The following is a 57,207-nucleotide window of genomic DNA, read 5'->3' as shown; positions in this document are numbered from 1 at the left end:
GAAAGTTCGGCGCCGGACCAGAATCGCTCCTCGAACTGGTCGGCTTCCTTGGCGGCGCGGTCCAGCACCGACTTCTTGCGGAAGATGATCGCCCATGACGCGATGGACGCGAGCAGCAGGATCACCATCACCAGTTGCACCGGCAGGCTGGCGTGCAGGATCAACTGCAGCAGGTTGAGGCTGTTGTCGCCCGTGGCCGCCGCGACATTCGCGGCGTCGGCGACCGTGCTGGCAGGCGCTTCCTCGGGGAGGGCTTCGGCGGTGGCCTGCAGCGCGGTCAGCAGGTAGGTCATGCTCGGTTCTCCATGCCCCGTGGGGCCTAGCTGGTGTGGCGGGGGTCAAGCCGCCGGTGGTATTTCGGGGTCTTGCAACGAATGGGCCTGCAATTGCGCCAGCAGCGGCTGCGGGATGCCCCGCGGCCGGAAGCTGTCCGCGTGCAGCGCGGCGATCCGGACCTGCGCGGTGAGCAGCAGCTCATCGCCGCGGCGGATGGACTGTGCGAACACCATGCTGGCTTTGCGGCAATCCTGCACCGCCGCGGTGACGGACAGTGCATCGTCCAGCCGCGCCGGCTTGAGGAAGTCGATCTCCATCGCACGCACCACGAAAACGAGACCGTATTCGTTGCGCAGCAGTTCCTGGCCATAGCCCTGTTCGCGCATCCATTCGGTGCGGGCCCGCTCCATGAAGGCCAGGTACTGCGCGTGGTAGACCACGCCACCTGCGTCGGTATCTTCCCAGTAAACGCGTGCAGGCCAACTGAACAAAGGCTCAACCGGCATCTGTGTCACTTCCAAACAGCCCACCTGTTCCCGTTTTCGGCTTCAGTCCGATCTGGCGATATGCCTTCGACGTCGCCATGCGGCCGCGTGCGGTGCGGATCAGGTAACCCTGCTGGATCAGGTACGGCTCGATGACGTCCTCCAGCGTGCCACGCTCCTCGCTGAGCGCGGCGGCCAGCGACTCCACGCCCACCGGGCCGCCGTCGAACGACTCGATGATGATGCGCAGCAGGCGGCGGTCGAGGTCGTCGAAGCCCTCGGGGTCCACCTTGAGCATGGCCATGGCGGCATCGGCGGTGTCGCGGGTGATGCCGCCGCCGGTCTTGACCTGGGCGTAGTCGCGCACGCGGCGCAGCAGGCGGTTGGCGATGCGCGGGGTGCCGCGCGAGCGCCGGGCGATCTCCGCCGCGCCCTCGGGGTCGCAGGCGATGCCGAGGATCTGCGAGGAGCGGCGCACGATGCGCGTCAGCTCCTCGGCGTCGTAGAACTCCAAGCGCTGGACGATGCCGAAGCGGTCGCGCAGCGGCGCGGTCAGCAGGCCGGCGCGCGTGGTGGCACCGATCAGGGTGAACGGCGGCAGGTCGAGCTTGATCGAGCGGGCGGCCGGGCCCTCGCCGATCATGATGTCGATCTGGTAGTCCTCCATCGCCGGGTACAGCACTTCCTCGATGGCGGGCGAGAGGCGGTGGATCTCGTCGACGAACAGCACGTCGTGCGGCTGCAGGTTGGTCAGCAGCGCCGCCAGGTCGCCGGCCTTCTCGATCACCGGGCCAGAGGTCTGGCGCAGGTTGACGCCCAGTTCGTTGGCGATGACGTGGCTGAGGGTGGTCTTGCCCAGGCCCGGCGGGCCGAAGATCAGTACGTGGTCGAGCGCCTCACCGCGGCCCTTGGCGGCCTCGATGTAGATCTTCATCTGCTCGCGCACGGGGGCCTGGCCGAGGTACTCGTCCAGCCGCTTGGGGCGGATGGAGGCTTCGATCGCCTCGTCTTCGCGGGTGGCGCCGGCGGCGATGATGCGTTGGTCGTTCATGACCGCCATGGTCGCATTTTTTGGCGCGCTGTCGGTTGGGTTCGCCGCACGGGAGGCGGCCATGGATGGCCGCCGGCCCCGACTCGGGACAGGATGTCCCGACGGAGGGGCGCAGCGATGCCCTGACAGCTCGTCGCCCGCCCCAAAACCCCAAAAAAATCAGATCTCGACCTGCGCCCCCAACTCCACCAGCCGGTTTCCCGGGATGCGGAAGAAGCCAGTGGCCGGCGCCGCATTGCGGTGCATGAAGGCGAACAGGCGGTCGCGCCACACCGGCATGCCGCGGTGCGCGCTGGCCACCACCGTTTCGCGGCTGGCGAAATAGGTGGTGTCCATCGGGTCGAAGTACATCCCGCCCTTGTCGCACGAACGCATCAGCGCCAGCGGCACGTCCGGAGTTTCCATGAAGCCGAAGCGGACCAGCACCCGATAGAAATCGTCGCCGATGGAGTCCATCTTCAGCCGCTTGTCCTTCGGTGCATAGGGCACCGTCAGCGTTTCCACCGTCAGGAACACATTGCGCTCGTGCAGTACCTTGTTGTGCTTGAGGTTGTGCAGCAGCGCGTGCGGTACCACGCCCGTCTGCGCGGTCATGAACACCGCCGTGCCAGGCACGCGTACCGGCGGCGCCAGCATCAGGCCCGGCAGGAAGCTGTCGAGCTGGATGCCTTCCTTGCGGATCTCGGCACCCAGCAACTCGCGGCCGCGGCGCCAGGTACGCAGCAGTGTGAACACAATCAGGCCCAGCATCACCGGGAACCAGGCGCCGTCGAAGAACTTGGCGCCATTGGCGATCACGAAGCCCAGGTCGACGATGAAGAACACGACGCACAGCGGCAGCACCCACAGTCGCCACTTGGGCCACAGTGCGTTGGCCACAAGCGCCAGCAGCAGGGTGTCGATCAGCATCGTCGCCGACACCGAGATGCCGTAGGCCGTGGCCAACGCGGTGGAACTGCGGAACATCAGCACCACGGTGAACACCGTGATCATCAGCAGCCAGTTGATGTAGGGGATGTAGATCTGGCCGATGGTGGCGCTGGACGTGTGCTTGATGCCCATGCGCGGGATGTAACCCAGCTGCATTGCCTGCCGGGCCACCGAGAATGCGCCGGTGATCACCGCCTGCGATGCAATGACCGCGGCGGCCGTGGCAAGCACGATCATCGGGTACAGCGCCCAGCGGGGCACGGACTCGTAGAACGGGTTGATCACGGCCTCGGGGTGGCTGAGCACGAAAGCGCCCTGCCCCAGGTAATTCAGCATCAGGCTGGGCAGCACCAGGATGTACCAGCCATAGCGGATCGGGCGGGCGCCGAAGTGGCCCATGTCGGCGTACAGCGCCTCACCGCCGGTCACCGCCAGCACCACTACGCCCAGGATCAGGACCGAGTGCGAACCGTGCTCCCAGAAGAATCGCGCGCCCCACATCGGGTTCAGGGCCTTCAGCACTTCCGGCTCCTGAACGATGTTGTGGATGCCGATGGCCGCCAACGCCAGGAACCACACGCAGGTCACGGGCCCGAACACGCGCCCCACCTTCTCGGTTCCGAAGCGCTGTGCGACGAACACCGCGAGCAGGATGACAAGACTGGCGGGGACGATGAACTTGTGCAGGCCGGGCGCAGCCACTTCCAGGCCCTCGACCGCGCCCAGCACGGTGATGGCCGGCGTGATAACGCTGTCGCCGAAGAACAGCGATGCACCGAAGATGCCCAGGATGCCGATCACGTAGGCCGACTTGCCGCCCTTGGGAAGGGTGCGCTGGGCCAGCGTCATCAACGCCATGATGCCGCCCTCGCCTTCGTTGTCGGCGCGCATGATGATGCTGACGTACTTCAGCGTGACCACGATCATCAACGCCCAGAACACCAGCGACAGGATGCCCAGCACCGTGTCGTGATTGCCGACCAGCCCGAAGTGCGGCGAGAACGCTTCCTTCAGGGTGTACAGCGGACTGGTACCGATGTCACCGAAGACGACGCCAATGGCGCCCACGACGAGACCGGCCAGCCCCTGCTTGCCGTGACCGTGGGAAGTGTCGTGCGATGCAGGGGTGGCGGGAACGGTGGAGGACATGAAATTGTCTGCTTGGAGGGCGGCCGTCCTGGCCACCGACAGGTCAGCGAAGCGCGGACTTTAGCGCTTTGCGGATGATGGTGGCGGCATCGTCGCCGGCTTCGGTGGCGTCGCGGGCCATGCGCACGGCCTCGGCCGGCTTGTAGCCCAGTTGCTGCAGGGCGATGACCGCCTCGGACTGGGCGTCGGCGGGTGCGCCGGGCACGTTGAGGGTGGTGCCGGCGCCAGCCAGGTCGGCAGCGCGGTCGCGGAGCTCCACCACCATGCGCTCGGCGGTCTTCTTGCCGATGCCGGGGATCCGGGTCAGTGCCGTGATGTCGCCGGACTGCACCAGTCGCGCGAATTCGTCGACGCTCACGCCCGATAGTACCGCCAGCGCGATCTTCGCACCGATGCCGGTGACCTTCTGCACGTCGCGGAACAGGCGGCGCTCGGCCTCGCGCAGGAAGCCGTACAGCGACACGCTGTCCTCCTTCTGCGCGTAGTGGGTGAAGAGGGCCACTTCGCGACCGAGGTCGGGCAGGTCGTAGAAGGTGCTCATCGGCGCCTCCAGCTCGTAACCCACGCCGTGCACGTCCACCACCAGCCACGGCGGTTGCTTGTGCACCAGGATGCCCTTGAGTCGTCCGATCATGCGGTCATGTTCCCTTGCGGCGCAGCAGCGCGGTGGCCACGCCGGTGCGCGCGGCGGTCTCGCGCATGTGCGCGTGGGTCAGGGCGATGGCCAGTGCGTCGGCCGCGTCGGCCTGCAGTTTCATCGCCGGCAGGTTGAGCAGCAGGCGCACCATGTGCTGCACCTGCTCCTTGTCGGCGGCGCCGCGGCCGACCAGCGACTGCTTGACCACCCGCGGGCCGTACTCGGCGATGGGCACCTTGCGCCGCACCACCGTGGCCAGCGCGGCGCCGCGCGCATGGCCCAGCTTCAGGGCCGACGTGGCCGACTTGTCCATGAACACGCTTTCGATGGCTACTTCCTGGGGCTGCCATTCGTCCAGCACGCGCTCCAGGCCTTCGCAAAGCAGCCCCAGGCGCGAGGGGAAATCCTCGGCGTCGAGCAGCACCAGCGCTTCGCAGTGCACGTAGGTGCAGCGGCCGCCGTGCCCGACATCAATGATGCCCACGCCGGTGCGCTGCGAGCCCGGGTCGATGCCGAGGATGCGGGTCACGTCATGGCCGACGCCGTCAGGCGTAGGCGTCCTCGCCCAAGTCGGCGTTGGAGTAGACGTTCTGCACGTCGTCCAGGTCCTCGAGCCAGTCCAGCAACTTGGCCACCTGCTGCGCGGTCTCGCCGGCGACGGCGATGTCGTTATCGGCGCGGTAGGTCACTTCGGCCTGGTCGGCCTTGAAGCCCGCTGCCGCCATCGCGTCACGCACGCCGGCGAAGGCGTCGGGCGAGGTCAACACGTCCATGGAACCGTCCTCGGGATACACGACGATGTCGTCGGCACCGGCTTCGATCGCGGCCTCGGTGACCTTTTCCTCATCGGCGCCGGGGGCGAAGCTCAGCACGCCGGTCTTCTTGAACATGAAGGCCACCGAGCCGTCGGTACCGAGGTTGCCGCCAAACTTGCTGAAGGCATGGCGCACGTCGGCCACCGTGCGGACCTTGTTGTCCGTCAGGCAGTCGACGATCACTGCCACGCCGCCCGGGGCGTAGCCCTCGTAGCGGATTTCCTCGTAGCTGACGCCTTCCAGCTCACCGGTGGCCTTCTTGATGGCGCGCTCGACCACGTCCTTGGACATGTTGGCGCCCAGCGCCTTGTCGATAGCCACGCGCAGGCGCGGATTGTTGCTCGGGTCGCCGCCGCCGGTACGGGCAGCCACGGAGATTTCACGGATGATCTTGGTGAACATCTTGCCGCGCTTGGCGTCTTGGGCGCCTTTGCGGTGCTGGATGTTGGCCCACTTGGAATGGCCGGCCATAGGGTTGTGCGGTTCCTGGGAAGGGATGTTGCGGCGCGGAATTATAGGCCGGCCGGCGGCCGCGTGCTGTCGGTCACGCTACCGGCCACGCCGCCGTCGGGGGTGGGCCGCGCCTGGGGGGCAAACCGGCCTTCCCCGAGGAAGCTCAAGGCCAGTCGCGCCGCCTCCTCCGAGAACAGCAGGCCGGAGTGGCTGGTGGGGATGACCGCATGGTCGGCCAGGCCCGACAGCCGGGTCTCCGCAACGGCCACGGTGCCGTCGTTGGGCCCGGGAAAGTGGCCGAAAAACTGCCCCAGTCCCAGCGGCTGCTCGCCGGCGACCACCCCGACCTGGGCGCTGCCCTGCCATTCGGGACAGCCCGAGCGCAGAAGGTCGGCGGAGCGGCCCAGGCATGCTGCACCCAGCGCGCGGCTGGCGAGGCCGCCGGCCGCGGCGCTGCCCGTCAGCGGCGAACCCAGGCAGACCACCCGCCCGACCGGCAGGCCGGGGTAGCGTTGCAGCGTGCGCAGCGCCAGCAGTCCGCCCAGGCTGTGCGCCACCACGTCGGTGGGCGTGCGCAGGGCGTCGGCGAGGGCGGGAATGACCGCGTCGGGGCCGCGGGTCACCGGTGCATAGCCAAAAAGATGCGGGGCGTAGCCGGCCTGGCGAAGGCGATGGGCATGCCAGCGCATCGAGGCGCGCGGCATCCACAAACCGGGCAGCAACAGTACGCGTCGGCCATGGCTGGGTTCATCCGCCCGCGTGCGGTGCATGGTCAGCGCCCGCCCAGTTCACGCCGCAGCCAGTCGTCGAGCAGGCGCTTCTCGTACCGCAAGGGATCGGAATCGTTGATCGGGGACCGCTGCAGGAAGCCGACATCGACCAGCCGCCGTTCGCCTTCGGCGACCACGGCGCCGCTGCCATCCAGATGACGGAACCGCAGGTGTATGCGCGGTGGGTAGAGGTCGCGGACGACGCGGAGGTCGGTGGCCCCAGCGTGACGAACGGGCTCATATTCGCCGGCCCGGTTCACGTCCAGCAACGCCACGTCGAGGCGGTGGCCCGGCTGTATCACGTGTTCGGCCTGCTGTCGCAGGTACTCGGCCAGCGGACGGATCCAGTGGCCGCGGTCCATGGGCATCGCGCCCCAGGTGGACTCGGAGAACCCCGCCGGATCGCCCCAGGACACCGCGACCGGGCTCGAACCCGCCAATGCGCCGGCCCCTGTGGGCGTCCGCGTGCTCGCGCAACCGGAGGCCGCCATTGCGGCAATCAGGATCAGTCCCAGCCGGCGCAGGGTGGAAGCGTGCCGTCCCATCGCCCAACTCCTCGTGGTGGGGATGACCGGATTGTGCACCCAAACCCCCTAGTGCGGCGGCTGGCGGCGCAGGATGAATTCGTGGTCGCGGACGCGGCCGACGGGGAATTCATAATCGCCCACGTGCTGGAAGCCGGCGCGGGCGTAGAAGCGCTGGGCGCCGAAGTTCTCGGACCACACGCCGATCCACAGCGTGCGCGGCCCGTCGCGCTCCAGCCAGTCGAGGACCGTCTGGAACAGGCGGCTGCCCCAGCCGCCGGCCTGGTGCGACTTCAGCACGTAAAGCCGCTTGAGTTCGCCATCGCCGGGGCGGACGTCCGGGTGTGGCAGGCCGCACGGCCCCGCAGCAGCATGGCCAACGGCCACGCCGTCGTCTTCCAGCAGCCATACCGCGTAATCCGGGTGGGCGAGGATGATGCGCTGCTTGTCGACGTCGTAGGCGTCGGCGAGGAACGCGGCCAGGTCCTCCGGTGGATACAGGTGGCCGAAGGTCTCGATGAAGGTGCGCGAAGCCAGGTCCGACAGGACCTGGGCGTCGTCGACGATGGCGCGGCGGATGGTGGGCATGGGGACAGGCGGGAAGGCGGACGCGGCAGTACCAGCGCAGCGTGGAGGCGAGGCTCAGGCCGGGCCTTCTTCCTCTTCGTCTTCGTCGCCCTCTTCCTCTTCGTCCTCGTCCTCGTCCTCGTCCTCGTCTTCCTCGTCTTCCTCTTCGTACTCGTAGTCGTCCTCGCCGAAGTCCTCGCCGTCCCAGCGGCCTTCGCCATCGGGAACGAATGCGAGCGACATCGCGTTGGGTGCGGTACCCACCCGCACCAGCCAGCCACCGAACACGCGGGCGCGCTCGGTCACGAGGTTGGCCTCGGCGCCCTCATTGGCGAGTTTTTCCCACTGCAGGGCGAATGCGGTTCCGGTCATGGCTGCTTACTCCTTGGAAGCCTTGGGGCGCACCTGCACGTGCACTTCGGCCAGCTGCGCGTCGGGGATCGGCGACGGCGCATCGGTCATCAGGCACTGCGCAGTCGTGGTCTTGGGGAAGGCGATGACGTCGCGGATCGACTCGCTGCCGGCCATCAGCGCGGCGATGCGGTCGATGCCGAAGGCGATGCCACCGTGCGGCGGCGCGCCGTACTTGAGCGCGTCGAGGAGGAAGCCGAACTTGCCCGCGGCCTCCTCGGCGCCGATCCCGAGCAGTTCGAACACCGCCGACTGCATCGCCGAGTTGTGGATGCGGATCGAACCGCCGCCGATCTCGTTGCCGTTGAGCACCATGTCGTAGCCACGCGACACGGCGGTCTTGGCGTTGGCGCGCAGGTCCTCGATGGAGTCCACGGCCGGCGCAGTGAACGGGTGGTGCAGCGCGACGTAGCGGCCCTCCTCGTCATCCCACTCGAACATCGGGAAGTCGGTGACCCACAGCGGCGCCCAGCCGTCGGCGACCAGGTCGAAGTCCTTGCCGGCCTTCAGGCGCAGCGCGCCCATGAAGTCGCTGACGGTCTTGTACTTGCCGGCGCCGAAGAAGGCGATGTCGCCGTTACGCAGGCCGATGGCCTCCAGCAGCGCCTTGAACGCGTCCTCGCTGAAGAACTTGGCGATGGGCGAATTGACCGCGCCGGCCTCGTCCAGCTTCACGTACGCCACGCCCTTGGCGCCGTACTTGGCGGCATGGGCGGCATACTCGTCAATCTGCTTGCGCGACAGCGACGCACCGCCCGGAATGCGCAGCGCGACCACGCGGCCATCGGCATCGTCGGCGGCGTCGGTGAAGACCTTGAACTCGCAGCCCTTCACCAGCTCGGCGACATCGACAAACTCCAGCGCGATGCGCAGGTCCGGCTTGTCCGAGCCATAGCGGCGCATGGCCTCGGCGTAGGTCATGCGCGGGAACTCGCTGGCCAACTCCACGTCCATCACTTCGCGGAAGACGTGGCGGATCATGTCCTCGGTGAGGTCCTGCACGTCGCGTTCGGCGACCCACGCGAACTCCATGTCGAGCTGGGTGAACTCGAGCTGGCGGTCGGCGCGCAGGGCTTCGTCGCGGAAGCAGCGGGCGATCTGGTAGTAGCGGTCGAAGCCCGCCATCATCAGGATCTGCTTGAACAGCTGCGGCGACTGCGGCAGTGCGTAGAACTCGCCTGGGTGCATGCGGGCCGGCACCAGGAAGTCGCGCGCGCCTTCCGGCGTGGCCTTGGTCAGGATCGGGGTCTCGATGTCCTGGAAGCCGCGCGCATCGAGGTAGTGGCGCAGCGCCGAGACGAGCCTGGTGCGCGTGCGCATCTTGCGCTGCATCGCCGGGGTGCGCAGGTCGAGGTAGCGGTACTTGAGGCGGATGTCCTCGCCCGGGTTCTCGTGGGCGTGGAAGGGCAGCGGCTCGGCCTTGTTGAGCAGCTCGATCTTCGTCGCGACCACTTCCACCTTGCCGGTGCGGATCTTGTCGTTGACCGCGTGGCGCGCGCGCACCACGCCGGTGATGCGAAGGCAGTCCTCATAACCCACCGCCGCGGCGGCGGCGATGACTTCGGCGTTGCCGGCGGTGGCCGCATCGGGCTCGGCGACGATCTGGACGATGCCCTCGTGGTCGCGCAGGTCGATGAAGCACAGGCCGCCGAGGTCGCGGGCGACGTCGGCCCAGCCGCACAGGGTGACGGTCTGGCCGATCAGCGCCTCGTCGACGAGGCCGCAGAAGTGGGTACGCATGCAGAGCTCCGGGTGGGGTAGCGGCGGCCGGCGGGGCCGCAGGGCCGGCGCGGCGCCGGCAAACACGCCATTTTAACTGTTCCCGCGCCGTACTTGCGCCACCGCCGGGAGACCCGGGCGGCGCGGGCGCCTTGGCCGCCCGGCATGCAGCCCGCCGTAAGGATGATCGGAGGAGACGCCCATGCACCGCATCCTGCTCTTGATGGTCGCAACCCTGTGCCTGCTCGCGCTGGCATCGCCTGGACTGGCGCAGGCCCCCCGCGCTTATGCGCCGGAGAACCTGCGGACCCTGTCGTACAACGACCAGGTCCGCGTCATCAGCCTGGAATACGAGGACCAGTCGGGCGGCAGGCGCATTCCCGACGACCAGTTGCGCTTCTACCTGGACCAGGTCAGCCGCTCCAACTGGGGCTTCAGCCGGATCAAGGCCGACATCGCCGAATCCCTGCGCGGCAGCGCGCCCCCGCCATCCAGTGGCGCGCACACCATCCGTTGCGAAAGCCTGGACGGGCGCGGGCGCACCTGCCGCACGCCGTGGCAGGGCCAGTCCCGGCTCGTGCGGCAGTTGTCGCGTGGCGATTGCGTGGAAGGCCGCAGCTGGCAGTCGCAGTGGGGCCAGGTCTACGTGGACCACGGTTGCCGGGGCGGGTTTGCCGAGGCCCACGACGCGCCCGGGACCGGTGGCAACCGGGTGGTTTGCGAAAGCACCGGCTCACGCCAGAAGACCTGCCCAACACCGTGGCGGGGCAGCTCCCGCCTGGAGCGCCAGTTGTCCAGCGCCCCCTGCACCCAGGGTCGCACCTGGGGTTCCAGCCGCGGCGAGGTGTGGGTGGACGACGGCTGCCGCGGCGTATTCGGACCGGGGCAAGGTCAAGGCTGGGGTCCCGGCGGCCCCAACTACGGGGCCTATTCGGTCACCTGCATTGCCAGCGGCCCCGGGCACACCACTTGTGCCTGGGACCGCAGCCGGGGCCGTCCCTATGTGCTGGAGCTGCTGTCCACGACCCGCTGCGTGGAGCGGCACAACTGGGGGTATGACGAGCGCGTCGGCCTCTGGGTCAGTGGCGGCTGCCGGGCCCGGTTCGGCGCGCGCTGACGGTCAGTCGGTGCCGGCGGCCTTGGCAGCCGGCTTCGCCTCGGCGGGCTTGGACTCGGCAGGCTTGGCGTCACCGGCCTTGGGGGCGCCCGAGCTTCCCTCGCCGGCGAGGTTGCGCTTCTTGTCGCCATCCTTCTTGAAGTCGGTTTCATACCAGCCGCCGCCGGCCAATCGGAACTGGGGCGCGGTCAGCTGGCGGCGCACCTGGGGCGCTCCGCAGGACGGGCAATCGGTGGGGTCCGCATCGGACATCTTCTGCAGGCGGTCAAAGTTGTGGCCGCAGGCGGCGCATTCGAAGGCGTAGATGGGCATGGCGTGCAACTGGTTGGCGTGGGGCGGCGCGCCGGCCTGGCAGGTACGGCACCGCGGAAGGTGTGGAGGCATCGCGTGCGGCGAGGTGCCTGCTCCGTGGCATGAGGGCACGAAGGGCCAGAATCAAGCCATTGCCGCGCCGCGCCACGATACACGCCCGCCGTCTCGCGGCCGTGGCGGACCGCGGTTCAGCCGGAATCGCTATGCTCGAGCTTCACGCTCGCAAGGAGACGCGCAATGACTGCATCCCGTTCGCTCGCGGCCGCCGTGGTGCTGGCGCTGGGCCTGGCGGTGGCCGGCTGGTTCGCCGCGCAGGGCATGGCCCGGCTGAAGACCCAGGACCGCTTTGTCACGGTCAAGGGATCAGCGGAGAAGATCGTCGATGCCGACCTGGTGGTGTGGCCGTTGTCGCACACGGTCAGCGGCAACGACCTCGCGCAGGTGCAGCGTTCGATGGATGCGAATACCGCGACCATCCGCGAATTCTTCGCCAAGGCCCGGTTCAAGGCGGACGAGATCGTCGTCTCGCCGCCGCGGCTGGAGGATCGCTGGGCGTGGGCCTATGGCGAGAACCGGCCCCCTGAGCGCTTCCGCTACTCCACCACCGTCACCCTGCGCACCACCCGCGTCGCCGACGCCATCGCCGCGCTGCGCCGCACCGGCGAACTGGTCAGCCGCGGCATCCTGATCGGAGGCCAGGAAGGCGGGGGCAGCGACCCCACCTTCGACTACACCCAGCTCAACGCGGTGAAGCCGGCCTTGATCGCCGAGGCGACGGCCAACGCACGCAAATCCGCCGAGCAGTTCGCCAAGGATTCCGGCGCCCGCCTGGCGGGCATCCGCAGTGCCAACCAGGGCGTGGTGTCGATCAGCGACCGCGATCGCGGCAGCCCGCAGGTCAAGACCGTGCGGGTGGTGACAACGGTGGAGTACTTCCTCAAGGATTGAGGCTCCGCACCCGCCCGGCGCCGTAGCACGTCTGCCGAAGGTCCGCGCCGGGGTCACGCCCCTTCGTAAAGGGCGAGACAGGCTTCCTCGGCCTCGGCCAGCTGCGCGGCCAACGCGTCGCGCTGCCGCGAAAGCGACGGCAGGTCGGTGTAGCGCGTGGGGTCGGCCAGATCCATGTCGATGGCGTGCAGCCTGGACTCCAGCTCGGTCACGCGCGCCTCGGCCTGGGCGAGCTTGATCGGGTTGGTCTTGCGCTGCTTGCCTGCCGCGGCCGGTGCCGTGGCCCCCGGGCGCGCGCTGGCGACGGCCGCGGTTTCGGCCACCGCGGGCATCGCGACGTCGATCGCGTCCGCGCCCTTGCCCCCCTTCGCCGCCCTCGCCTGCTTCACCGACTTGCCGTCGTTGCTGCTGTCGCGCGTGCGCAGCCAGCTGGCGTAGGCATCCAGGTCGCCGTCGAACGGCTGTGCGACGCCGTCGGCGACGCGCCAGAAGGTGTCGCACACCAGGCCGATCAGGTGGCGGTCGTGGCTGACCATGACGATGGCCCCGTCGAAGTCTGAAAGCGCTTCGGCCAGGGCCTCGCGCATGTCGAGGTCGAGGTGGTTGGTCGGCTCGTCGAGCAGCAGCACGTTGGGCTGGGTCCACGCGATCATCGCCAGCGCCAGTCGCGCCCGCTCGCCGCCGCTGAAGCCATCGACCGACTCGAACGCGCGGTTGCCGGGGAATTGCCACTTGCCGAGGAAGTCGCGCAATTGCTGGGTCGCCACGCCCGGGGCGATGTCGCCCAGGTGGTCGATCGGGCTGCGGCCTTCATGCAGTGACTCCACGGTGTGCTGGGCGAAGTAGCCGATGCGCAGGTCGGGATGGCCGCCGCGCTCGCCGGTGAGCAGCGGGATCTCGCCGACCAGCGACTTGACCAGGGTGGACTTGCCGGCGCCGTTGGGGCCCAGCAGCGCGACGCGGTCGCCGGCCTCCAGGATGAAGCCCACGTTCTCCAGCACCACGTGCTCGCCGTAGCCACAATCGGCATCGACCAGGCGCAGCAGCGCATGCGGCAGCTTGGCCGGGGCCGGGAAATCGATGTGCAGCGCGCGCTCGGCACGCACCGCCTCGGTGCCGGCCAGCTTTTCCAGGCGCTTCATGCGGCTCTGCGCCTGCTTGGCCTTGCTGGCCTTGGCCTTGAAGCGGTCGATGAACTTCTGCAGGTGCTCGCGCTCGGCCTGCTCCTTCTCGTGCGCGATCTGCTGCTGGCGCAGCTGCTCGGCGCGCTGGCGCTCGAAGGCGGTGTAGTCACCGACGTACAGCTTGGCCTTGCCTTCGTTGAGGTGGATGGTGTGGGTGGACACGCCGTCGAGGAACTCGCGGTCGTGCGAGATCATCAGCAGCGTGCCGGGGTACTTGAGCAGCCACTGCTCCAGCCACAGCACCGCGTCGAGGTCGAGGTGGTTGGTCGGCTCGTCGAGCAGCAGCAGGTCCGACGGCGTCATCAGCGCCCGCGCGAGGTTCAGGCGCACGCGCCAGCCGCCGGAGAATTCCTTGACTGCGCGCTCGTGGGTATCCGGTGAGAAGCCCAGGCCGTGCAGCAGCTTGCCGGCGCGCGCGGTGGCGTCGTAGCCGTTGAGCTCGGCCAGCCGAAGGTGGGCCTCGGCCACGGCCTCCCAGTCTTCACGTTCCGCGGCCGCACGTTCGGCGAGGATGACCTTGTGCACCTGCGCGTCGCCAGAGAGCACGAACTCCAGTGCCGGCTCGTCCAGCGCCGGGGTCTCCTGCGCCACGCTGGCGATGCGCACGCGCGCAGGCACGTCGATGTCGCCGCGGTCGGCCTCGACCTCGCCCTGGATGGCGGCAAACAGGGAGGACTTGCCGGTGCCGTTGCGGCCGATCACGCCCACGCGCCAGCCGGCGTGCAGTGCGAGGTCGACGTTGGACAGCAGCAGGCGTTCGCCACGCCGCAGGGCGAAATCTCGGAAGGCAATCATGGCGACATTGTACGTGGCCACACTGCCGACCGGGCCAAGCGCGTGACCTTGCCGGATCGGGCTCGTTGGCCTGCGTCCGGGTTGTGAAGGTCGCAGTCAACCCCTATACCTGTACCTCTTGGCCTTGGGAGAGCCGATGCACCATACGTCCCTGATCGCGATCCTCGTTGCCGGCTTCGTGCTGGCGTTCATCTTTGGCACCATCGCGCAACGGCTCCGGCTGTCGCCGCTGGTGGGCTACCTGATAGCGGGCATCGTGGCTGGGCCGTTCACCCCGGGGTTCGTCGGCGACCAGACGCTGGCGCCGCAGCTGGCCGAGATCGGCGTGATCCTGCTGATGTTTGGCGTGGGCCTGCATTTCTCCCTGCGCGACCTGCTGTCGGTCAAGGCCATTGCCCTGCCTGGCGCGGTGCTGCAGATCACCGTGGCCACGGTGCTGGGCTGGGGACTGGCGCGGTTGCTGGGCTGGTCGCACGGGGCTGGCATCGTGTTCGGCATTTCGTTGTCATGCGCCAGCACCGTGGTACTGCTGCGCGCGCTGGAAGAGCGCCGGATGCTGGATACCGGCAAAGGCAAGATCGCCGTTGGCTGGCTTATCGTCGAAGACTTGGCGTGTGTCTTGGCATTGGTGCTGCTGCCGGCGCTGTCGGGCCTGTTGACTGGGGAGCAGGCCGATGCGGTATCGGTATGGAAGGCGATCTTCGCCACCATCTTCAAGGTGGGCGCATTCCTGCTGGTGATACTGCTTGTCGGGAAGCGAGTGATCCCGTGGGTACTCGAACGTGTAGCGGGCACCGGCTCACGCGAACTTTTCACCCTGTGCGTGCTGGCCATCGCGCTGGGCGTGGCGTTCGGCTCGGCCGAGTTGTTCGGGGTGTCGTTCGCGCTGGGTGCGTTCTTCGCCGGCATGCTGCTCAACGAATCGGAATTCAGCCATCAGGCGGCCACCGAGACGTTGCCGCTGCGCGATGCGTTCGCGGTGTTGTTCTTCGTCTCGGTGGGCATGCTGTTCGACCCGTCCATCCTGGTTGAACAACCGCTGCAGGTGCTGGCGGTTTGGTCGATCATCGTGTTCGGCAAGTCGGCCGCCGCCTACATGCTGGTGCGCGCCTTCGGCAAGGACCATTCAACCGCACTGCTGATCTCGGCCAGCCTGGCGCAGATCGGCGAGTTTTCCTTCATCCTCGCGGCACTGGGCATGCAACTGGAGATCCTGCCGCGCGAAGGCCACGACCTGGTGCTGGCTGGTGCGCTGCTGTCGATCATCACCAACCCGCTGATCTTCGCCTGGCTGGACCGCGCGCGCTCGCGGGAAGTGCTGCAGGCGCGGCGCAAGGCGGCCGACGCCGCCAACCTGGCCGACCATCTGGCTCCAGGCATCCCCGAGGACCTGAAGGGGCACGTCATCTCCATCGGCTATGGCCGCGTGGGCAGCGAACTGGGCCGGCTGCTGACCGACCGTGGCGTGCCGGTCGTCGTGATCGACACCGACGTCGACCTGATCGCGCGCGCGCGTGCCAATGGCATCCCGGCGATCCGCGGCAATGCGGTGAGCGAGCCGGTGCTGCGCGAAGCGGCGCCGGAACGTGCGACCACGGTGATGCTGGCGATTCCCAACGTGCTGGAGGCGGGGGAGATCATCGCGCGGCTGCGCGCGATCAACCCGGCGCTCACCATCGTCGCGCGCGCGCATAGCGATGGGGAGGTCAAGCACTTGCTGGAGCGCGGCGCGGATGGCGCGGTGATGGCCGAACGCGAGCTGGCGCACAGCCTGGCGGAGATGGTGATGGCCACCCCTCCCTATCGGGGCGGCCACCACCTGCCACCTGCCGTGGCCTGACCGGCGGGGACTTCGCCGCCCCAGTCAGCCCACCGCGAGCACCCAGACCACCACAACCGCGGCTTCGACGCACTCGGCCAGCGCGCCCGCGGTGTCGCCGGTAAATCCGGCCAGGCGCCGCATGCACGCACGGCGCCACAACACGAACACCGCTGTGGCGGCCGCCAGTGCCAGCAGGCCAGCGCTGCCAAAAGCGACCGTTGCGGCCGCCGCCAACACCACCACGGTCACACACTGGCCGCGCGGCGCTTCGCGCAATCCGCTACCCATCCCCTGGTTGCGGGCATAGGGGGTGGTGACAAAGGCCAGCGTCAGCGCGGCGCGTGCCAGCAGTGGAGCGAGCAACAGGCCACCCCAAGCCCCCATGGGCAGGCTGGCCAGCGCGGCAAACTTGAGCAGCAGCACCAGCACGACCACCGCAATTGCGATGGGACCACTACGGGGATCCTTCATGATCGCCAGCGTGCGCTCGCGGTCACCCATGCCGCCGACCCAGGCGTCCGCGGTATCGGCCAGGCCATCCAGATGCAACGCGCCGGTGCTGGCGACCCACCATGTCAGCAGCAACGCGGCGGAAAGCAGCCCGGGTGCGTCGCGCAGCACCCCGGCCAGGGCGACCAGTACACCGCCGAGGATCGCGCCGACCAGAGGGTAGTACGCCAGTGAACGCGCCTGTGCGCGGGTGTCGCCGAATACGCCGGAGGGCACCGGGAATCGGGTCAGGAAGCCCAGGGCGAAGAGCAGTGGTTTCAGCATGGAACGACGGCGTCGGGGAGAGCGCTGGACCGGGTTGCCGGAAGCTGCGCCGGCAACACGCGGGCCGATGGCGGCCACGGCAGCCGATGGATCGAGGCGTGCGGCACGTCGATACCCGCCATGTCGCCATAACTGCGCCCCTCCACCAGGCAACGCAGCAGGCGGATGGCGCCGCCATGGGTCACCACCAGCACCCGCTCCCCGGCATGGCCGCGCGCCGCGTCCAGCGCCTGCGACAGCCGTACCGCAAAGGCATGGAAGGTCTCCGCGCCCGGCGGCGGATGGGCCACCGGATCGGCCCAGAAGCGACCCAGCGCATCGCCCTGCTCCTCGGCCAGGGTTTCGATCGGCACGCCCTGCCAGTGGCCGAAGTGGTACTCGGCCAGGCGGTCATCAAGGTGCAACGGCACGCCGCGCGCGGCGGCCAGCTCGGCCCCGAAAGCGGCGCAACGCGACAGCGACGAGGACACGATGCGGTCCCACTGGTGGCCGTCCACGGCGGCGCGCAACTGCGACCAGCCGACGTCGGTGAGCGGATCGTCCAGCTGGCCGCGGTAACTGCGCTGCCCGGTGTCGCCATGGCGGAGCAGGTCGAAGGCGAAGTCGTTCACGGCGCTGATACCCCGGCCTGCGCGAAGGTCGCCATCTGGTTGTGCAGCGCGCACGCCAGGCGCAGCAACGGCACCGCCGTGGCGGCGCCGCTCGCCTCTCCCAGCCGCAGGCCCAGGTCGAGCAGCGGTTGTGCGTCAAGCGCTTCCAGCAGTCGTGCGTGGCCGCGTTCGTGAGACCGGTGGCCAAACAGCAGCCACTCGCGCACCCCCGGGTTGATCCGCACCGCGGCAAGCGCGGCTGCAGTGGTGATGAAACCATCGACGAGGACGGGAACGCGAGCCTGCGCCGCGGCCACGAAAGCGCCAGTCAGCGCGGCGATCTCGAAGCCGCCCAGGCGACGCAGGTATTCGATCGCCGCCGCCGCGTCCCCTGCGTTGCCCACGTCGCGATGGCGCGCCAGCGAACACTGGACCACCGCCACCTTGCGCGCGACACCCGCAGGGTCGAGTCCGGTGCCCGCGCCCGCCAGGTCGCTGGCTTCGACGCCCAGCAGCGCGCACGCCAACGCGGTCGCCGGCGTCGTATTGGCAATGCCCATCTCGCCGCCGATGAACAACTGCGTCCCGGCGCCGCGTGCCTGCGCCACGCTTGCCGCGCCTGCCGCCAGCGCGGCTTCCAGTTGCCCCAACGTCATCGCCGGGGCGTCACACAGGTTGGCCGTGCTGGGCGCGATGATGCGGCGTGTCACGCCCGGGATGTCGCCCGGGTCATTGACCGTGCCGAGGTTGACCACGTCGAGCGTGGCGCCCAATTCCCGCGCGAGCACGCTGATCGCCGCGCCGCCGCTCGCGAAGTTGCGCACCATCTCGCCGGTGACGGCCTGCGGGAACGCGGACACGCCCTCGGCCGCCACGCCATGGTCGCCGGCGAACACACTGATCCATACCCGATCCACCGCCGGCTCGGCGCAACGCTGCAGGCCCGCCAGCTGGATCGCAACCGCTTCCAGCCCGCCGAGCGAGCCGGCGGGTTTGGTCAACACGCCCTGCCGCGCGCGCGCGGCTTCGGCGAACGTGGCGTCAGGCGCCGCGCACGCGGCCTCCAACCAGTGCAAGGTCATGCGGGGGTTCCCTTCAAGGTGTGCGGCAGGCCTGCGGCGACAAACAACACACGGTCGCAATGCGTGGCCAGCGATTGATGCAGGCGGCCGGCCTCGTCGACGAAGCGTCGGGTCAACTCGCCCATGGGGACGATCCCCAGGCCGACTTCATTGCTGACGAACAGCACGTCGCCCGGCAAGGCCGGCAAGGTCGCGAGCAGCGCGTCGCGCTCGGCGATGAAGCGGGCGGGGTCGGCGTCGCCCAGCAGGTTGCTGAGCCACAAGGTCAGGCAGTCCACCAGCAGCACGCGATCAGGGCGCGCGCTGGTGCGCAGCGCGGACGCGAGGGCCAAAGGCTCCTCCACGCAGTCCCAGTGGGCCGGACGTCGCGCACGATGGTGGGCGATGCGCTCGGCCATTTCGCCGTCTCCAGGCTGCGAGGTGGCGATGTACACGACCTCGCGGCCGGAGGCCGTCGCCAGTCGTTCCGCCAGCCCGCTCTTGCCGGAGCGGGCGCCGCCGAGGATCAGGGTTTGCATGCGTGAAGTCCCATGAGCGTTGCGAGCAGGTGGGTGTCCAGATGGGCCTCCACGGCATCGGCCAGGCGGTCGATGCTCGCCTCCCGCAGGGCGTGCACGTCGATGCGCGCGGCGTCGCGCAGCCCGGCCCAGCGCAGCCAGGCCGCCAGCGCCTCCGGTGCATCGAACAGGCCATGGAGGTAGGTGCCGACCACTTGTCCATCGGCGGACCGGGCGCCGTCCATGCGACCGTCGTCCAGCTGCACCGGCGCCGCCGCCAGCCCGGCTCCAGTGGTCACGCCACAGTGGATCTCATAGCCGCGGATGGGTACCGAGTCGGCGGCGCTCGCCGCGCCGTCGGGGCCATCGAGCCCAAGTTGGCCCTGCGCCAATCGCAGTTGCTTGCGCGGGGCCAGCGTCGTTTCCGCCTCCAGCCAGCCCAATCCCCGGCTGCTTCCGGCCTCGCCTTCCAGCCCCCGTGGGTCATGCACGGCGCGGCCCAGCATCTGGAAGCCGCCACAAATGCCCAGCAGCTTGCCGCCGTAGCGCAGGTGACGGGCGATGGCCGCCTCCCAGCCGTGGGCACGCAGCCATTCCAAGTCCGCCCGGGTGGACTTGGACCCGGGCAGCACGATCAGGTCCGCGTGCGGCGGCGCCTGTCCCGGCCCCACGAACACCAGGTGCACCTGCGGGTGTGCGCGCAGCGCATCAAAGTCGGTGTGGTTGCTGATGCGCGGCAACGCCGGCACGACCACGCGCAGTGCGCCGGCCGTGGCCATGTCAGAGGCGCGCGGCAACGCATCTTCCGCTTCCAGGTGCAGGCCCTGCAGGTAAGGCAGCACGCCCAACACCGGCTTTCCGGTTTCGCGCTCCAACCAGTCCAACCCCGGTTGCAGCAATGCAAGATCGCCGCGGAAGCGGTTGATCACGAAGCCGACCACGCGGGCTTGTTCACTACGCGAGAGCAGCGCCAGGGTGCCTACCAGGTGCGCGAAAACGCCGCCACGGTCGATGTCCGCCACCAGCAGCACCGGGCAATCCACCGCTTCGGCATAGCCCATGTTGGCGATATCGCGCTCGCGCAGGTTGATCTCCGCTGGACTGCCGGCGCCTTCCACCAGGACGACGTCGTACGCCGTGGTCAGACGATGGTGCGAGGCCAGCACCGCCTCCATGGCCACGCGCTTGTACTGGTGGTAGCCCACCGCATCCATGTTGCCCACCGCATGCCCGTGCATGATGACCTGCGCACCGGTATCGGTGTTGGGCTTGAGCAGCACGGGGTTGAAGTCGGTGTGCGGTGGCAGCCCGCAGGCCTGGGCCTGCACCGCCTGCGCGCGGCCGATCTCTCCACCGTCGACGGTTACCGCCGAATTCAGCGCCATGTTCTGCGGCTTGAATGGTGCCACGCGTGCGCCGCGCCGATGCGCCCAGCGGCACAGCGCAGTCACAAGCGCGCTCTTGCCAGCGTCGGAAGTGCAGCCCTGCACCATCAGCACCCGTGCGCTCATCGCAGTTCCTCGCCGAGGGCATGGCCGAGGCGTTCGTAGTCCGCGTCGTTCAGTGGCAAACCAAAACGCAGGCTCGACGGCGCGTCGAACAGGCGGACCAGGATGCCCCGGCGCGCCAGCGCATCGTGCAGGTGTGCGGCGCGCGCATCGCGGCACCACTGGAAGTAGGCCGTGCCCGCGATGGGTGCCAGCCCGTGCAAACGCAGCAGGGCCGCCAATCGCGCACTGCGCTGGTGCAGCTGGGCGCGCGCGGTGGCCTGCCAGGCGACGTCGGCGAACGCCGCCTGCACCACGTGGCGGGTGGGCCCGCTCAGCGTCCACGGCCCCAGCACATCACGCAAGGACTGCAGCAGGTCGGGCGCGGCGCACACGAAGCCTGCGCGCGCGCCGGCCAGGCCAAAGAACTTTCCTACCGAGCGCAGCACGATCAAGCCATCGCCGCTGTTGGCACACACGCTCGCTTCGGGTGTCGCGTCGATGAACGCCTCATCCACCACCAGCCAGCCTCCCCGCGCATGCAGGGCATCGCGCAGGCGCAGGAGCGACGCGCGGCCGAACGTCTCTCCGCCCGGATTGTTCGGGTGGATGAGCACGATCACATCGAACTGCGCCTGTGACTCCAGCAATGGTTCTGCCGACACGCGGTCTACGGCGTGGCCCGCCTGCTCCCAGGCGTGCGCATGCTCGGCGTAGCCGGGCGCCAGCACGCCCACGCGCGAACGGGGGCGCAACCGCGGCAAGCACTGGATCGCCGCTTGCGAGCCGGCCACGGGCAGCACGTGCGGTGCCCCGTAGTAGCGGCGCGCCGCTTCCACCAGCCCGTCGTCGTCCTCCGGCAACCGATGCCACGCGCGCGCCGGTATCGCGGGAGCTGGCCAGTTGTCAGGGTTCACGCCGGTCGACAGGTCCAGCCATTCGGACACGGGAATGTTGTACTGCCGCGCGGCGCGCAGCAGGCGGCCACCGTGCTCAAGCATGTCGCGTCACCGTCAGTGGCAGCACCGCCGCGATGATCCACAACGCGAGCAACCACACCAGCACGCCGCGGCGCACCAGGCGCAGGGCGGCCTCGATGGACGCGGCATCGGGGGCTGCGCCGCCGCCCAGTTCAGGCCGATCGAACCACGTGCCGTGGTAGGGCGCGGGCCCGCCCAGGCGTACGCCGATGGCGCCTGCACCCGCGGCCATCACCGGGCCGGCGTTGGGGCTTTTCCAACGGTGGCCCTGCGCCCGCCAGCATCGCCACGCAAGTCGGGCGTCGCCGCAAATCGCATACGTTGCCGCAGTCAGCCGCGCGGGCACGTAGTTCATGGCATCGTCGATGCGTGCCGCTGCCCACCCAAACCGCGTGTAACGCGGCGTGCGATAGCCCCACATCGCATCCAGCGTGTTCGCCAGGCGATACAGCACCGCGCCCGGCGCGCCGAGCAGCACGAACCAGAACACCGCACCGAATACGGCATCGCACCCATTCTCAAGGACCGACTCGGTGGCAGCACCGGCCACTTGGGTTGCGTCAAGGCCGGCGGTGTCGCGGCTGACCACCTGACCCACGGCGGCACGGGCCGCGGTCACGTCGCCCGATGCCAGGGCGGTGGCGATAGGGTTCGCATGTTCCCACAGGCTCCGATGCCCCACCGCCAGGTAAAGCAGCAGGGTCGAAAGCGCCATTGCCCAGCCGGGCGAGCGCAACTGCAACGCGTGCGCGGCCCAAGCCACCACGCTCACCAGAGGCAGCACGGCCAGGCCCCATGCCAACAGCCCGGAGACCCGTCGGTCAGCATGCATCGCACCCTCGATCGCACGCGCCCACCGCCCGAAGCCCACCAGCGGGTGAAGGCGCGGCGTCTCGCCGATGCCGGCATCCACCAGCAGCGCTGCCGTGGCGACCAACGCGGCGCTCATGGCTGCAGTAGCCGCACCGCGGCGGCGGGATTGGACGGGAAATAGAGGTGCACGAAGCTCGCGGTCATGCGCTGGTCGCGATACACCGCTTCGCGACTGGGCCCGCTGTTGGGGTTGGAGGCCATGGCGAGGACGGGGGCCGCGATATCGGCCTGCGCGTAATGAAAGGTGTGGCCGCGCAACGTGCCCTCGGGCAGCGCTACTTCCTGCAGGCCGAGCCCGGCCAGCCGCGGCTGTATCCGTGCATGGCCTGGCAGCAGGCCGGCCATGCGGTGCGCTCCACCCTCACGGTCGGCCAGCGCGTCCAGGGCGAACAACAGGCCGCCGCATTCAGCCAGCAGCGGCTTGCCCGCATCGCGATGGCCATGCAGCTCAGCATGCAGGTCTTTGCGCGCCGACAGCGCGTCCAGGTGCAGCTCGGGATAACCGCCGGGCAGCCATACCGCATCGCACTCGGGCAGCGTGTCACCCGCCAGCGGCGAAAAGAAGCGCAGCTCCGCGCCGCCCGCACGCAGCAGATCCAGGTTGGCCGGATACAGGAAGCAGAAGGCCGCATCACGGGCGATGGCGATGCGGAGGCCCGCGAGCGATCCGCGGATGCTGTCGTCCGGTGTCTGCAACGGAGCCGCAAACCCCACCTTGGGGGCCAATGCCGTGCTCGCGTGGCCAGCCCACGCGTCCGCCAGTGCATCCAGCGTGCGGTCGAGGCCACCCACTTCGCCTGCGGAGACCAGGCCCAGATGACGCTCCGGCAAGGCCAGCGCTGGATCGCGTGGCAGCGCGCCCAGCCACTGCAGATTCCCGGGCAGACTCTGCTGCAGCAGCGTTGCGTGGTAATCGCTGCCCACGCGATTGGCTGCAATGCCATACACGGGCAATCCCTCGCGGTAGCTCGCCAGACCCAACGCCAGCGCGCCGAACGTCTGTGCCATCGCCGAGCCGTCGATCACCGCCAGCACCGGCAAGCCGAGCGTGGTCGCCAGGTCCGCGCTCGAAGGCGATCCATCGAACAGCCCCATCACGCCTTCGACCAGGATCAGGTCGGCCTCGGATGCGGCGGCGTGCAGGCGCGCACGGACGTCGGCCTCGCCGTTCATCCACAGGTCGAGCTGGTAGACCGGGGCGCCGCTGGCGCGCTCGAGCACCATCGGGTCGAGGAAATCCGGCCCGGTCTTGAACACCCGCACCCGCCGCCCCTGGCGCACGTGCCAGCGCGCCAGGGCGGCAGTCACGCTGGTCTTGCCCTGGCCCGAGGCGGGCGCGGAGACCAGCAATGCGGGGCAATGCTGCGTGCTCATCCGCTCAGAGCTCAATGCCCTTCTGCGCCATGATGCCCGCCTTGAACGCGTGCTTGACCAGGCGCATTTCGGTCACGGTGTCGGCGGCCTCAACCAGTGCATCGGGCGCACCACGACCGGTGATCACCACGTGCTGGCGTGGCGGACGGGCCGCCAGCGCCGCCAGCACCTGTTCCACGCCAACGTACTCCTTGACCAGCGCGATGTTCAACTCATCCAGCAGCACGAAGTCGACGTCCTCGTCGCCCAGCATCCTTGCCGCCACGGACCAAGCCGCTTGCGCCGCTGCAATGTCCCGTTCGCGGTCCTGGGTTTCCCAGGTGAAGCCCTCGCCCATCACGTGGTACTCGAGCCGATCAGCGAAGGCCTCACCCATGGTGCGGAAGAACAGGTCCTCCCCGGTGCTGAAGCTGCCTTTGATGAACTGCACCACGCCGCAGCGGAAGCCATGCCCCAGCGAGCGCGCGAGCATGCCGAAGCCCGACGAGCTCTTGCCCTTGCCGTTGCCGGTGTTGACCACCACCACGCCGCGGTCGGTGGTGGCCCGCGCGATCCGGCGGTCCACCAGTTCCTTCTTGCGCTGCGCCCGCTCGCGGTAGCGCTCTTCGGGCGTCAGCACATCCTCGCGCATGGTCAGAGCCCGGCCATGCGGCTGGCGTCACGCTGGCCCAACGCCCGCGCCACGACCAGGTGCGCCACCAGTGCGACCCCCACATACGCCATCGACGTCCGCACGAACATCGGCGCCCAGTGCGCCAGGCGTGACACGTACTCGGCGAAGTGTGGCTCGGCGTAACGGCCACCGAGCCAGTAGAACGCGCCGTTGGAGATCACGAACGACAGCACATTGGCGACCAGCGCCACGCCGGCGGCCGCCACCAGCGAACCCGCCGTGGCCTGCAACCGATCGGCGTACAGGCGACCGGCGTACCACAGCACCGCATAGGCCGGCAGAAGGAACGAGTACGCCGGCGTGATGCAGAAGTCGCTGGTACCGGCGTAGCGCACGGACGCGAAGTCCAGTGCGCCCGCCAAAGCCGCATAGCCGAAGAACGCCAGGTGCCGGCGCACGTACAGGCCGCCGAGGAAGAACACGGCCATCGACGCATCGGGCAGGTGGATGGCGGTGCCGAAGTGGCTGAAACGGGTCATGCACATCAGCACCGCCAGCGCTGCGATCATCACGACGGTATTGCGGTTGCTCAGGGACGTCATCCTACGGATCTCCTTGTCACGGTGGGATTACTGCGCCGCGTAGCGCAGGGTCAGCATCCAGGTGCGGCCAGGCTGGTTGTAGTACGCCGCGGTCTCGTATTGCTTGTCGAACACGTTGTTGAGGCTGAGGTTCACGCGCCACGACGGGTTGAACGCGTAGCCGGCGCGCAGGTCAGTGGTCGCATAGCCGCCCAGACGATGGCTGTTGGCCAGGTTCTCGTAACGCTCGCCCGCAGCGGTCACGCTGGCGCCGACGTTGAAATCGCCAAAGCGGCGGTCGGCATCCAAACGTGCGGTCTCGCGGGCGCGACGCGGCAGGATGTTGCCGTGGTCCAGACCCGTCGATTCATTGCGCGGATCGATCCACGAAGCGCTGCCTTGCAGGTCCCAGCCCGCCAGTTCGGTGCCCGCAGTCAGCTCGACGCCCTGGATACGCGCTTCATCGACGTTGATGGCGTAGCACTCCCAGGTCGGCGTGCAGTAGGTGCCGATCAGGTCATCGATATTCGTCTCGAACGCGTTGACCGACCACTCACCCCAGCCGTGCTCACCGCGCAGGCCGAGCTCGACGCTGCGCGAAGTTTCCGGCGTCAGCGTGGGGTTGCCGTAGAACGGGAAATACAACTCGTTGAACGTGGGGGCCTTGAACGCGGTGCCGTAGCTGGCAGTCAGGCGCAGCGCCTCGGTGAAGTCCCAGCCCCACAGCGCGCTGCCGGTGGTCTTGCCGCCAAACTGGCTGTTGTCGTCGCGGCGCACGCTGGCCTGCAGCGAATGCGCGCCAATCGCCTGCTGCCATTGCGCGAATGCGGCGCGGGTGATTCGCTCGGTCCCGGCGTATGGGGTATCGCTCTCGACGTCGTCGCGGACCCAATCGAGCCCGGTCGTGAGGGTGCCACCGGTCAGGTTGAAGTCAGCTTGCAATGCGCCCTGGTCGCGGTCGGTCCGGAACAGGCTGTGGTAGACGCTGTTGTAGAACTGGCGACTCTTGTCCTGGCTCTGGCCAATGTTCAGCGTTACCGTCGCGATGTCCCCGGCGCGGTAGCGCACGCGCGCACCGCCGGTTTGCTGCACGGTCTTGGCCTCGTTGCCGGCGTAGATGCTGCCGTCATACTCGTTCTCGCCCTCGGCGCGCAGCGCGCGCAGGTCCACGTTCAGCGCATCGCCAAACGCGTAACCGCCCTGCGCCGAGACGGAGTTGTTGGTGTAGCCGTCGATGTCCGGGTCGTAGCCGAAGCAGCCAGTGGGGCTGTAGCAGGCATTGAAGCCGTCGGTGGTGTCATGCGCGAGGTTGAGCGCGTACCAGCCCTTTTCGCCGCGGCCTTCCACTCCCGCGGTGGCCTTGTAGGTGGCGTCACTGCCGGCCCCGGCGCTGAAGCTGGGCGAGAACGCCACCTGCGGGCGGCGGGTGAAGATCTGGATTACGCCGCCGATGGCCTCAGAGCCGTAAAGGCTGGAGAACGGCCCGCGCACCACTTCAATGCGCTCGATCTGCTCGACCGGGATGTCCTGCAGCGCCGCCTTGCCGGACGTGGCGGAGCCGACCTTGAGGCCATCGATCAGCACCAGCACGTGGTCGGATTCGGTGCCGCGCAGGAAGATCGAGCTTTCCTTGCCCGCGCCGCCGTTGTTGGCGATGGAGGCGCCCGGCACCTTGCGCAGCAGCTCCTGCAGCGACGCTGGCTGCAGCCGCTGGATCTCTTCGCGGTCGATCACGGTGACCGCGGCCAGGGTGGCGTCCTGGGTGCGGGCGGTGCGCGTGGCGGTGACGATCACGCCGTCCAGGTCGGTCGCCTGGCCTTCGGCAAAGGCCGGCACGGCGGTCAGGGTGGCGGCGAACGCCAGCGATACCGCCAGCACGTTGCGGCGGGTACGGGAATTACGGGAAACCATCGGGTACTGCTCCTTGGCCGCGCCTGCCCGCGCGGAAAACGTGAGGAATGGACAGGCGGCAAGAAAGGACGCAGACGCCACGCGCGTGCATGGCCCCCGTGACATCGCCCACCGCATGTCGGGTAAAGCCAGTGGCCGGTCTCCGGGCTTGCGGGTGGATGCACGTGCATCCGGGGCGCGGCGCCTTCCCGTGCCTTGGCACAGTGGCATTCGCCGGTCCCGACCCGTCCTGGGTCACCTCGCTTACCGTTGCGGGGGCAGCTCCGGAATTGCCACGGCCATCAACCAGACGGCGGGCGCACCGGATTCCCGTTTCAACCACCGGCTTGGCCGGCGGTCACCTCAGGCAGGTGAAAGTCTAGCATCCCCGCGCCACCGCGCCTGGTGCCCACGGACGAGTCGGATATGACTAAAGGATATATCGCTTCATCCGGATGGATATTGAATGTGCGTGAAGGTCCGGTTAATCATTGGCCTACCCCACACCCGGAACCTCCATGACCCGCCTGCCCCTCACCGCCGCCATCGCGCTGGCCCTTGTCGCCCCGGCCGCATTCGCGCAGACCGCGCCGACCACCGACAGCGACGCCAAGACCCTCGACCAGGTCATCGTCACCGGCACCCGCGTCTCCGACCGCACCGTGGCCGAGTCGCTCTCGCCCATCGACATCATCACCCCCGAGGCGCTGACTGCCACCGGCACCACGGAGCTGGCCAGCGCACTGGCGCGCGCCCTGCCCTCGCTCAACTTTCCGCGCCCGGCGCTGACCGACGGCACCAGCGCGATCCGCCCGGCGCAGTTGCGTGGCCTCTCGCCCGACCAGGTGCTGGTGCTGGTCAACGGCAAGCGCCGCCACACGTCCTCGCTGCTCAACCTCAATGGCACCATCGGCCGCGGCTCGGCGCCGGTGGACCTCAACACCATCCCGGTCTCGGCCATCGCCCGCGTGGAAGTGCTGCGCGACGGCGCCTCGGCGCAGTACGGCTCCGATGCCATCGCCGGCGTGATCAACGTGGTGCTCAAGGGCGCCGAGCAGGGGGGCAGCGTCACCGCCACCGTGGGCCAGTACTCGGCCGGCGACGGCGAGCAGGCGCAGCTGGCCGGCGACAACACCTTCGACCTTGGCGGACGTGGCTTCCTCAACGTGGCCGCACAGGTCGGCACGCAGGACCGCACCAACCGCGCGCGGCCCTTCGCCGGCACACCCGGACCATCCCAGCCAGAACTCGGGCAGAAGGCGTTCGTGATCGGCGATCCGGACGTGGATTTCGGCGCGATCTCGCTCAACGCCGAATTCGACCTGAGCGACAGCATCAGCGCCTACGCGTTCAGCGCGATCAGCAACCGCGACATCACCTCGTTCGCGTTCTTCCGTGCGCCCAACAACCCCACGCAGAACATCCTGTCGATCTACCCCGATGGATTCCTGCCGGAGATCAACAACGTTTCGCGCGACCGCTCGCTCGTCGCCGGCGTGCGCGGCCAGACCACGAACGACTTCAAGTGGGACGTGAGTTTCAACCACGGCTACAACAACCTCGAGTTCTTCACCCGCAACACGCTCAACGCCAGCCTCGGGCCCACCTCACCGACCGCGTTCTACGACGGCGCGCTGGAGACCACGCAGAACATCCTCAACGCCGACTTCAGCAAGGCACTGGACTGGGGCCTGGCCTACCCGGTGACGCTGGCGTTCGGTGCCGAACTGCGCAACGAGAAGTGGAACCAGTCGCCGGGCGAGTACGGCTCGTACGCGCAGGTGGACCGGACCAAGCCCGGCGGCGCGCAGGGCTTCGGCGGCTTCGCGCCCAGCGTGTCGGGCCAGTACGATCGCGACAGCTGGGCCGCCTACGTGGACCTGGAGGCCGACCTCACCGACCGCTTCTCGGCCGGCGCGGCGGTGCGCTTCGAGGACTTCGACGACTTCGGCAACCAGACCTCGGGCAAGGTGTCGGCGCGCTATGCCTTCAGCGATGCGGTTGCGCTGCGCGGTACGGTGTCCAGCGGTTTCCGCGCGCCGTCGCTGGCGCAGCAGAACTTCCAGACGGTGAGCACGGTGTTCCTGGCGGGCATCCCCGATCCGTTCGAGATCCGCACCTTCCCCGCCAGCAGCCCGGTCGCGCAGGCCTTCGGGGCCGAGCCGCTGAAGCCGGAGGAGTCGCTGTCCTACAGCCTGGGCCTGGTGCTGCAGCCGTTGGACGCGCTGTACGTGACCATCGATGCATACCAGATCGATGTCGATGACCGCATCGTGCTGTCGTCCAACCTCACCGGCACCGCGGTGCGTGCACTGCTCGAGTCGCAGGGCATCTTTGGTGTCAACGGCGGCCGTTACTTCACCAATGCCATTGACACCCGCAGCCGCGGCGTGGACGTGGTCGGCAGCTACCGCTTCGCGCTCGACGGCGGCAGCCTCGACCTGACCGGCGGCTACAACTACTCCAAGACCGAGATCACCCGGGTCGCCCCCAACCCGCCCGAGCTGTCGGCCAACGGTCTCAACCTGGAGCGCATCGACCGCACCGAGCGCAGCCGCATCGAGGAAGGCTTCCCGCGCAGCAAGTTCCTGGCCTCGGCCACGTGGGACTTCGCCAGTTGGGGCTTCAACGTGGGCGCAACCCGCTACGGCAGCGTGACCACGCGTCCGTCGAACCCGGCCAACGATCAGACCTTCGGCGCGAAGTGGCTGCTGGATGCAGCGGCCACCTACAAGCTTGATCGCTGGGCCTTCACCCTCGGCGCGGACAACCTGCTCAACGAGTACCCGGACGAGAACAGCTTCGCCAACTCGACCAACGGGCAGTTCCCGTACAGCAACCTGTCGCCGTTCGGCTTCAACGGCGCGTTCGTGTACGGGCGGGTGGCGTACAAGTGGTGAGCGGTGTCAGGCGGCGAACGGAAGCACTCGCGGCGTAACCCGCAGCAATCCGCGCGACATGCAGCACGAAAGGTCATGCCAAGCGGAAACGGCCCGGGAGAGCCCGGGCCGTTTGTTTTCAGCTTCGTATTGTCGGGAAGAATGGAGGGTCAGCTCATCCGCGACGTGCGTCACGGGCAAGCAACCCCCCGCGCCTCGGCTCAGCCCTTGCGGAACGCCAGCGCCCCGCCCTCGGCCTCCACCTGCACCGTGTCGCCGTTGACGAACTCGCCGGAGAGGATGCGCTGCGCCAGCGGGTTCTCCAGCTGCTGCTGGATCGCACGCTTCAACGGCCGCGCACCATACACCGGGTCGAAGCCGACGTTGCCCAGCAGGTTGAGCGCACCGTCGGACAGGGCCAGCTTCAGCCCGCGCTCGCCCAGCCGCTTTTCCAGCCCCTTGAGCTGGATCTTGGCGATCTCGCGGATCTGCGCCTTGTCCAACGGGTGGAATACGACGATGTCGTCCAGGCGGTTGATGAATTCCGGCCGGAAATGGCTCTGCACCACGCCCATCACCGCCGCCTTCATCTGGGTGTAGCCTTCGGGCGTGTCGTCGGTGGCCAGGTCCTGGATCATCTGGCTGCCGAGGTTGCTGGTCATGACGATGACCGTGTTGCGGAAGTCCACGGTGCGGCCCTGACCGTCGGTCAGGCGGCCGTCGTCCAGCACCTGCAGCAGGATGTTGAACACGTCCGGGTGCGCCTTCTCCACCTCATCCAGCAGGATCACGCTGTAGGGACGACGACGCACGGCCTCGGTCAGGTAACCGCCTTCCTCATAGCCGACGTAGCCCGGGGGCGCGCCGACCAGGCGGCTGACCGCGTGCTTCTCCATGAACTCGCTCATGTCGATGCGGACCATCGCATCGCTGCTGTCGAAGAGGAACTCGGCCAGCGCCTTGCACAGCTCGGTCTTGCCCACGCCGGTCGGGCCGAGGAACAGGAACGAACCGGAGGGCCGGTTGGGATCGCTCAGTCCGGCGCGCGAGCGACGCACCGCATCGGACACCACCTTGATGGCCTCCTCCTGGCCAACCACGCGGCCGTGCAGCACGTCCTCCATCTTCAGCAGCTTCTCGCGCTCGCCCTCCAGCATCTTGCTGACCGGGATGCCGGTCCAGCGGCTGACGACCTCCGCGATCTCCTCGGCGGTGACCTTGTCCTGCAGCAGGGTGAAACCCTTGGTCTCGGCCTCCTGCGCGGCATGAAGCTGCTTTTCCAGCGTCGGCAGCGTGCCGTACTGGATCTCGCTCATGCGCGCGAAGTCCTGCTTGCGCTGCGCGGCTTCCAGTTCGAGCTTGGCCGCCTCGATCTGTTCCTTGATCTTGGTCGCGCCCTGCAGGGTGGCCTTCTCGGCCTTCCACACTTCCTCCAGGTCGTTGAACTCGCGCTCCAGCGTCGCGATCTCGCTTTCCAGGTCGGCGAGGCGCTGCTTGCTGGCCTCGTCCTTCTCCTTCTTCAGTGCCTCGCGCTGGATCTTGAGCTGGATCAGCCGGCGTTCCTTGCGGTCCAGTTCCTCCGGCTTGGAGTCGATCTCCATGCGGATGCGGCTGGCCGCCTCGTCCATCAGGTCGATGGCCTTGTCCGGCAGCTGGCGGTCGGCGATGTAGCGGTGCGACAGCGTGGCCGCGGCAACGATCGCCGGGTCGGTGATCTCCACGCCGTGGTGCACGGCGTACTTCTCCTTCAGCCCGCGGAGGATGGCGATGGTGTCCTCCACGCTCGGCTCGCCAACGAACACCTTCTGGAAACGACGCTCCAGCGCGGCGTCCTTCTCCACGTACTTGCGGTATTCGTCCAGCGTGGTCGCGCCGATGCAGTGCAGTTCGCCGCGCGCCAGCGCCGGCTTGAGCATGTTGCCGGCGTCCATGCTGCCCTCGGCCTTGCCCGCGCCGACCATGGTGTGCAGCTCGTCGATGAACAGGATCACCTGGCCCTCGTTCTTGGCGAGGTCATTGAGCACGGCCTTCAATCGTTCCTCGAACTCGCCGCGGAACTTGGCGCCGGCGATCAGCGCGCCCATGTCGAGGCTCAGCACGCGCTTGCCGCGCAGGCCCTCGGGCACCTCGCCGTTGATGATGCGCTGCGCCAGCCCTTCGACGATGGCGGTCTTGCCCACGCCCGGCTCGCCGATCAGCACCGGGTTGTTCTTGGTCCGGCGCTGCAGCACCTGGATGGTGCGGCGGATCTCCTCGTCGCGTCCCACGACCGGGTCGAGCTTGCCGCTCTCGGCGCGCGCCGTCAGGTCGATGCAGTACTTCTCCAGCGCCTGGCGCTGGTCTTCGGCATTCTCGGATTGCACGCTCTCGCCTCCGCGGATCTTGTCGATCGCCGCTTCCAGTTTCTGTCTGTTGCCGCCGGCGGCCTTGAGTGCCTTGCCGAGATCGCCGCTGTCCTCCAGCGCCGCCAGCACGAACAGCTCACTGGCGATGAACGCATCGCCGCGCTGCTGCGCCAGCTTGTCGGTAACGTTCAGCAGGCGGCCGAGGTCGTTGCCCACCTGCACGTTGCCGGCCTGGCCGGTGACCTTGGGCAGCTTTTCCAGCGTTTCGCCCAGACGTTCCCGCAGCAGTGGCACGTTTACGCCGGCCTGCGCCAGCAGTGGCCGCGTGCTGCCGCCCTGCTGGTCGAGCAGCGCGGTGAACAGGTGCACCGGTTCGATGAAGTTGTGGTCGCGCCCGACGGCCAACGACTGCGCATCGGCAATCGCCTGCTGGAAGCGCGAGGTGAGCTTGTCCATCCGCATGGGGTTTCCCCTTTCAAGTCATGGGCAGCCGACAGGCCGCGATGCTTTGCAGATGCGGCTGGGGGCCGCGGTAATCAAGCGTGTTTCAAGGCTTGTTCAGGGAGTGTCGAGGGTTTGGGCGAGCGGCACTTGATCGGGCTCAAATCGGACACATTTCGGTCTTTCCCCGACAGCGACAGCAGCAGCGTCGGCTTCGGGTGGGCGGGGGTGTTTGGAGCCGTCAGGGAGCCGCGCCTGGTATCGGCTCGCGCTGCAAGGACAGTGCAGCCAACAGTGCGGCCAACGCGACATAGGCCCCAACGAACTGCCACGAGATCTGGCGCGGTAGCCCTTCCAGCACCCACGGCAGGTAGATGCCACCCTGCGGGTGCACGGAGTGGATGATGCCGAACAGCGCCAGCACCGCTCCCGCCAGCAGGAAGCCGGCAGCGCGCAGCAGCCGCCCATCAATCATCCCGGCTACCGCGGAGATCCAGATCATCGCGGTGATGATGAATCCATTGCCCAAGGTCACGATCACCGCCATCTCCGGCAGGCCGTGGCTGTCGCCTGCCCGCATCAATTGGGCGAAGTGGTCCGGTGCGATCCACGCCGGGTTGCCGACCTTGATCGACAGCATGTAAGCCACCGACGGCAGGAACCCCAGCACCATCGCGGTGGTGTGTTTCGGCGGGGTGGCCTGGAACGCCTGCGTGGCGATGTCCAGCGCCACGTAGACGATGATCGGCGCCAGCACCGCCAGGGGCAGCCACTGCACCAGTCCCGACACCAGCCCGAGCATGCCGCCGATGCCGATGAACAACCCGGTCAGCAGGGTGTAGCCGCTGCGCGCACCCATGTGCTTGTACGCCGGCTGGCCGATGTAGGGCGTGGTCTGCGCCACGCCGCCGCACAGGCCCGCGACCAGCGTGGACAGCGCCTCGGTCAGCAGGATGTCGCGGGTGCGGTAGTCGTCGCCGGCCGCGCGGGCGCTCTCGCTGACGTTGATGCCACCCACCACCATCAACAGGCCAAACGGCAGCAGCAACGGCAGGTACGGCACGGTGTACGGCAGGCCTTCGACGAAGCCCAGGCTGGGCCACGGGAAGGCCACCGTCAGCGGGGTCGCCTGCGGCCACTGGAAACCGGGGGCTCCCAGGCCCAGCGCGCCCAACCCGTAATACAACGCAGTGCCGAACACGAAGGCGACGAAGACGCCCGGCAGCTTCACCGGCAGCCGGCCCTTCGCCACCAGCACGTACAGCAGCAGGCCCAGCGTCACGAAGCCCACCACCGGCGAGCGCAGCGCTTCCACCAGCGGCAGGAAACCCATCAGCACCAGGGCGATGCCGGCGATCGAGCCCAGCAGGCCCGCGCGCGGCACCAGCCGCGTCACCGCCTCGCCCGCGAACGACAGCACGAACTTCAGCACGCCCATCACCATCAGCGAGGCCATGCCCAGCTGCCAGGTGGCGTTGGCCGCCGCGGCCTCGTCCATGCCCGCCTGCTTGAATCCGGCAAACGCCGGTCCGAGCACCAGCAGCGCCATGCCGATGCTGGTCGGCGCATCCAGTCCCAGCGGCATCGCGGTGACGTCCTCGCGGCCGGTGCGCGCGGCCAGCCGCCGCGCCATCACCGTGTAGATCAGGTTGCCGACCAGCACACCCAGCGCGGTGCCGGGAAACATGCGCCCGTACACCACGTCCGCCGGCAGGCCAAAGATGCCGACCAGGGCCATGGCGATGAAGCCGAGGATCGACAGGTTGTCGACCACCAGGCCGAAGAAGCCGTTGAGGTCACCCGCGACGAACCATCTGCGCGAAACAGGAGCGGAGTTGGACACAAGGACGTCCCTGAGGCCATCAGGCCGGTGCAAAACCATACACCGCGATCAGCGGCCCGGTTCTATCCACACCAGCGACACCATCCGCCCGGTGCGCCTGTCGCGACGATGCGAGAAGAACCGCTCCGGCGCGGAGAGCGTGCACAGATCGCCCCCGCTGACGCGGTCGTCGGGAATTCCAACCGCCGCTAGGCGACGGCGTGCCAACGCGTACAGGTCCACGTTCCAATGATGTTCGCGGGTGGTGGTAAAGGCACTGCCCGCGCCCCAGTCCCGGGAGACAAACGCGTCATACACTTCCACGCCGATCTCGTAGCGCTGCGGGCCGGCGGCTGGACCCAGCCAGGCGCGCACCCGCTCCGGGGGCGTGCGCATCGCCGCCACCGTGGCTTCCAGTACGCCGTCGGCGAGCCCGCGCCAGCCCGCGTGCGCCGCCGCCACTTCGCTGCCGTCGTCGGCGCAGAACAGCACCGGCAGGCAATCCGCGGTGAGGATGGCAAGGACCACGCCCGGCTGCGACGTGACCGAGGCGTCCGCCTCCGGCAAGGCCCGCGCCGCAGGCGAGGCTTCAGCAGCAGGTGCTGTGATTCCGATCGCGCGTGTTGCGCTGCCGGCCAACGCCCCCGCGTTCTCGCCAAACCGCACCACCCCGGCCCCATGCACCTGCCGCAACCAGCGAGGCGGTGACGGCAAACGGGCCTGCGCCACCAGCAGGGCCCGGTTTTGCGCCACGTCCGCCGGGTCGTCGCCCTCGGCCGCGGTGCAATTGCCCATGTTGAAGGTATCGAACGGCGCCTTCGAAACGCCCAGCCCATGGCGCAGCGTAGTCAAACCGTGCACGCCCCGCGGCGCGGGCCAGTCGGTGCGCAGCCAGGGCGCGCCGGGCAGGTCGAGCGGATCGGTCATTGCGCAACTCCCATTGCGGATGGGGGGATGGCAGCCCACTGGGCCAGCGACGGTCGTTAGCGGCGTGATTCGGCCGCCGCCTTGGTGTCGTCGTGGAGCACCTTCACCAGCGCCTGCATGTCGGCTGGCATCGGCGCGCTGCAGCGGATCGGCTCGCCGCTGACTGGGTGTGCGAACTCCAGCGTCTCGGCGTGCAGCGCCTGGCGACGGAAGCCACGCAACGCCTCCACCAGCTCCGGCGACGCGCCCTTGGGCAACTTCAGCGGCCCACCGTACAGCGGATCGCCGACGATGGGATGCTTGAGGTGCGCCATGTGCACACGGATCTGGTGTGTGCGGCCCGTTTCCAGCCGGCACTCCAGCAGGGTGTGCGCGCGGAAGCGCTCGCGCAGGCGGAAATGGGTCACCGCGTCCTTGCCGTCATCGCGCACGGCCATGCGGATGCGGTCGCGCGGGTGGCGGTCGATCGGCGCATTGGCGGTGCCGCCGGACACCAGCGCGCCCACCACCACGGCCAGGTATTGGCGATGCACCTGGCGCCCGGACAGCTGCTCGATCAGCGCGGTGTGCGCCGGCAGCGTGCGCGCCACCACCATCACGCCCGAGGTGTCCTTGTCGAGGCGGTGGACGATGCCCGCACGCGGCAGGTTGGCCAGCGTCGGATCGCGGTGAAGCAGCGCGTTGACCAGCGTGCCGGCCGGATTACCGGCACCCGGGTGCACCACCAGCCCGGCGGGCTTGTTGATGACGATCACGTGCTCGTCTTCGTACAGCACGTCGAGGGCGATGTCCTCCGGCTCGGAGTGCGTCTGCACTTCCAGCACCGCGGTCACGCTGACCGTCTCGCCGCCGCGCACCGGGTCGCGCGGACGGGCGGTCTCGCCGTCCAGGCGCGCATCGCCGGACTTGATCCAGGCCGAGAGTCGCGAGCGGGAGTAATCGGGGAACAGTTCGGCCAGCACCGCGTCGAAACGACGGCCGGCGGCCTCGTCCGGGACGGTGGCGGTCAGGATCTGGGGGGCCTGGGTCATCTGGCTGGCTCTCGCGCCCGGTTAAGGGGCTGGTGGGCAGGGGCTGCTATTATCGGGCCTTCGTGCCCCAAGCGCCCGTCGAATCCGACCATGACCCAACGCTCCGCCCCGCTGCGAATCACCGCCCTGTTGCTGGCCATCACCGTCGCCGGCTCCGGCTGCGCCCGCATGGGCAAGATGTTCAAGGATGAGAACGCCAACGAGGGACAGCCCGTCGAGCAGCTCTACGACAAGGGCCACACCTCGATGAAGAACGGCAACTGGGCCTCGGCCGAGCAGACCTACAAGCGCCTGGTCGCCCAGTACCCCTACGGCGACTACACCGAGCAGGCACTGATCGAGACCGCCTACGCGCAGTTCAAGGCCGGCAAGCACGATGACGCGATCAGCAGCATCGACCGCTTCATCCGTACCTACCCCACGCATCGCAACATCGCGTACCTGTATTACCTGCGCGGGCTGGTCAACTCCAGCCGCGACACGGTGTTCCTGCAGCGCGTGTGGCGCCTGGACGCCAGCCGCCGCGACCTGGCCACGCCCAACCAGGCCTACAACGACTTCTCCATCGTCGCCGACCGCTACCCGAACAGCCGCTACGCCGAGGATGCGCGCAAGCGCATGAACGAGCTGCGCGACCTGTTCGCCCGCCACGAGCTCGACGTTGCGCTGTATTACCTGCGCCGCACCGCTTACGTGGCTTCGGTGACGCGGGCCAAGCACCTGCTGGAAACCTACCCGCAGAGCACGTACGAGAACGACGCGGTAGCGACGCTGGCCGCCGCCTACACCGGGCTGGGCAACGAGGCGCTGGCCGCAGAGGCCAAGCGCGTGCTGCAGGAAAAGGCGCCCAACCACCCGTACCTGGCCGGCAACTGGCCCGACTACCCGGGAAACTGGCGCAAGCTGAATCCGTTTGCGGGTGAGAAGTCGGCGCTGGATATGGATTGAGTTTGCGCCTTGGTGGGGGCGACGTTGCCGATGGGCATCGACAACGCCGCCTCAGCCGCGCGAGACGCGCTGGGACTTCGGATGAGTAGCCGGCGACTTCGTCCAGGTCAGCCCACAACGCCGCCTAGTGCGGCGTTGTCGTTTTTTGCATCCCCAAATCCACCCGCAACGTTGGCAGGCGGGGCGGTGTCATGGGCTTTGCGGAAAGCGGGCCAGGGATGGCCCGCGGCCCGACTCGCGGCAGGACTGCCGCGACGGAGGGAGGAGCAAAGCCCATGGCACCGCACCGCGAGCTGTCACGCTATGCCTTGTACCCGTTGGTAATGGGATAACGCCGCTCACGCCCAAACGCCCGCCGCGAGACCTTCGGCCCCGGCGCGGCCTGATGTCGCTTCCACTCGCTGATCCGCACCAGGTGCAGCACGCGGTCCACGGTCTCGGCGGCGAACCCCGCCGCCACGATCTCGTCGCGGGATTGTTCCTGGTCCACGTGGCGCAGCAGGATCGCGTCGAGCACGTCGTACGGTGGCAGCGAATCCTGATCCTTCTGGTTCTCGCGCAGCTCCGCACTGGGCGCCCGCGTGATCACCCCCATCGGGATCACGGGATCACCCACGGTGTTGCGCCAACGCGCAAGCGCGAACACCTCGGACTTGTACAGATCCTTGATCGGCCCGTAACCGCCGCACATGTCCCCGTAAATGGTGGCATAGCCCACCGCGTACTCACTCTTGTTCCCGGTGGTCAGCAGCAGTCCGCCGAACTTGTTGGTCAACGCCATCATGATCGCGCCGCGGCAGCGTGACTGCAGGTTCTCCTCGGTCACATCGACATCGCGCCCTTCGAACGCGTCCGCCAGCGCCCCCAGGAAGCCCTGGAACGGCTGCTCGATGGGCACGTCCAGCAGTCGCACGCCCTGCTCACGGCACTGTTCCAGGGCCAGGTCATTGGACATGTCCGCGGTGTAGCGTGACGGCAAGCGTACGGCGGTGACGTTGTCCGCCCCCAGCGCATCGACCGCGATGGCCAGCACAAGCGCGGAGTCGATCCCGCCTGAGAGCCCGAGCCACGCCTTCGTGAAGCCATTCTTCTGGCAGTAGTCACGCGTGCCGCGCACCACCGCCCGCCACGCCAGCGCCTCGCGGCTCTCGTCGCCATCCTCCTGCCACTGGCAGGCCGCGAAGCGACGCACCTGCGCGTCGTAATCGACCACCAGCCACTGGTCGGTGAAGGCCGCCGCCGCCGGGTGCACGGCACCATCACCGTCGGCCACGACGGACGCGCCGTCGAATACCACGGCATCCTGCCCGCCCACCAGGTTGAGGTAGACGATGCCCACGCCATGGTCGCGCGCGCGCTCCTCGATCAGCGCGTCGCGCTGCAGGTGCTTGTCGCGCTCGAACGGCGAGGCATTGGGCACCAGCACGAGTTGCGCACCGGCGCGTACCGTCGATGCGATCGGCTCGTCGAACCACAGGTCTTCGCAGATGATGAGTCCGACCTTCACCCCGTCGACCTCGAACACGCAGTCCTCGCGATCGGGATCGACATCGAAGTAGCGGCGCTCGTCGAAGACGGCGTAATTGGGGAGCTCACGCTTGCGGTAGGTATGCTCGACGCGGCCATCGCGCAGCACGCTGGCGGCGTTGTAGACCACGCTACCCGCCGCCTGCGGCCAGCCCACCACCGCCACGATGCCCTTGGCCGCGGCGGCCACCCGCTGCAACGCCGCCTCGCACTCAGCCAGGAACGATGGCCGCAGCAGCAGATCCTCCGGCGGATAGCCGCTGATCGCCAGTTCCGGGAACAGCACGATGTCCGCCTCGTACTCGTCGCGCGCGGTGGCGATCATTTCCGCGATGCGCTCGGCATTGCGTTGCACCGCGCCCACCGGAAAGTCGAACTGCGCCATTGCGATGCGCAAGGGGGTACCCATCAGCCGCTCCGTCATGCCTGCCCTTCGAAGAAACCATGATAGAGGCTTCAACAACAAGAAAGGCCACCCGAAGGTGGCCTTTCCCTTACAGCATCAGCGCAACCGGTTACTTGGCCAGGCGCTTGGCGATCGCCGCACCCAGGTCGCCCGGCGACTTCACCGTGGTCACGCCCGCCGCTTCCATCGCGGCGAACTTGCCCTCGGCCGTGCCCGACCCGCCCGAAGCGATCGCACCGGCGTGGCCCATGCGCTTGCCCTTCGGCGCCGAGGCACCGGCGATGAAGCCGACGACCGGCTTGGTCACGTACTGGCTGATGAACTCGGCCGCTTCTTCCTCGGCCGAACCGCCGATCTCGCCGACCATGATGATGCCTTCGGTCTGCGGGTCGTCCTGGAACCACTTCAGCGCGTCGATGAAGTTGGTGCCATTGATCGGGTCGCCGCCGATGCCAATGCAGGTCGACTGGCCCAGGCCCACGTCGGTGGTCTGCTTGACCGCTTCATAGGTCAGGGTGCCCGAGCGCGACACGATGCCGATCTTGCCCGGCATGTGGATGTGGCCCGGCATGATGCCGATCTTGCACTCGCCCGGGGTGATGACGCCCGGGCAGTTCGGGCCGACCAGCACCACGTCGTCGTAGCCATTCAGCACGTTCTTCACGCGCAGCATGTCCAGCACCGGGATGCCCTCGGTGATGCACACGATCACCTTGATGCCGGCATCAGCGGCTTCCATGATCGCGTCGGCCGCGAACGGCGGCGGCACGTAGATCACCGAAGCGTCGGCGCCGGTCTCGGCGACCGCGTCGGCGACCGTGTTGAAGACCGGCAGGCCGAGGTGGGTGGTGCCGCCCTTGCCCGGGGTTACGCCGCCAACGACCTTGGTGCCGTAGTCGAGCATCTGCTCGGCGTGGAAGGTGCCCTGCGAGCCGGTGAAGCCCTGCACGATCACCTTCGTGTTCTTGTTGATCAAAACGCTCATGGTGTCGTTGTTCCTTACTTGCCGGCGACGGCCGCAACGGCCTTCTTCGCGCCGTCGTTGATGTCGTCGGCCGGGGTGATGGCCAGGCCGGAGTTCTTCAGCAGCTCCTTGCCGGCTTCCACGTTCGTGCCCTCGAGGCGCACGATCACCGGCACCTTGACGTCGACTTCCTTCACCGCGGCGATGATGCCCTCGGCGATCATGTCGCAGCGGACGATGCCGCCGAAGATGTTGACGAAGATCGCCTTCACCTTGTCGCTCGACAGGATCAGCTTGAAGGCCTCGGTCACGCGCGCCTTGGTCGCGCCGCCGCCCACGTCGAGGAAGTTCGCCGGCTCGCCGCCGTTGAGCTTGATGACGTCCATGGTCGCCATCGCCAGGCCGGCGCCGTTGACCATGCAGCCGATGTTGCCGTCCATGGTGACGTAGTTGAGGTCATGCTGGCTGGCCAGCACCTCGGTCTCGTCTTCCTGGCGGATGTCGCGCATCGCCACCAGTTCCGGATGGCGGAACGAGGCGTTGTCGTCGGAGTCGATCTTGCCGTCCAGCACCGCGAGGCTGCCGTTGGTGAGGATCGCCAGCGGGTTCAGCTCGACCAGCGCCAGGTCCTTCTCGTTGAACAGCTTGTACAGGCCCAGCATGATCTTGGTCAGCTGGCCGACCTGCTTGGCGTCCAGACCCAGGGCGAAGCCCAGGTTGCGGCACTCGAACGCCTGCAGGCCCTGCACGTAGTTCACGTGCAGCGTCTGGATCGCTTCCGGCTTCTCGGCGGCCACCTGCTCGATGTCCATGCCGCCTTCGGCCGAGGCGATGAAGGTGACCGAACGCGTGGCGCGGTCCACCAGCACCGACAGGTAGAGCTCCTTGGCGATGTCGGTGCCTTCGCAGACCAGCACCGCATCGATCGGCAGTTCGACACCGGCCGTCTGGTAGGTCGCCATCTTCGTGCCGAGCATCGCGGCGGCGTACTGCTTCACTTCGTCATACGAGCGCGCCAGCTTGACGCCGCCGGCCTTGCCGCGGCCACCGGCGTGGATCTGCGCCTTGACCACCCACAAGTCGCCGGGGATGGTCTTGGCGGCTGCGACAGCCTCGTCGGGAGTGCGGGCAACCACACCGACCGGCACCGCGATGCCGTAATCGGCAAAGAGCTGCTTTGCCTGGTATTCGTGAAAGTTCATGCGTCACCGAGGGGAGTTGGAGTCATCCCATGCGGGGCATCCGGCAGGCCGGCGCGCAGGCAATGGGGCCGGCCATTGTCGCCGATCGGGCCGCCCCGGGCAAAACCGACCTTGGGTGGGGGCCACCCCGCCGGCCGCATGGCCACCGCCTATACTCGCCCCGAAGCCCCCGCTGGACCTTCCCGCTTGCTCTTGCCCCGCCTCACCCTGGACGCCACCGACGCCGACCGCGCGCTGCGCCGGGAACTGTATTTCTTCACCCTGTACCGGGTGTTCGAGGCGGCGCTGCTGGTCTTCGTCCTGTTCGGCCCCCTCCCCGACCTGGCCGGCGAAGCGCGCCATCCGGTGTTCGCGCGGGCCTTGGCCCTGGCCTATCTGTTCGTCTCCGTAGCGCTGTTCCTGCTGGGCCGCCGGGGCGACGTGCGCATCCACACCATGGTAGGCGTGGCCGCCGACCTGAGCCTGGGCATTCTTGCCATCCACGCGCTTCCCCACAGCGGCGCCAGCATCGCCCTGATGCTGGCCTTCAACGTGGGCGCGGCTGCATTGCTGCTGCGAACGCGCTATGGCGTGGCCATCGCGGCGCTGGCCTCTGCCGGGTTGGTGGGTGAGTTTGCGTGGAGCCGCGTGGTCGAGGATGCGACCAGCCTGACCCTCGGCCAGGTGCTCTTCACATCGACTGCCTACTTGGCGCTGGCCGCCCTCACCAGCACCCTGGGCCGGCAGCTGCGCGAGGGCTACAGCCTCGCCGAAAGCCGCGGCGCGGAAGCGGCTCAGCTGACCGAAGTGAACGAACTGATCATCCGTCGCATGCGCACCGGCGTGATGCTGGTGGACGGCCAGGACAACATCCGCCTCGCCAACGAGGCCGCCTCGCTGCTGATGGGCGACGCGGGCGACGCCGATGCCCACGGCATCCGCCACCTGGGTGTCGCCATGCCCGAACTCGCCCGCCGCCTGAAGCAATGGCGGGCCGGCGACACGGACAGCAGCCCCATGCTCATCGCCCCGGACCAGCCGGAGGTGGTGCCGCGCTTCACCCGATTGCTGGCCAACAGCGACCAGGTGCTGATCTTCCTTGATGACACCGTGCTGGCCGCCCGCCGTGCCGAATCCCTGACCCTGGCCACGCTCGGCCGCTTCTCGGCCAGCCTGGCCCACGAGATCCGCAACCCGCTGGCCGCCATCAACTACGCGGTGCAGCTGCTGGAGGAGTCGCCCGACATCCCCACCGCCGACCGCCGCCTGCTGGAAATCATCCGCCAGCAGGGAACCCGCATGAACGGCATCGTGGAAAACGTGCTGGGCCTGGCCCGGCGCGAGCACGCCAAGCCCGAGCACGTGGATCTGGGCGAGCTGGTGCGCCAGTTTGTCGAGGAGTACCGGCACGGCCACCCATTGGAGGACGACACGCTTCAGGCCGTCACCCCCAAGGGTTCCATTCCCGCCCTGATCGACCCGCGTCAGCTGCAGCAGGTGTTGACGGTGCTGGTCTACAACGCCCTCACCTATGGCCGCATGCCCGGCCAGCCCGCGCGCGTGAGCGTGCGCGTGACCCAGGACGGCAGCGGCCAGCCGCTGATCGAAGTGCTTGACCGCGGGCCCGGCATCCCCGAACGTGTACAGAGCAACCTGTTCCGCCCCTTCTTCACCACCTCCAGCCACGGCACCGGTCTGGGCCTCTACATTGCCCGCGAACTGTGCCGCGCCAACCAGGCAAGTCTGGACTACGTGCCGGTTCCCGGAGGGGGCGCCTGCTTCCGCCTGCGGCTGCAGGGGCCGGCCATCGCCCGCCGTGCCTGAATCCGCTCCATCTGACCCACCCACCACGGCGCGCTTGGCCCCTCGGGCCGCCATCAGTTATCGTCGGCGCCGGAGGATCGGATGGCAGAAACCCGTAGTGCACTGGTAATCGACGACGAACGCGACATTCGCGAGCTCCTGGTCATGGCCTTGGGCCGCATGGGTTTGCGCTGCGATACCGCCTCCAGCCTCGCCGACGCGCGCAACCAGCTCGCGCACCACCGCTATGACCTGTGCCTGACCGACATGCGCCTGCCGGACGGCTCGGGCATGGACTTGGTGGCCGAGATCAGCCAAAAGTACCCCGAGACCCCGGTGGCGATGATCACCGCCTTCGGCAATGTCGAAGCCGCGGTGGAGGCGCTCAAGGCCGGCGCCTTCGACTTCGTGTCCAAGCCCGTCGAGCTGGGGATGCTCCGCGACATGGTCCGCCATGCCCTGGATCTGCGCGAGAAGGCGCCGCCACCGGCCGCCGTGGTCGACACCGTCGCCGCCCGCCTGTACGGCGAGTCCCCGGCCATGACTGCATTACGGGCCACGCTGGCGAAGGTCGCCCGCAGCCAGGCCCCGGTCTACATCGCCGGCGAGTCCGGCGTGGGCAAGGAACTGGTCGCCCGCACCATCCACTCGGAAGGCGGCCGCGCCGACGGCCCATTCGTGCCCGTCAACTGCGGCGCGATCCCCGCCGAGTTGATGGAGAGCGAGTTCTTCGGCCACAAGAAGGGCAGCTTCACCGGCGCCCACGCCGACAAGCCGGGCCTGTTCCAGGCCGCCGACGGCGGCACCCTGTTCCTGGACGAGGTGGCCGAGCTGCCCATGCACATGCAGGTCAAGCTGCTGCGCGCCATCCAGGAAAAGTCGATCAAGCCGGTGGGCGCCAATGTCGAAGTGCCGGTGGACGTGCGTATCCTCTCGGCCACCCACAAGGACCTGGCGCGGATGGTGGCCGAAGGCCGCTTCCGCCAGGACCTGTACTACCGCATCAACGTGATCGAACTGCGCGTCCCGCCGCTGCGCGAACGTCTGGACGACCTGCCGGGCCTGGCCGCCAAGATACTGCAGCGGCTCTCGACCCAGCAGGGCCGCGCGACCGCCAGCCTGGGACAGGACGCACTGGCCGCGCTGCGTGGCTACCCATTCCCCGGCAACGTACGCGAGTTGGAAAACGTGCTGGAACGGGCGATGGCGCTGGCCGATGGGGACACGCTCACCGCCGGGGACCTGTGCCTGCCCATGCCCAGCGCGCCGGCGCCGACACCGCACGGCCTTCCGCACCCGACCCTGCGACCGGCCACCCCGGCCGGAGGCACCGCTGCAACTCAGCCGAGTTCAACCGGCAGCGGGTTCAGCAGTTCGTCGTTCAACACGACGTTTGGCCCGTCGCCCAACACTCCCTCCGAAGCGGCTGCCGCGGGTATCGACCCGCGCACCCTGGACCCGCGCGACACCGCGACCAGCGCATTGCCCTCGTACATCGAGGAAGTGGAGCGTGCCGCGATCGAGCACGCACTCAAGGAAAACCGTTACAACAAGACCAAGACGGCGGCGTCGCTGGGGATCACGTTTAGAGCGCTGCGGTACAAGTTGAAGAAGTTGGGGATTGATTGAGCGCCGCCGCGCTGCCTCACCTGACCGCACCCGAGGCTCATCCCATCGACGCATTGACCACGGATGGCACCGAGCCGACTGCGCCACCCGCCGTCGGCCTACGGGTTTCCCTAATGGCGTAATAGTCGATCCGCGAGAAGTCCAGTTGCAGCGTTCCGACGAGCCGGAACCCGACCTGCGAGTCGTGCACATGGTTCTCGAACAACGCCTCTACCGCCGCCGGTATCGCATTGCGCTGCACCGGCACCACGGGCCGTCCGGTCATGGCACCCCTGCCGCGCCCTGCCTCGGTTCGAACCGACTGTCCGAACACGCTGTTCATTGCTGCCAACTCCTTGCGACGCTCCCCGCTGCCGGGCGCATCCGGTTCCGCCCGCCAGTAACGGCGAAACTTCTGCCCCGTGTCCTCCGCCGCCAGCCCGCTATCGATCCACTTCCAGTACCACTTCATGTGGGCATGGAGCACGTCACCCATCGCACCCACGGGCGTTTCCACGTGCCGCATGTATCCCCGGAACGTGTCATGCGCCGCCCCATCAAGGGCGAATGAATGTGAGTACAGGTCGCGCCAACGCCCGCCGTCATCCGCCTGCATTTCCGCTACGGACAGCATGGGCAGGCCTGCACCCCGCGCGTGGTCGAGCATCTGCAGCAAGTTAATCCTTGCCAGATCCCGCGTACGCCCCTGCTTGCCTTCCTCGTAGCCGCCACCCACGTCGGAATGCGCGCCAGGAGATACGACCTGGATGCGCTGGCCCGAAGGCGCCGCGGCGTCAATGATCGTCACTGGGAAGGCGTCCCGCAGTTCATGCGCCGCCACGGAATGCACGCATTTCTCCACCCAGCGCGGGATGGCGGAGGGAAACAGCTCGGCCTTCGTGTTCTCGCCCGCGCGGCCGATGGATTCAACCGTATCGAACAGCCCCAGGAACTTGAAGTTGAGGGGTATCCCGTCAAACCTCAAGCGCCCCGCTGTCTGGGTGACCTTGCTGTGGGCGCGGAGCCAGTGCGTGAACGCACGGGCCGTGGCCGCGCCACGGGAAAAGCCAAAGGCGGAGACATTGATCTCGTCGACCCGACTCTTCTTTCGCAGGCCATCCAGAAACAACTCAAAATCGAATATTGCTTTTTCCAATCGCAAGTCGATTCCGAGGCCAAATGCCTGATTCAGTCGACTTTCTTCCTCGTCATATCCAACCTTGTCGGTCCAGATCAGCTTTCTATCACGCCCAACAACGCGAGCCGTTCGTTGGATGCGACCGGGAAAATCGAACGCAGTTCCACACCCTTCGTAATAGACAGCACGACAACCCCGGTCGTCATCCATCCTGTGCGCATCAAACAAGGCAACCACATTGCTGTGCCGCAGGGGAAAGTCTCTCGATCTATGGTTATTGGTGCCGTCGAAGAATGCGCCGAACCAAGCTTTGACATGGCATGTCTTGCACGCCGGACCACCGGAAGTCGACACCGATTTTGCAATCGCTCTGGCCACCATGTTCTCCACCGCGCGCACGCGTGGCGCAATTACCTGGGTTGTCACTCCGCACCCCGCTCGTCCCTGAGCTCTTTCTCTTTTCCGTAGTTCCACATATGGGGACTTTCGACGTTCACGGTCATGCCCAACTCCTGCGCTCGCCTCTTGAGCAAGTCAGCCCTCGGCGCCGGACTCAACGTAGTCAGTTCGACCACAACCGACCTGCCCGGCAGTAGATGGATGCTCAGGTAATTGGGAGATTTTGGCCACGGTGACTCAACTGGAGCCTCCACCTCGAAGAACTTTTCACCGCCCTGCCTGACATGGACAGTTGCACTCCGGGCGCCCTTCTCCAGCGATATGCAGCAGATCACCCCACCGCCACTACTGTCGCCCAATGCCACGCTGGATGATCCGGCCCCAGCCCACTGGCCATTGAGCAGAGCCCGGCTGTATCCCTCCTCATAGGTGTACGTCACCGCCGACAAAGTGACCACTTGCTTGCCCGCGCACCCCACTACGGACAATGCTGCGAAGGCCGCGAGCGCATGCTTGGTTCGCTCAACGTTCATCCAGAACCTCATCCCACTCCCTCCATTCTTCAACGGGTACTTGCTCAACAGCCGTGGAGAATCCAATACCTGTTGCCTTTGCCTGGGCCAGTGCCCGCGCCACGGGACCAGCTTGGTCAAAGTCGTCGGGAAGCTGCAGGGACAGGATCACGAACAAGGACAAATCCTGCGACGCCACCAGGCCATGCGCACGAGCGCGCTGCAGGCGAGCGCGCACATCGTGCCACTGCGCGCAGCGGTCACGGTTTGCCAGCAGAGTGGTTTCCACTTCATTGACTTGGGCGATCACCTTGGCGGGCAGCAGCGTTGCGTCCAGTGCTTCCATTTGATTCCGTGTCAGCGCCAGCGGCCGGGTGGCGTTCCCCACGCCACCGTTTTGGGCCGACACTATGCTTCCGCACTCATCCAGAACCCACCAACTTTGTATTGGGCCCAGGAGCGCTGGTTGCTGACCTCGCACCAGCAAAGGCAGCAGGTGAGCCATGACCAGCGGGTCCTGAAAGCGGAACAGCAGCTGCGTGCCATCAGGCTGCGGCAACTTGACCAGTTGGGCGAGGTGCCGCGCGACCACGTCAGAGGCATGCGAGGTGATCAGCAAGGACGCCGACAGCGCGTCAAAGGCTTCCTGCAGCGCAAACTCGACGTGCGCGGCTTTGGCCGGCAGCAGTCTCGGGCCCCAATCACGCAGGCCGTGACCATAGCGGTCATAAAGATTCGCGAGGGATTCAAACTTCTTGGCGGGCACGCCGAATGCAGCCGCGCACTCGCTCACGCTGCCATATCGGGCGGGGTCGATCAGCCACAGCGGTTCAAGCGCGTTCCCGATGGCCCCTTTCAGGACGTTCCGCATCCGGCTTATACCGGAGTGCGCTCCATTGCTGCCGGGCTGACTCAGTTCGCATTCCATGCGTTTCCTCCTTCCTGATCACACTACTCGAACGAAGGCGCCGTGGATGTCTGCTGCCTGCAGGAGGCAAGGCGTATCCAGCTGGGACTGCGTCCATTGGGCCAGCGCGAGATTCAACGTTGTGGGCCCCAAAAACTCCTTCCTCCCCGCATGCACCGTGATCTGCCCCGGACACGCGACGGTGATGTTCCCGCCTTCAATGGTGATGCTGGCACCGCCACTGGTAGCGAGATGCACGGCCTTTCCCGCGGCCAGTTCCACTTCGGCATTTGCGCTTATGACGCGCAGTCCATCGCGGGACTGCAACTTGACGCTGTCGTTCTGCGCCTGCAGCTCAAGTTCGCCTTCGGCGGTGACCAGGCTCAGGGCGACGTCTTCCTGCAGGCCTCCCTCCACGGCGCCAGCCAGCCAACCGAGCGCCTGACCGGCGTGCAGGCGCAGGTTCCCGGCCACGGCCAGGTTGCTTGCCTGGCCACTGGCCAGCGTGAGGGTTTCGCCGGTGCTCCAGTGCAGGCTCTGGCCGGCCACCAGGCCAATGCCGGCGGGGGCTGCGATGCCAAGCAGAGCGTCGGCGGTGTGCGGCACCTTGGACTCACCCGTGGAGGAGTCGGTAACCACACGGCCGGCCACGCCCGACGCTGCCGCCGCTTCGCTCCAGTCCATGCCCGGCGCCACAGCGCGCGCGCTGGCATGCATCGCCTTCAGCGGCGGCAGCGCCTCGGCCAGCGCCGACTGTCCAGGCTTCTGCACGCCTTCGTGCACGGCAAGGCGCGGCGTCAGGTGGGTGATGGCGATGCCTGACATCGCAGCCGCCAGATCGGCGGCCTGCTTGAGCAGTGCCACGGCAGCAACCTGTTCGCCCGCGGGGGCGTCATCGGTTGCCGAGTAGGCGCTGATCCACAAGCCGCGCTCGGCGCGGACGGCGCCCCACTGATCGCTGCGCAGCTCGATGCCCGATCCGCGGTGGGCGCCGCGGCGGTTGTCGTCCTGATGGATTAGGTGGCCCAGTGTCAGTTCGCTGGCCGCGTGGGTGGTGGCCAGTTGCAGGCGTCGCTGCCCGTCGCTGTCGTCCAGCACCAGACGGTTGTGGCCGCTGCCGCCGAACTCCTTGGACTTGAAGCCGAGCATCGCGGCGGCGTTGCGGTCGGTGTCGTCGCCGGGGTTGGCGCCGTGCCAGGCGGGCGCGGCGCCGCCGGTCAGGTTGCCTTTGGCTCCGGGCTCCGGATCGCCGCGACCGTTGTACAGGGAGCCAACGATTACGGGGCGATCGATGTCGTCGCCCAGGAAGGCCACCAGCACTTCCTGACCAATGCGCGGCAGGAACTGGGCGCCCACACCGGGACCCGCGTAGCGTTGGGCCACGCGAAGCCAGCAACTGTCGCCCTCCTCCTGCCAGTGGAATCGCACGCGCACGCGGCCCAGTGCATCGCAGTGCAGTTCGCGCATGCCTTGCGGGGTGGTTTCTCCCTCCGGGCCGACCACGCGGGCCGTCTGGTAGCCCAGGGCCTGCCCCGGCTTGAGACGTTCGGGCCGCCATGGCAACTGCCGTGGTTGGGCCAGGAACGCGTTGGCATAGCCCAACGCCTGCGCCTGCTCGCGCACGGCGGCCCAGCTGGCGTCAGGCAGGCCCGCCATCACGGTGGGCAACGCCCCAGCCAGGGACTCCAGCGCCTCGGGCAGCGGGTTGATGCCGGCGTGCCATACGCCCAGCAGCACCATGTCGGGCGCGCCTTCCGGACCGTCCACCGGCGCCCCCCGCAGTACAAAGCCCTGACCCGCACGGAAATGGCGCACCGTGCTTCGGCCCAGCCAACGCTGACGCTGGGCCTCCATGGCGTGGGCCTGCAAGGTGACGGCTCGCTCGGCCTGGGCGCGGTCAGCGAAGGCGTAGGCGCCGCGGGGGTCGTAGTGCTCCAGCCCGGCCGTGGTGTCGATGCCCGCACCCAGCGGCGTACTGGCCGTTACTGCGGCCATCGTGCGGTAGTCGGTGCCCAGCAGGGTCAATGCGGTGGACCCCAGCGCCTGCAACGCACCGAACGCTTGGACCGCGTCGGCCAGCTCCGCCGAGTTGCCGCGATGGAAGCGGATGCCAGCTGGTCCGGCGGGCACCGAGGGCAGACTCCCGCTCTCGGCAAACACCACCAACCGGTGACCGGCCGGCGCGTCGGCGGCCTCCTCCAGCCGCAGGCCCACGCCTTCGTCCGCCAGCAGGCGGCTCAGGAAGTCCGCGTCGGATTCGCGGTACTGCACGCAATAGCTGCGCGCGGGGCGGTCGGCAAGGAAGGGGGCAACGTCGTCGGCCATGTGCCAAGCGGCCCAAGGCGCATAGGACGCCAGCACACTGTCGACCATGGCCAGCACGGTGCAATCCTGGAACACGCGGCTGCGCCGCCCCTGCCCGAGCAACCACGTCCACGGCACCAGCTGCAGTCGATGGCGCACCATCCGGTGGTCGCCACCGCGCCGCTCCACCGAGGCCACCAGTCCGCTGCGGGTCACGCGGTGCCCGTCGGCGTCCCGAGTGGTCAACGTCGCGGGCTCGCCGAGCGCGGCGGACAGGTCCGACTGCGCCGCCAGCACGTCCACCCAGTACTGGCTGGGGATTGGGCTGCTGGACCCGGGCGCGGGACCGATGGCGTCATGGCCGTGCCACGCAGCGACCACCCACGACGCATCGGCCGGGGCCAAGGTCGGCACCGCCAGGCTATGGGGGCGATTGGCGCCATCAAGGCGCAACAAGTCGGCCAGACGGCCGGGAACAGAAGATCCGCTGTTCATGTGTCTCTCCGTGACAACGGGCCAAGAGTAGCGCATTCCCATGCAAGGTTTCACCGCCAAGGCAGTACCAGGGCCACAGACACGAGCCCATCGCAAACACTAGGCTTGGCAGTTGGGCCGCCCAAGCGATTACGTTCGGCCGCCCACTCCCCTTGCCCAGCCATGACTGCAACCCGCAAACCTATGACTCGCATCAAAGCCGCCACCTTTCACCTCGCGGTGAGTTCCAGCATCATCCTGACCAGCCTTGTTGCGGCCTGCATCGCTTGGTATCCCTACGGGCTTTGGCCTTGGGCCGCGCCCAACAATCCGACCTTGCTGTTATTGGCGGTGGTGTTTGTGATTGGCCCCCTACTCACCCTGCTTGTTTACCGCCCCGGCAAGCGGACCCTCCGATCGGACCTGATCGTGGTCGCCCTGATTCAGGCCGTGTTCTTCTCGTATGCGATGGTGATGCTGGGGCGTGCCAGGCCGGTTTTCCTGGTTGGGAACGGCGCCGAGTTCCGGATGGTTCGCGCACATGAAGTCGATAGAGAGGATCTCGCGCGAGCGATGTCCACTGGACACCCGGGCCTATCCCTTTCAGGGCCCCAGGTAGTGGGAATACGCTACTCCGACGACCTGCTTGTCCGCGTACTGGGAGGCGACCGCTCAGCCGAGCTGAGTCAGCACACCGACCTGGCCACCGTCACGGACAGCTTCCGCCGCCAAGCGAGGCCAATTGCGGCCCTGAGCGACCACCCTGTCGAAGCCGCCAAGGCAAGGGAGGCGTTGCGCGCGCTGAAGCGCACGGACGCAGACACGCGCTGGGTCCCAATGGTGAGCCAGGGCAAGTCGGGGGTCCTGCTGGTGGATGCGGACACTGCGACCCCATTGAAGTTGCTGGCAACACTTCCACACGAATGACGCACGACACCACCGCGAAAACTGCCACAAATGGTCACTAGCTGACGCGCCGCGACACACCCGCCCCGAGAAAATGAAGTTGGATCCCAAGCAATGTCGCGGAAGCGGGCCCATTCCGTGAACGCATGGGCACTTTGAAGTAGCCACCTGCCATTGGCACGTCTTATGCGTATGCTCTCTATGCACGTGCAGTAGCACGGCAAGCCGACGGACCGGGGAAGCCGGACCTGCAGGCACGTGAGTTCCAATCACTCCTAGGGGAAATACCAATGAAGAAGAACATGCAAGGCTTCACCCTGATCGAACTGATGATCGTCATCGCGATCCTCGGCATCCTGATTGCCATCGCTCTGCCGGCGTACCAGGACTACTCGATCCGCACCAAGAACTCCGAGTGCCTGAACGTGGCCGCCGCTGCCAAGCTGGCCGTGGCTGACACCTTCGGTGGCGGCGTTGCGCTGGCCAGCATCTCGTCGGATGCTGCTGCCGGTTACGCGTTCACCCAGTCCGACTACTGCAACGACGTGACGATCGGCGCCAACGGCGTGATCACCGCCGCTACCCGCAACACCGGTGCGACCACCTTGGCCAGCTTCAACCTGACCCCCGTCGCGCCCGCCAACAGCGGCCGCATCGAGTGGACCTGCACCGAGACCGTCGGCGTCCCGGACGCGCAGATCCCGAAGGAATGCCGTTAATTTCCACCGCGTGATCTGATGCATCAGCAACCCCGGCCGAGCGCCGGGGTTGCTTTAAGGAAGCAGCACCAAGCTTCAGCAACCAGGGCGGCGATCCCGCCCCAACCAAGCGTCGCACCCAGGGGGGGGACTTCGATGATGCGCCAACGTGGCTTCACCCTTATCGAGCTGATGATCGTGATCGCGATCCTCGGCATCCTGATCGCGATCGCGCTGCCGGCCTATCAGGATTATTCGATCCGAACCAAGAACAGCGAATGCCTTAGCGTAGCGGCCGCAGCCAAGCTTGCTGTCGCCGAGACCCACCACGGCGCGACCCTGCTGGCCAGCATTTCCAGCAATTCCGCTGCCGGATACGCGTTCGCCAGTTCTGACTACTGCGCCGACGTGCAGATTGGCGCCAACGGCGTGATTACCGCGACCACCCGGAACACCTCCGCGGCCGTGCCGGCGGTATTTCGCCTGACGCCCACTGCAGACGAAGACACAGGCCACATGGAGTGGACCTGCACCGAAACCGCCGGTGTCCCAGATGCCCAGATTCCCAAGGAATGCCGCTGATCTGCGGGCCAGCAGTCGTGTCCTGACCCCGCCTTGCGCGGGGTTTGTTTTTTCAATGTTCATCCATCCAGCCTCTCGACACTAGCTCCATGCCTTCCAAGATTCCCCAAGACATCCTGGCGCGATGGATCTTGCTCGCCGGACTGACCCTTACCGCCGCGCTCTACTGGCCGGGACTTTCGGGGCCGTTCCTCTACGACGATCTCCCCAACCTGCGGCCCGTGCTTGGCTGGTTTGGCGAGCAAGCAAGTTGGGACCATGTTGTTTTCGGCAATGCGTCGGGGCCGCTGGGCAGACCTGTCGCAATGCTGACGTTCTTGTTCAGCGGCGATCTTCACTGGATGGAACCCTGGGGTTTCAAGCTCGATAACCTCATGATCCACCTGCTGTGTGCGGCACTGATCTGGCGGGTCGCTCTTGAGTTGTTCTCCGCAGACCATCGTCTCTCGTCGCACGCGCATTGGCTTGCCCTGGCTACAAGCTTGATCTGGGCCCTGCACCCAATACACGTAAGCACAGTACTGTACGTAGTACAGCGGATGACCCAATTGAGCACTCTGTTCGTGCTGGGCGCAATCCTTGCCTACCTGTTGGCGCGCAAGTGCTTGGCAAACGACGACAGCTACAAAGCGCGGGTGGGGCTTTTCCTCTGCTTCCCGGTCCTATGGGCGCTTGCGATGGGCAGCAAGGAAACTGCAATCGTTACTCCAATGATTGTGTTTGTCCTTGAAGCAATTAACCCGCAACGACTCTCCCGGCCATATTGGGAAAGAACCGTATTTTTCCTTTTATTCCTCGCGCTGCCGGCAGTGGTAGGCATCCTGTATCTGGCCGGTGCAGGTGCCGGGCATCTCGGGGGGTATGAGGTCCGAGACTTCACCATGATGGATCGGCTGATTACCCAGCCCCACGCCGTCGTAACCTATCTGAGACAGCTGACACTCCCTGATGTCCAGGCCATGGGCCTATACACGGACGACTTCCCGATCTCGCGAACGTTGCTGTCAACGAGCCAGCCCCTCGCGTCCATTGCGCTCCTGCTGGCGATCACCGCTGGTGCAGTCATGACGCGGAAGACAATACCCGTCATGTTGGCGGGCTGGTCAATCTTCGTGCTTGGATTGCTTACCGAGTCGACCGTGTTCGCACTCGACATGTATTACGAACACCGCACTTACTTGCCGTCCATCGGCGTCATTATCGCCATCGTAGGATGTGCGGGAACGCTCCTGACCACTCGCCCGGATCCACAAGGCTTGGCTAAACCCGGGCTGGTCATCGTAGTCCTCGCCCTTGTCGCCATGTTCGCCCAGCTGACGCACGGCAGGGCCCACACGTGGAGCAATAGAGCCGACATCGTGCTGCTGGGAGTGAAGGGCCATCCAAACTCCATTCGAGCAACGATGGATCTGGTTGACCTACGGATTCGGGAAGGTTCGCCAGAGGCCGCGCACGAGGCCCTTCGTGAGGTCCTCGCGTCTGGCACGCCTCGCGAACAACTGCTCGCCCGCGCCGCGGGTCTCGTGGTGCGCTGTCAGAGTAAACAACCTGTGGACGCAAGTGACTTTGCTTCCCTAATCACGCCGGCGCTTGACCGGATATCCACGCACGAGCCGCAGCTTCTTTCCACACTGGCGGCCAAGGTCATTTCAGGCAATTGCGCCAGCGCGGACCCGGAGGCACTCGCCAAGGTGCTGGAAACGCTTATTGAAAACGCCCATGCGCAATCAGAACACGTCCCCACGAAAACAAGGCTGCACCTGACAAGCGCGCAGCTCTACGAAGCCGCAGGAAATCCATCGTCCACCAAAGCCCACGCGTTGAAGGCTTGGAACGCCCAGCCAAACTTCGAGACCGGACTGGTCCTTGCCAAGGCCTACTACTTGCTGGGTATGGCAAGTGAAGCAGACCGCGTTCTAGCCGAGACATCGAGATACATCGACCCCAAGAACTCCCTTCAGAAGAAGCGACTCAACGAACTGAAGTACTCCTTAGCCTTGACCTCCTCTTCTGCCAGATCTACTGCAAATTAGCGCGGCCACTGCGGCAGCGTGAGATCCGTTGAACAGCCAGCTGCAAACATGAATCAAGGAACAGTGCCGGCAATTGCTCAGGTTAATCACCGCAACGACACGGAGCGGAAGGTGCGCGTATGCTTTGTGCTTGCGTATCGCGCACCCGACTATATCCGCGGCAATTCCCTCTGCGCTGCCCTCGCGCAATCTCCGCAGATCGAGCTCCAGCACGCGACCAACATCTCGACCGGAGCCCGTCGATACCTTGAAATGCTGCGGCGGCTGGTTCGCCTGCACCGCTCATCGCCTGCGGACGTGTACATCCTTGGGTTCCGCGGCCACGAGGTCGGCTGGCTGGTTCGCTGCATAACAAGGGGTACGCCACTGATCCTCGATGCAATGATGTCGCCCTATGCCGCCCTCAAGGAGGAACGGAAGCTTGGCTGGGCGGGTCGTTGGCTGGCGCCTGTCTGGTATCGGTACGAGCGACATCTGCTGCATAGCTGCGAAGCTGTTTTGACCGACACTGATTTACACGCCAAATACTATTGCGAGACATTCGGACTCCCACAGGACAAAGTTTCTTCCGTACCCGTTGGCGCTGTTGAGGTGCTTCCGCAGTCGTCCCACAACAGGAGCCGCAGCTCGGATGCGGACGTGCCGGTGTTCCGGGTCCTGTTCTATGGCTCGTTCCTACCCTTGCACGGAATCAGCGTGATTCTCGAGGCTGCCTCGCACCTAAGGGAACTCCCCATAGAGTTTCATTTCATCGGCGGCACCTCCTCACAGGGACGCGACTTGGTCGACGAGTGTCGCCGGCGCGAAATCGAGAATTACACATACCGACCGTGGGTTCCCTTTGATAGCCTGCTGAAGGATGAAATTCCTGGTGCCGACCTATGCTTGGGGGGGCCGTTTGGAGCAACGCCGCAAGCCCAAAGAGTAATTACCGGCAAGACCTCCCAATGCCTGGCGATGGGTAAGGCAACCGTCATTGGGCGCATTGACGAAGACCATGGCTTCATCGATCGCGTGAACTGTCTCTTGGTCAAACAAGGTGATGCTGTCGCCTTGGCCAACTCAATCCGCTGGAGCTATTTACATCGCGAGAAGCTAGCTGAAATCGGCAGGCATGGCCGCGATCTATACGAACAGCGCCTATCGATCACTTCGATCGCAGAACGGCTCCAACCCCTCGTCACCCAACTAGCAGCCTGCGCGCGCCTGTCACGTGAACGATAAGAACGACCCTATCGATATCAGCGTGTGCATAGCCAACTACAACGGTGGCAGCATGGTGCTTGATTGCCTCGCATCGGTCTATGCGCAGGAAGGTGATTTCACGCTCGAAGTCATCGTTCACGATGACCGATCCGTCGACGACTCGCTCCAACTTATCCGCGATCACTTCCCAAATGCACGTACGATCACAAGCGAAAGCAACGTTGGATTCTGCATAAGCAATAACCGCATGGCGGCGATAGCCAAGGGCCGCCACCTGCTCCTGCTCAACAATGACGCGATCCTCCGACCAGGCACCCTAGCCTGCTTGATGGCCTCATCAAGAGGCGAGCACCGCAATTGTATTCTCGGTCTACCGCAGTTTTCGATGAGCGACGGAACGCTGATTGACCGAGGATATCGCACAGATCCCTTCCTTAATCCTATTCCCATCTTGGCCCCTGGCACTCACGACGCTGGCGTGGCGACCGGTGCCTGCCTATGGATACCCCGAAGCGCCTGGGAGGCGGTGGATGGGTTTCCACCCTGGTTCGAATCAGTTGCGGAGGACATCTTCCTCTGCACCGCCGCACGTCTGATCGGATACAGCGTCGTGGTATTAGATGCGCCCGGCTTTGATCACTGGATAGGCAGGAATCTCGGTGGCGGAAAGCTCGTGGAAGATCAGTTGCGCACCACAACCAGACGGCGCCGGCTTAGCGAGCGCAACAAGACGTTCGTCATGCTCTGTTGCTACCCCTTGCCGGCGTTACTCCTGCTGCTTCCTCTGCACTTTTCATTCCTGGCAGCGGAGGCTCTCTTCCTGCTTCTAGCAGGGGCAGGTGCACAGAAGGTGCGGCAAATTTACGATGAGTTGCCCTCAGAACTGTGGGAGCGGCGCATTGAAGTTGCGACCCTGAGGCGACGTCTGATGCGGAAACGGCCTAGCGAGCGCCCATCTGCTTTCGCGTTCACTGACTGGATACCTCTCAAGCTGAAGATGCTGTTAGTGCACGGCACACCAAAGATCGAGTGAATTCGGCATCAATCAGCTGCCGCTGTAGCGACCCATTCTCCCCAATAGCCCATCGCGAAGACCACGCCACACCATCACGCAGTGTCGCGTCCGTTCTTTCCCAAACACTACGTGGCTGTAGACAAAACCCAACCAATACCAGCCATTCCGCAACTTCCACCGTGTGTCGATGTAGCGGGACTTGCAGATCGCGGTGAAGTTCCGAATGCGGTAGTACATTCGCAACGGACTGTAGGCACTCTCGCGCCGCCAACCTAAGTACCAGACGCGCAGATAATCGTCTCCCATGCGATGGAACATGGTTGCGTCGCAGGTGCCGTAAAGCCTCCAGCCCTTGCTGCGAGCCCGGTGGCTCCATTCGATATCCACGTGGTCGATGAAAAGATCTTCGCGCATCATCCCCACGTCGTCGAGGACTTCAACTGGA

General features: G+C 67.0%; 49 protein-coding genes, 1 pseudogene and 1 riboswitch (2 of these 51 only partly in view). Of the genes and pseudogenes, 13 read left to right on the top strand and 37 right to left on the bottom strand.

Features of this window, described 5'->3' with window-relative positions:
* The 12 genes from tolQ to aspS form a co-directional block, all read right to left on the bottom strand.
* Positions 1-293 carry the 5' portion of a protein TolQ gene (tolQ, locus tag AC3ARF_RS02870; protein ID WP_498930114.1) on the bottom strand. Its footprint begins 493 nt before the window's first position, so 293 of the gene's 786 nt are visible here — the first part of the coding sequence; the start codon lies at positions 291-293; the stop codon falls past the left edge of the window.
* 45 nt (positions 294-338) lie between these two features.
* On the bottom strand, positions 339-782 hold the full coding sequence (ybgC, locus tag AC3ARF_RS02865; protein WP_498930112.1) for a tol-pal system-associated acyl-CoA thioesterase: 444 nt from the start codon (positions 780-782) through the stop codon (positions 339-341).
* Positions 772-1,812 (bottom strand): Holliday junction branch migration DNA helicase RuvB, encoded by a 1,041-nt coding sequence (ruvB, locus tag AC3ARF_RS02860; protein ID WP_498930110.1) that lies wholly within the window; start codon positions 1,810-1,812, stop codon positions 772-774. Before ruvB ends, ybgC begins: the two co-directional genes overlap by 11 nt.
* 159 nt (positions 1,813-1,971) lie before the next feature.
* Entirely contained in the window at positions 1,972-3,891 is a 1,920-nt protein-coding gene (locus tag AC3ARF_RS02855) for a potassium transporter Kup (protein WP_498930108.1), read from the bottom strand.
* 43 nt (positions 3,892-3,934) lie between these two features.
* Positions 3,935-4,525: a Holliday junction branch migration protein RuvA gene (gene ruvA, locus AC3ARF_RS02850; RefSeq protein ID WP_498930106.1), complete on the bottom strand. Its 591-nt coding sequence runs from the start codon at positions 4,523-4,525 to the stop codon at positions 3,935-3,937.
* Positions 4,526-4,529: 4 nt separating this feature from the next.
* A complete protein-coding gene (ruvC, locus tag AC3ARF_RS02845; RefSeq protein WP_498930104.1) occupies positions 4,530-5,057 on the bottom strand; it encodes a crossover junction endodeoxyribonuclease RuvC in 528 nt (175 codons plus the stop codon).
* Between the two features lie 16 nt (positions 5,058-5,073).
* Positions 5,074-5,814, bottom strand: coding sequence for a YebC/PmpR family DNA-binding transcriptional regulator (locus AC3ARF_RS02840; RefSeq protein WP_498930102.1), 741 nt, complete (start codon positions 5,812-5,814; stop codon positions 5,074-5,076).
* Between the two features lie 41 nt (positions 5,815-5,855).
* Positions 5,856-6,566: an esterase/lipase family protein gene (locus tag AC3ARF_RS02835; RefSeq protein ID WP_498930100.1), complete on the bottom strand. Its 711-nt coding sequence runs from the start codon at positions 6,564-6,566 to the stop codon at positions 5,856-5,858.
* A 2-nt stretch (positions 6,567-6,568) separates the two neighbouring features.
* Positions 6,569-7,111, bottom strand: coding sequence for a DUF3016 domain-containing protein (locus AC3ARF_RS02830; protein ID WP_498930098.1), 543 nt, complete (start codon positions 7,109-7,111; stop codon positions 6,569-6,571).
* 48 nt (positions 7,112-7,159) lie between these two features.
* Positions 7,160-7,678 (bottom strand): GNAT family N-acetyltransferase, encoded by a 519-nt coding sequence (locus tag AC3ARF_RS02825; RefSeq protein WP_498930096.1) that lies wholly within the window; start codon positions 7,676-7,678, stop codon positions 7,160-7,162.
* Positions 7,679-7,732: 54 nt separating this feature from the next.
* The gene (locus AC3ARF_RS02820) at positions 7,733-8,029 is read right to left on the bottom strand and encodes a DNA primase (protein ID WP_498930094.1); all 297 of its coding nucleotides are present in this window, start codon (positions 8,027-8,029) and stop codon (positions 7,733-7,735) included.
* 6 nt (positions 8,030-8,035) lie between these two features.
* Positions 8,036-9,808, bottom strand: coding sequence for an aspartate--tRNA ligase (gene aspS, locus AC3ARF_RS02815; protein ID WP_498930092.1), 1,773 nt, complete (start codon positions 9,806-9,808; stop codon positions 8,036-8,038).
* Between the two features lie 181 nt (positions 9,809-9,989).
* Here aspS and AC3ARF_RS02810 point away from each other — a divergent pair, with 181 nt between their 5' ends.
* The gene (locus AC3ARF_RS02810; protein ID WP_498930090.1) at positions 9,990-10,904 is read left to right on the top strand and encodes a DUF3011 domain-containing protein; all 915 of its coding nucleotides are present in this window, start codon (positions 9,990-9,992) and stop codon (positions 10,902-10,904) included.
* A 3-nt stretch (positions 10,905-10,907) separates the two neighbouring features.
* Here the strand turns inward: AC3ARF_RS02810 and AC3ARF_RS02805 are convergent, their stop codons facing one another.
* Positions 10,908-11,216, bottom strand: coding sequence for an FmdB family zinc ribbon protein (locus AC3ARF_RS02805; protein WP_498930088.1), 309 nt, complete (start codon positions 11,214-11,216; stop codon positions 10,908-10,910).
* Positions 11,217-11,453: 237 nt separating this feature from the next.
* On the opposite strand from AC3ARF_RS02805, the gene AC3ARF_RS02800 reads away from it, so the two are divergent.
* Complete coding sequence (locus AC3ARF_RS02800; protein WP_498930086.1) at positions 11,454-12,164, top strand: SIMPL domain-containing protein; 711 nt, start codon at positions 11,454-11,456, stop codon at positions 12,162-12,164.
* A gap of 389 nt (positions 12,165-12,553) precedes the next feature.
* Here the strand turns inward: AC3ARF_RS02800 and AC3ARF_RS02795 are convergent.
* A pseudogene (locus AC3ARF_RS02795) lies at positions 12,554-14,143 on the bottom strand (ABC-F family ATP-binding cassette domain-containing protein); the annotation flags it as partial.
* Between the two features lie 136 nt (positions 14,144-14,279).
* On the opposite strand from AC3ARF_RS02795, the gene ybaL reads away from it, so the two are divergent.
* Positions 14,280-15,983: a YbaL family putative K(+) efflux transporter gene (gene ybaL, locus AC3ARF_RS02790; RefSeq protein WP_498930084.1), complete on the top strand. Its 1,704-nt coding sequence runs from the start codon at positions 14,280-14,282 to the stop codon at positions 15,981-15,983.
* A gap of 24 nt (positions 15,984-16,007) precedes the next feature.
* On the opposite strand, the gene AC3ARF_RS02785 is transcribed toward ybaL, so the two are convergent.
* From AC3ARF_RS02785 to btuB, 11 genes are read right to left on the bottom strand one after another with little or no spacing between them, the layout of a single operon-like run.
* Positions 16,008-16,739: an adenosylcobinamide-GDP ribazoletransferase gene (locus tag AC3ARF_RS02785; RefSeq protein WP_498930082.1), complete on the bottom strand. Its 732-nt coding sequence runs from the start codon at positions 16,737-16,739 to the stop codon at positions 16,008-16,010.
* On the bottom strand, positions 16,733-17,350 hold the full coding sequence (locus tag AC3ARF_RS02780; protein WP_498930080.1) for a histidine phosphatase family protein: 618 nt from the start codon (positions 17,348-17,350) through the stop codon (positions 16,733-16,735). The genes AC3ARF_RS02785 and AC3ARF_RS02780 overlap by 7 nt, the downstream gene beginning before the upstream one ends.
* Positions 17,347-18,411 carry a nicotinate-nucleotide--dimethylbenzimidazole phosphoribosyltransferase gene (gene cobT, locus AC3ARF_RS02775; RefSeq protein WP_498930078.1) on the bottom strand — a complete coding sequence of 355 codons (1,065 nt, stop codon included), beginning with the start codon at positions 18,409-18,411 and terminating at the stop codon, positions 17,347-17,349. The genes AC3ARF_RS02780 and cobT overlap by 4 nt, the downstream gene beginning before the upstream one ends.
* Positions 18,408-18,929 carry a bifunctional adenosylcobinamide kinase/adenosylcobinamide-phosphate guanylyltransferase gene (gene cobU / locus AC3ARF_RS02770; protein ID WP_498930076.1) on the bottom strand — a complete coding sequence of 174 codons (522 nt, stop codon included), beginning with the start codon at positions 18,927-18,929 and terminating at the stop codon, positions 18,408-18,410. Before cobU ends, cobT begins: the two co-directional genes overlap by 4 nt.
* On the bottom strand, positions 18,917-20,419 hold the full coding sequence (locus AC3ARF_RS02765) for a cobyric acid synthase (RefSeq protein ID WP_498930074.1): 1,503 nt from the start codon (positions 20,417-20,419) through the stop codon (positions 18,917-18,919). Before AC3ARF_RS02765 ends, cobU begins: the two co-directional genes overlap by 13 nt.
* On the bottom strand, positions 20,416-21,396 hold the full coding sequence (gene cobD / locus AC3ARF_RS02760) for a threonine-phosphate decarboxylase CobD (protein WP_498930072.1): 981 nt from the start codon (positions 21,394-21,396) through the stop codon (positions 20,416-20,418). Before cobD ends, AC3ARF_RS02765 begins: the two co-directional genes overlap by 4 nt.
* Positions 21,389-22,324 carry an adenosylcobinamide-phosphate synthase CbiB gene (gene cbiB / locus AC3ARF_RS02755; protein WP_498930070.1) on the bottom strand — a complete coding sequence of 312 codons (936 nt, stop codon included), beginning with the start codon at positions 22,322-22,324 and terminating at the stop codon, positions 21,389-21,391. Before cbiB ends, cobD begins: the two co-directional genes overlap by 8 nt.
* The gene (locus AC3ARF_RS02750) at positions 22,321-23,622 is read right to left on the bottom strand and encodes a cobyrinic acid a,c-diamide synthase CobB (protein WP_498930068.1); all 1,302 of its coding nucleotides are present in this window, start codon (positions 23,620-23,622) and stop codon (positions 22,321-22,323) included. The genes cbiB and AC3ARF_RS02750 overlap by 4 nt, the downstream gene beginning before the upstream one ends.
* Before the next feature lie 4 nt (positions 23,623-23,626).
* A complete protein-coding gene (cobO, locus tag AC3ARF_RS02745) occupies positions 23,627-24,253 on the bottom strand; it encodes a cob(I)yrinic acid a,c-diamide adenosyltransferase (RefSeq protein ID WP_498930066.1) in 627 nt (208 codons plus the stop codon).
* Between the two features lie 2 nt (positions 24,254-24,255).
* Positions 24,256-24,837 (bottom strand): hypothetical protein, encoded by a 582-nt coding sequence (locus AC3ARF_RS02740; RefSeq protein ID WP_498930064.1) that lies wholly within the window; start codon positions 24,835-24,837, stop codon positions 24,256-24,258.
* Between the two features lie 27 nt (positions 24,838-24,864).
* Entirely contained in the window at positions 24,865-26,727 is a 1,863-nt protein-coding gene (gene btuB, locus AC3ARF_RS02735; protein ID WP_498930062.1) for a TonB-dependent vitamin B12 receptor, read from the bottom strand.
* 116 nt (positions 26,728-26,843) lie between these two features.
* Positions 26,844-27,087, bottom strand: a riboswitch (cobalamin riboswitch).
* Between the two features lie 137 nt (positions 27,088-27,224).
* Here btuB and AC3ARF_RS02730 point away from each other — a divergent pair.
* Entirely contained in the window at positions 27,225-29,606 is a 2,382-nt protein-coding gene (locus AC3ARF_RS02730) for a TonB-dependent receptor plug domain-containing protein (protein ID WP_498930060.1), read from the top strand.
* Between the two features lie 200 nt (positions 29,607-29,806).
* Here the strand turns inward: AC3ARF_RS02730 and clpB are convergent, their stop codons facing one another.
* The 4 genes from clpB to rluD form a co-directional block, all read right to left on the bottom strand.
* Positions 29,807-32,392, bottom strand: coding sequence for an ATP-dependent chaperone ClpB (clpB, locus tag AC3ARF_RS02725; protein ID WP_498930058.1), 2,586 nt, complete (start codon positions 32,390-32,392; stop codon positions 29,807-29,809).
* 220 nt (positions 32,393-32,612) lie between these two features.
* Complete coding sequence (locus tag AC3ARF_RS02720; RefSeq protein ID WP_498930056.1) at positions 32,613-34,253, bottom strand: SulP family inorganic anion transporter; 1,641 nt, start codon at positions 34,251-34,253, stop codon at positions 32,613-32,615.
* Between the two features lie 9 nt (positions 34,254-34,262).
* On the bottom strand, positions 34,263-35,120 hold the full coding sequence (pgeF, locus tag AC3ARF_RS02715) for a peptidoglycan editing factor PgeF (protein WP_498930054.1): 858 nt from the start codon (positions 35,118-35,120) through the stop codon (positions 34,263-34,265).
* Between the two features lie 56 nt (positions 35,121-35,176).
* Positions 35,177-36,151 (bottom strand): 23S rRNA pseudouridine(1911/1915/1917) synthase RluD, encoded by a 975-nt coding sequence (gene rluD, locus AC3ARF_RS02710; RefSeq protein ID WP_498930052.1) that lies wholly within the window; start codon positions 36,149-36,151, stop codon positions 35,177-35,179.
* Positions 36,152-36,241: 90 nt separating this feature from the next.
* Between rluD and AC3ARF_RS02705 the strand changes: the two genes are divergently transcribed.
* Entirely contained in the window at positions 36,242-37,099 is an 858-nt protein-coding gene (locus AC3ARF_RS02705; RefSeq protein WP_498930050.1) for an outer membrane protein assembly factor BamD, read from the top strand.
* A gap of 301 nt (positions 37,100-37,400) precedes the next feature.
* On the opposite strand, the gene AC3ARF_RS02700 is transcribed toward AC3ARF_RS02705, so the two are convergent.
* The 3 genes from AC3ARF_RS02700 to sucC form a co-directional block, all read right to left on the bottom strand.
* Complete coding sequence (locus AC3ARF_RS02700; protein ID WP_498930048.1) at positions 37,401-39,035, bottom strand: NAD+ synthase; 1,635 nt, start codon at positions 39,033-39,035, stop codon at positions 37,401-37,403.
* Positions 39,036-39,141: 106 nt separating this feature from the next.
* A complete protein-coding gene (sucD, locus tag AC3ARF_RS02695; protein WP_498930046.1) occupies positions 39,142-40,017 on the bottom strand; it encodes a succinate--CoA ligase subunit alpha in 876 nt (291 codons plus the stop codon).
* Positions 40,018-40,031: 14 nt separating this feature from the next.
* Entirely contained in the window at positions 40,032-41,198 is a 1,167-nt protein-coding gene (gene sucC / locus AC3ARF_RS02690; RefSeq protein ID WP_498930044.1) for an ADP-forming succinate--CoA ligase subunit beta, read from the bottom strand.
* A 138-nt stretch (positions 41,199-41,336) separates the two neighbouring features.
* Between sucC and AC3ARF_RS02685 the strand changes: the two genes are divergently transcribed.
* Both AC3ARF_RS02685 and AC3ARF_RS02680 read left to right on the top strand, forming a co-directional pair.
* The gene (locus AC3ARF_RS02685; protein WP_498930042.1) at positions 41,337-43,001 is read left to right on the top strand and encodes a sensor histidine kinase; all 1,665 of its coding nucleotides are present in this window, start codon (positions 41,337-41,339) and stop codon (positions 42,999-43,001) included.
* Between the two features lie 81 nt (positions 43,002-43,082).
* Positions 43,083-44,609 (top strand): sigma-54-dependent transcriptional regulator, encoded by a 1,527-nt coding sequence (locus AC3ARF_RS02680; protein ID WP_498930040.1) that lies wholly within the window; start codon positions 43,083-43,085, stop codon positions 44,607-44,609.
* A gap of 37 nt (positions 44,610-44,646) precedes the next feature.
* Here the strand turns inward: AC3ARF_RS02680 and AC3ARF_RS02675 are convergent, their stop codons facing one another.
* The 4 genes from AC3ARF_RS02675 to AC3ARF_RS02660 are packed head-to-tail and all read right to left on the bottom strand — an operon-like array spanning position 44,647 to position 50,343.
* The gene (locus AC3ARF_RS02675; RefSeq protein WP_498930038.1) at positions 44,647-46,152 is read right to left on the bottom strand and encodes a T6SS phospholipase effector Tle1-like catalytic domain-containing protein; all 1,506 of its coding nucleotides are present in this window, start codon (positions 46,150-46,152) and stop codon (positions 44,647-44,649) included.
* Positions 46,149-46,658 (bottom strand): DUF3304 domain-containing protein, encoded by a 510-nt coding sequence (locus AC3ARF_RS02670; RefSeq protein WP_498930036.1) that lies wholly within the window; start codon positions 46,656-46,658, stop codon positions 46,149-46,151. The genes AC3ARF_RS02675 and AC3ARF_RS02670 overlap by 4 nt, the downstream gene beginning before the upstream one ends.
* Entirely contained in the window at positions 46,648-47,565 is a 918-nt protein-coding gene (locus AC3ARF_RS02665) for a DUF4123 domain-containing protein (protein ID WP_498930034.1), read from the bottom strand. Before AC3ARF_RS02665 ends, AC3ARF_RS02670 begins: the two co-directional genes overlap by 11 nt.
* Before the next feature lie 18 nt (positions 47,566-47,583).
* Positions 47,584-50,343 (bottom strand): type VI secretion system Vgr family protein, encoded by a 2,760-nt coding sequence (locus AC3ARF_RS02660; protein ID WP_498930032.1) that lies wholly within the window; start codon positions 50,341-50,343, stop codon positions 47,584-47,586.
* 162 nt (positions 50,344-50,505) lie between these two features.
* Here AC3ARF_RS02660 and AC3ARF_RS02655 point away from each other — a divergent pair, with 162 nt between their 5' ends.
* From AC3ARF_RS02655 to AC3ARF_RS02630, 6 genes are all read left to right on the top strand, one after another.
* On the top strand, positions 50,506-51,249 hold the full coding sequence (locus tag AC3ARF_RS02655) for a hypothetical protein (protein WP_498930030.1): 744 nt from the start codon (positions 50,506-50,508) through the stop codon (positions 51,247-51,249).
* A gap of 269 nt (positions 51,250-51,518) precedes the next feature.
* Positions 51,519-51,947: a pilin gene (locus AC3ARF_RS02650; protein WP_498930028.1), complete on the top strand. Its 429-nt coding sequence runs from the start codon at positions 51,519-51,521 to the stop codon at positions 51,945-51,947.
* 138 nt (positions 51,948-52,085) lie between these two features.
* Positions 52,086-52,508: a pilin gene (locus AC3ARF_RS02645; RefSeq protein WP_498930026.1), complete on the top strand. Its 423-nt coding sequence runs from the start codon at positions 52,086-52,088 to the stop codon at positions 52,506-52,508.
* Between the two features lie 89 nt (positions 52,509-52,597).
* The gene (locus AC3ARF_RS02640; RefSeq protein WP_498930024.1) at positions 52,598-54,541 is read left to right on the top strand and encodes a tetratricopeptide repeat protein; all 1,944 of its coding nucleotides are present in this window, start codon (positions 52,598-52,600) and stop codon (positions 54,539-54,541) included.
* Positions 54,542-54,589: 48 nt separating this feature from the next.
* Entirely contained in the window at positions 54,590-55,765 is a 1,176-nt protein-coding gene (locus tag AC3ARF_RS02635) for a glycosyltransferase (RefSeq protein WP_498930022.1), read from the top strand.
* Complete coding sequence (locus AC3ARF_RS02630) at positions 55,755-56,780, top strand: glycosyltransferase family 2 protein (protein ID WP_498930020.1); 1,026 nt, start codon at positions 55,755-55,757, stop codon at positions 56,778-56,780. The genes AC3ARF_RS02635 and AC3ARF_RS02630 overlap by 11 nt, the downstream gene beginning before the upstream one ends.
* A gap of 12 nt (positions 56,781-56,792) precedes the next feature.
* On the opposite strand, the gene AC3ARF_RS02625 is transcribed toward AC3ARF_RS02630, so the two are convergent.
* On the bottom strand, positions 56,793-57,207 hold the 3' end of the coding sequence (locus AC3ARF_RS02625; RefSeq protein WP_498930018.1) for a glycosyltransferase family 2 protein. It continues 509 nt past the right edge of the window; 415 of the gene's 924 nt are visible here — the last part of the coding sequence; the start codon falls outside the window, past its right edge — the gene reads right to left on this strand; its stop codon occupies positions 56,793-56,795.

The organism is Lysobacter sp. KACC 24251 (assembly GCF_057747755.1).
Note: the sequence above shows the minus strand (reverse complement) of the source record. Positions and strands in the feature narration are given on the sequence as shown.

Excerpts from the sequence above, each read along its gene's own strand:
- ybgC (WP_498930112.1), bottom strand. The coding sequence starts at position 782 with ATGCCGGTTGAGCCTTTGTTCAGTTGGCCTGCACGCGTTTACTGGGAA.
- ruvB (WP_498930110.1), bottom strand. The coding sequence starts at position 1,812 with ATGAACGACCAACGCATCATCGCCGCCGGCGCCACCCGCGAAGACGAG.
- AC3ARF_RS02855 (WP_498930108.1), bottom strand. The coding sequence starts at position 3,891 with ATGTCCTCCACCGTTCCCGCCACCCCTGCATCGCACGACACTTCCCAC.
- ruvA (WP_498930106.1), bottom strand. The coding sequence starts at position 4,525 with ATGATCGGACGACTCAAGGGCATCCTGGTGCACAAGCAACCGCCGTGG.
- AC3ARF_RS02840 (WP_498930102.1), bottom strand. The coding sequence starts at position 5,814 with ATGGCCGGCCATTCCAAGTGGGCCAACATCCAGCACCGCAAAGGCGCC.
- AC3ARF_RS02835 (WP_498930100.1), bottom strand. The coding sequence starts at position 6,566 with ATGCACCGCACGCGGGCGGATGAACCCAGCCATGGCCGACGCGTACTG.
- AC3ARF_RS02830 (WP_498930098.1), bottom strand. The coding sequence starts at position 7,111 with ATGGGACGGCACGCTTCCACCCTGCGCCGGCTGGGACTGATCCTGATT.
- AC3ARF_RS02825 (WP_498930096.1), bottom strand. The coding sequence starts at position 7,678 with ATGCCCACCATCCGCCGCGCCATCGTCGACGACGCCCAGGTCCTGTCG.
- AC3ARF_RS02820 (WP_498930094.1), bottom strand. The coding sequence starts at position 8,029 with ATGACCGGAACCGCATTCGCCCTGCAGTGGGAAAAACTCGCCAATGAG.
- aspS (WP_498930092.1), bottom strand. The coding sequence starts at position 9,808 with ATGCGTACCCACTTCTGCGGCCTCGTCGACGAGGCGCTGATCGGCCAG.
- AC3ARF_RS02810 (WP_498930090.1), top strand. The coding sequence starts at position 9,990 with ATGCACCGCATCCTGCTCTTGATGGTCGCAACCCTGTGCCTGCTCGCG.
- AC3ARF_RS02805 (WP_498930088.1), bottom strand. The coding sequence starts at position 11,216 with ATGCCCATCTACGCCTTCGAATGCGCCGCCTGCGGCCACAACTTTGAC.
- AC3ARF_RS02800 (WP_498930086.1), top strand. The coding sequence starts at position 11,454 with ATGACTGCATCCCGTTCGCTCGCGGCCGCCGTGGTGCTGGCGCTGGGC.
- ybaL (WP_498930084.1), top strand. The coding sequence starts at position 14,280 with ATGCACCATACGTCCCTGATCGCGATCCTCGTTGCCGGCTTCGTGCTG.
- AC3ARF_RS02785 (WP_498930082.1), bottom strand. The coding sequence starts at position 16,739 with ATGCTGAAACCACTGCTCTTCGCCCTGGGCTTCCTGACCCGATTCCCG.
- cobT (WP_498930078.1), bottom strand. The coding sequence starts at position 18,411 with ATGACCTTGCACTGGTTGGAGGCCGCGTGCGCGGCGCCTGACGCCACG.
- cobU (WP_498930076.1), bottom strand. The coding sequence starts at position 18,929 with ATGCAAACCCTGATCCTCGGCGGCGCCCGCTCCGGCAAGAGCGGGCTG.
- AC3ARF_RS02765 (WP_498930074.1), bottom strand. The coding sequence starts at position 20,419 with ATGAGCGCACGGGTGCTGATGGTGCAGGGCTGCACTTCCGACGCTGGC.
- cobD (WP_498930072.1), bottom strand. The coding sequence starts at position 21,396 with ATGCTTGAGCACGGTGGCCGCCTGCTGCGCGCCGCGCGGCAGTACAAC.
- cbiB (WP_498930070.1), bottom strand. The coding sequence starts at position 22,324 with ATGAGCGCCGCGTTGGTCGCCACGGCAGCGCTGCTGGTGGATGCCGGC.
- AC3ARF_RS02750 (WP_498930068.1), bottom strand. The coding sequence starts at position 23,622 with ATGAGCACGCAGCATTGCCCCGCATTGCTGGTCTCCGCGCCCGCCTCG.
- cobO (WP_498930066.1), bottom strand. The coding sequence starts at position 24,253 with ATGCGCGAGGATGTGCTGACGCCCGAAGAGCGCTACCGCGAGCGGGCG.
- AC3ARF_RS02740 (WP_498930064.1), bottom strand. The coding sequence starts at position 24,837 with ATGACGTCCCTGAGCAACCGCAATACCGTCGTGATGATCGCAGCGCTG.
- btuB (WP_498930062.1), bottom strand. The coding sequence starts at position 26,727 with ATGGTTTCCCGTAATTCCCGTACCCGCCGCAACGTGCTGGCGGTATCG.
- AC3ARF_RS02730 (WP_498930060.1), top strand. The coding sequence starts at position 27,225 with ATGACCCGCCTGCCCCTCACCGCCGCCATCGCGCTGGCCCTTGTCGCC.
- clpB (WP_498930058.1), bottom strand. The coding sequence starts at position 32,392 with ATGCGGATGGACAAGCTCACCTCGCGCTTCCAGCAGGCGATTGCCGAT.
- AC3ARF_RS02720 (WP_498930056.1), bottom strand. The coding sequence starts at position 34,253 with ATGGTTTTGCACCGGCCTGATGGCCTCAGGGACGTCCTTGTGTCCAAC.
- pgeF (WP_498930054.1), bottom strand. The coding sequence starts at position 35,120 with ATGACCGATCCGCTCGACCTGCCCGGCGCGCCCTGGCTGCGCACCGAC.
- rluD (WP_498930052.1), bottom strand. The coding sequence starts at position 36,151 with ATGACCCAGGCCCCCCAGATCCTGACCGCCACCGTCCCGGACGAGGCC.
- AC3ARF_RS02705 (WP_498930050.1), top strand. The coding sequence starts at position 36,242 with ATGACCCAACGCTCCGCCCCGCTGCGAATCACCGCCCTGTTGCTGGCC.
- AC3ARF_RS02700 (WP_498930048.1), bottom strand. The coding sequence starts at position 39,035 with ATGGGTACCCCCTTGCGCATCGCAATGGCGCAGTTCGACTTTCCGGTG.
- sucD (WP_498930046.1), bottom strand. The coding sequence starts at position 40,017 with ATGAGCGTTTTGATCAACAAGAACACGAAGGTGATCGTGCAGGGCTTC.
- sucC (WP_498930044.1), bottom strand. The coding sequence starts at position 41,198 with ATGAACTTTCACGAATACCAGGCAAAGCAGCTCTTTGCCGATTACGGC.
- AC3ARF_RS02685 (WP_498930042.1), top strand. The coding sequence starts at position 41,337 with ATGGCCACCGCCTATACTCGCCCCGAAGCCCCCGCTGGACCTTCCCGC.
- AC3ARF_RS02680 (WP_498930040.1), top strand. The coding sequence starts at position 43,083 with ATGGCAGAAACCCGTAGTGCACTGGTAATCGACGACGAACGCGACATT.
- AC3ARF_RS02670 (WP_498930036.1), bottom strand. The coding sequence starts at position 46,658 with ATGAACGTTGAGCGAACCAAGCATGCGCTCGCGGCCTTCGCAGCATTG.
- AC3ARF_RS02665 (WP_498930034.1), bottom strand. The coding sequence starts at position 47,565 with ATGGAATGCGAACTGAGTCAGCCCGGCAGCAATGGAGCGCACTCCGGT.
- AC3ARF_RS02660 (WP_498930032.1), bottom strand. The coding sequence starts at position 50,343 with ATGAACAGCGGATCTTCTGTTCCCGGCCGTCTGGCCGACTTGTTGCGC.
- AC3ARF_RS02655 (WP_498930030.1), top strand. The coding sequence starts at position 50,506 with ATGACTGCAACCCGCAAACCTATGACTCGCATCAAAGCCGCCACCTTT.
- AC3ARF_RS02650 (WP_498930028.1), top strand. The coding sequence starts at position 51,519 with ATGAAGAAGAACATGCAAGGCTTCACCCTGATCGAACTGATGATCGTC.
- AC3ARF_RS02645 (WP_498930026.1), top strand. The coding sequence starts at position 52,086 with ATGCGCCAACGTGGCTTCACCCTTATCGAGCTGATGATCGTGATCGCG.
- AC3ARF_RS02640 (WP_498930024.1), top strand. The coding sequence starts at position 52,598 with ATGCCTTCCAAGATTCCCCAAGACATCCTGGCGCGATGGATCTTGCTC.
- AC3ARF_RS02635 (WP_498930022.1), top strand. The coding sequence starts at position 54,590 with ATGAATCAAGGAACAGTGCCGGCAATTGCTCAGGTTAATCACCGCAAC.